This window comes from Allostigmatella hybrida, from assembly GCF_020103775.1.
Taxonomy (GTDB): domain Bacteria; phylum Myxococcota; class Myxococcia; order Myxococcales; family Myxococcaceae; genus Hyalangium; species Hyalangium aurantiaca.
This window is the reverse complement of record NZ_JAHXBH010000005.1, coordinates 57,672-114,316: the sequence shown is the minus strand read 5'-3', so window position 1 is coordinate 114,316 and position 56,645 is coordinate 57,672. Positions and strand designations below refer to the sequence as shown.

Here is a 56,645-nt window from a genome sequence, read left to right as displayed (position 1 = left end):
GTACCACCCTTTGGCGCGCCGCTTCCTCTCCGCTAATCGCTGAAGAATCTGAGGAAGAGGACCGTTGTGGCGAGGAGCATCAGTCCAAAGACCGAGAAGAAGATGCAAACCACCCAGGGCCCCACGCCCGCGAAGTACACCGTGTTCGTGCGGGGGTCCACGCGCAGCTCCACGGTCTCGCCCAGCCTGTCCGTCCCCCGGGGGCGGTCCGGCTCAACGGGCGAGTCGTGGGAGACGCCCTGCAGCGTGTAGCGCGCGCGGTACTGGTAACACGTGTAGGCATACTCCCGGTCGTTCGAGTCCGTGGACGTGCATTCCAGGGTGTCGTGGCCGCTGATGACACCCGGGACGCTCACGGAATGGATCGTGAAGTCGGCGGCCTTCACGCCGAACACAACGGCTCCCGCGAAGAAGGGGAGTGACAGCACTCCCGGGAGGAAAAGCGGTACCCGATGCATGTACAACCCTCGTGGAGTCTTCCCGTGGGAAGAGCCGGGGCCCGCACCTTAGCCCAGGCGCACCCGGAACCTTGGCGCGTAGGTGTCATGACCACCTGGGAGGGGGCATCGGGGCCGTGGGGATTCTGGAGTAGGCTCCGCCCCAACCCCTTCGCCCCGGGCCTCGCATGGTCGCTTCGCTCGTTCGTCCCGCCCTCTGGAAGGCCCTTCTGTCCGTGCCCCTGGTGCTGTGCGCGCTGCCCGCCCAGGCGCAGCCGCGCATCGGCGTGGGGTTGGACCTCTTCACCGAGAACTCGCACCTGACCGGGGAGCAGGCCATCAACCTCTCGCGGCGGGATGAGTCCTTCGACTACGGCAGCACCAGCATCCTGTCGGCCACGCTCTCCATGACCGTGCCCGCCCCCATCGCCCCGGAGCGGGTCCGCCTGGGCGGCGGGGTGCGGCTGTTCGGCAACTACGGCACCGAGAACGAGGGCAAGCTGTTTGGCCTGGGCCTGCTCAACCAGGCCTTCGTCAGCGGCGAGTATGGCCTGCCCGTGGCAAACCGGACGGAGGCCCTGGTGGGCCTGCGCGGCGGGCTGTCCCTGCTGCTGCCCGGACGCGAGTTCAGCGATGAGATCGACCGGCTCCAGGATGACGGCGTCAGCGTGTGGAGCGTGCCGCGCGTGGGCTGGCTGCTGGGCCTGTCGCTGGGCGCCCGGCGGCGCATGAGCGAGAAGATCTACCTGCGCGCGGACCTCGCTGGGCAGTTCGAGAAGCTCTACCTGTTCTCCACGAGCCAGAAAATCGATGGCATCCAGTTCGACAAGAACTGGGACACCTTTGGACTGCGCCTGGGCCTGACGCTCGGCGCCGAGTTCTCCCTCTGAGCCTGACCATGCCCTCTTCCTCGTTCAAGCTGGTTCTCACCGCCCTGGCCGTGGTGCTGGCCTCCTGCTCACGTGACAAGGGCTTCGATCCGGAACACCTCGCCGTGGGGCCCGGCGGGCTCGTGGGCAACGGGCCGCCCCTCAACGAGGGCGACTTCGCCGGCGGCAACGACGTGCTGCCCGCCGCGCGCGAGGCGCCGCTGCCGGACGACTCCCGCCCGCCAGACTGTGATGGGCAGTGCGTGGCGTATTGCAACGCCGCGAACCTGCACAACCCGGTCAACCGGGGGCTGTGCCGCAGCCTGTGGGGCGTGGGGCTCTCGCACCGGCCCATTCAGCACGCCGAGGCGTGCCGCCGGCTCTTCGTGGACATGACGGGGCGCCTGCCCACGGCCGAGGAGGCCGAGGCCACCTGCACCGGCAACTGGGACGCCACGGTGAAGGAGCTGATGAACAGCAGCGAGTTCATCTTCGTCAACCAGCGCCGCGCCGCCGACCGGTTCCTCTACAGCAACGAGGTGGTGAACCTTCAGGCCATCTACGACATGGACCGGCTGGTGGAGAAGCTCTACCGGGGCAAGGTGCCGTATGACCAGTTCGCCGCCGTGGTGAGCGCCCACCCGGTGCTCACCCGCCGCCATGCGGCCCCCGGGGACAAGGTGGAGGCGCTCTTCCGCCTGTTCCTGGGCCGTCCCCCCTTCGAGCACGAGAAGGCGGACATGTCCCGGCTCTACTGGCTGTGGCACTCGGGCTATTACGACCACCCGCAGTTGGGCTCGCGCCTGCCCGACGCCTTCATCCGCTTCCGCTGCCTGACGAAGGAGGGCGCGGTGGACCCCGTGAAGAAGGGCGAGTGCACCAGCGTGCTCTGGGGCTACCACGAGCTGGTGCTCACCCCGGACCTGCGCGCCTCCCAGGACCGGCAGATCAACGAGCTGACGGTGTGGAACGGCTTGCTCTCCCCGGAGGAGTGGGGCCAGCTCCAGATGCCCGGCCGCGTGCTGTCCCAGGAGGTGGCCTTCTGGGAGCGCGCCGTGGACGACGTGCTGGAGCTGTACCTGGGCTACGACGTGTCCTCGCAGGTGCCGGAGGTCCGCTCCGAGCTGGTGCGCTGGCTGCTGGACCACCAGGGCGACCTGCGCTCCGTGCACCACGCGGTGCTCACCTCCGCCGCCTACCTCCAGTCCCACGAGGGCGAGACACCCACCGCCTACCGCTGGACGTATGGGCCGCTGAAGCAGCTGGAGGCCGAGGTGTGGATCGACTCGATGGCGCGCAACACCGGCTACACCACCTCGACGTGTGACCACCGGCTCAGCCAGCCGGAGAACCTGCTGCGCGCCGGCAGCCTCTCCACGTACCGGGTGCTGGAGAACTCGCGCTGGAGCCTCGATGCGCAGGGCAAGGTGGACACCCGCTACGCGAACCTGGCCCGCACCCTGGGCGGCTGCCCCGAGAACATCGTGGGCGGACGCTTCAAGGTGGTGAGCATCCTCACCACGGGCACGCAGTTGTCGTTCGTGAACGAGCTGTGCAACCCCACGCTGGAGCCGTCTCAGACGGCCGCCCCCATCGAGCGCCTGCTGCCCGAAGGGGTGGAGGGCGCGCGCGCGCTGACGCCGGAGCTGGCCCGGGACGTGGCGGCCCACCAGTACCGCACGCTGCTGGGCCGTGCCCCCAGTGCCGAGGAGCTGGCCGAGGCCCAGGAGGCCGGAGGCCAGTGCCTGCTCACCCGCTGCTCGGCCGAGGCGTTCGCCCGGCCGCTGTGCTTCGCGATGCTCTCCAGCGCCGAGCGCCTCTTCTACTGAGTTCACGGGAAAGCCTGTCCATGTCCGACGACACGAAGAAGCCCCTCACGTTCGGCCGCCGCGGGTTGCTCCAGGGACTGGGCGCCGGTGCCACCGCGCTGGCCCTGCCCACCCTGTGGCTGCCCCGCTCCGCCTATGCGCAGACGTCCGGGCGCAACAGCGTGCAGCACCTCATCTACATCCGCCTGTCAGGCGGCTTCCGCTTCACCACCGCCTTCAACGCGGACAGCGCCGAGGAGTTCAACCCCTTTGGCCGCTCCAGCCAGCGCGCCCCCGGCACCGAGTGGGGCGTGGGCAAGCTGCTGGAGCGCGCCTCCTGGCTGGAGGAGGAGGAGGGCGCCGCCCGGGCCGACCTGGGCATGCAGCCGGTGAGCGCCTTCTCCAATGAGATCTGCGTGCTGCCGTGCGTGGACCACGAGCCCTTCTCCGCGCGCGCGGACGGCAACCACGGCACCGGCTTGGAGCGTTTCCTCACCGGCTTCGTGGGCGGCACCACCAGCTTCTTCACCTTCATCAACTACGGGCTGCGCGAGCGGGTGGCGCAGGAGACGGCCGCGGGCCGCACGGTGCTGCCCGCCTTCAGCCTCGGCGAGGCCGGCATGGCGCTGGGCGCGGGAGCCTACGCCGGGTACCGGCCGCCGGTGCTGGATGGCAGCGGCTTCGAGCGCTTCAGCTTCGACCCGGACTCCGGGGTGCCCGAGTGGGCCCGCACGCTGGCGGGGAAGATGGACAGCCGCATGCGCGACCGGCTCCACCTGCGGCTGCGCAACAACGTGGAGGTCTACCAGCAGAGCCGCGAGGCCACGCGCTCCTACGGCAAGATTTTCCGGGATCCGCTGCTGCGCATCGGGCCCTACTCGCAGGACACGGCCGACGGCATCAGCAACCAGGAGCTGATGACGATGCTCGGGGACACCCCCACGGGAAGGCAGGCGGCGCTCGCGCTGCGGCTGTTCCACTTCGGCTGCCCGGCCGTCTTCCTCAACCAGGGCTTCTACGACTTCCACTCTGACGAGGAGGAGGGGCTGTCGGGAGAAATCGAGCAAGCCAACCGGCTGCTCAGCGGCCTGCGCGCGGCACTCAAGCGCATGAAGGACCCCACGGGCCTGTCCTACTGGGACAAGACGCTCGTGGTGGTGGGCAGCGAGTTCGGCCGCACCACGGGCGGCAAGCGCTTCAACTCCGCCAAGGGCAGCGACCACAACAGCGACCTGGCCACGCGCTGGATGTCCATGCCGATGATGGGCGGGGTCATCTCCTCGGCGGGCAAGGGCGGGCGGCTGCTCGGCCAGACACGAGGCTCGGACCTCAAGGCCGAGGGCAAGGTGTATTCCTACCGCGCGGTGATGAAGACGATGCTGGATCTGCTGGGCGCGGACCACAGCGGCATCTTCCCCGCGGACAACCCCATCGAGGATCTCTTCACATGATGCGCGCTTCGCTCGCGGGTGTCCTGGCCCTGCTCGTGGCCGGGTGTGGCGGTTCCGGCCCCTACACGGGCCCTTCGGGAAACATCCCCTTCGAGCCCCAGCGGCCCACCCCGGGCACGCCCGTGGGCGTCGCGCCCTACACGGGCGAGGATCCGCTGGTGCTGGAGGCCCAGGCCCGGTTGAGCACGGGCGCGGACCTGCAGCGCAAGGTGGTGCTGCGCACCTGCGGCCCCACCAACGGCGTGTGCCACAACCAGAAGGAGTACCCGGATCTGCACACCGCCGGCACCTTCGCCGCCGCCATCAACGCCCCCTGCAACGTGCAGGCGGGCAGCTACGAGGGCGTGTACGACCGGTGCGAGCGGCTCGGGGACCGCTTCAAGTTCACCGAGCAGTCCTTCAAGGAGATCGAGATCGGCTGGTACGCCGTCATCCTCGGGGCGTACGAGGAGTACCCCGACCAGTTCACCCCGCCCGACGACGCGCCGGGCTTCCACATGCACCTGAGGGACCCGGTGCCGCTGGCGCAGGGCAAGGCGCACTGGGGCACGGGCACCTTCATCCGCAACTTCATCAACGCCCAGGGCAACGTGGAGGCCCTGTCCTTCGCCAGCTACAACACGCGCTGGTGGGTGCTGGGCGATGGGCGCCACCTCTTCGGCGAGGTGCGCGACTACCAGCGCGACGCGGTGGATGCGCTGCTCTCGGTGGGCATCCTCCAGGGGGACCAGAACCGCAACGGCGTCTTCGGCGCGCGCGAGGGCAAGTCCGTGCCGCTCCTCAACCCGGGCAAGCCCGAGGAGAGCTACCTGGTGGCCCGCATGCGCGGCCACATGCAGGGCGAGGCCATTCCCGGCTCCCGCATGCCGCTGGCCAACCAGCCGCCGTCCATCCCGGACATGCTGGCGCTCATGTGCTTCATCGAGGGGTTGGACCCCGCTGCCTCGCAGTGGAACCTCTCCTCCTCCATCGACTACGCGCGGTGCTCCTACTCCGCCAACCCGCAGGCGCTGAGCCTGGTGGGCACGGGGGTGACGTGGCGCCAGCGCGTGCAGCCCATCCTCCAGTCGAGCTGCGGCGGCTGCCATGGCGGCTCCAGCCCCCAGGGCGGGTTGGATCTGCTCTCGGCGGGCACGTGGGCGCGCCTGCGCCAGCCCTCCGCCCAGAACCCCAACCTCAAGCTCATCGACTCGGGCCGTCCGGAGACGAGCTACCTGTGGCTGAAGCTCTCGGGCGACGGCAGCATCCTGGGCGCCCGCATGCCGGTGGACCCGCTCAATGGCAACCGCACGTTGCCCCCGGAGCAGCTCGCCGACATCGAAGCGTGGATTCTCGCCGGAGGGTTGGAGGACGGGTGACCGGCGGCAGGGCTGGCCAATGCATACATGAAGTGAATTTAAATTTTACTGTTTCATAGGCAGTCTCCTGGGCCTCCCATCCAATGCATGGGTGGGAGATTCCCAAGGCAGAAACCCCTATGACGGTTGTCACCCCTCTCGACACCGCGCGTCCCGGACGCGTCAGACCCCGCAGGACGGTCTTCACTTCCCTCATCGCCTTGTGCGCAGCGCTGGGCGCTTGCGGCGTGGAGCCCTCCGAATCGCCCGTGGAGCGGCGGTCATCCGCGGAGCCGCAGGCCCTGTCCACGGCGCCCCAGGTGTCACCCGCGCTGCCCGTGCCCTCGGCGAGCCCGGGCCCGAACGCTTTGCAGCAGCAGTTCGTGGTGGCGGCGGGCAACGGCATCTCCCTGCTGGCCTGGTGGGAGGTCTACGACGACAGCCCCAGACTCTTCGGCCTCCGCGTGAGGGCCTCGGATGGCGTCGCGCTGGATGCCAGCCCCCTCCTCATCAACTCGGGGAACGTGGGCGTTCCGTTCGATCCCGCCGTGGCCTTCGACGGCACGAACTTCCTGGTGGTCTGGACGAATTACGGCGCCTACCCGCTCATCTATGGTGCCCGGGTGAGGGCCTCGGATGGCGTGGTGCTGGACCCCACGCCATTGCTCATCAGCCGTCCGCCCGTAGGGCCTCCGCCTTATTATTCTTCGTTCACGATCGCGGAGACTCCCGGGGTGGCGTTCGACGGGAATAACTACCTGGTGGTCTGGGCGGGCGTGTGGTTCGTGCCGCCGCAGGGCTACGCCTACGGCATCATGGGCACGCGCGTGAGCCCCTCGAACGGCTTGCCTCTGGAGGCCACCAGCTTCCCCATCGCCACGATGGGAAATGGCACGGGCCAGAGCGGTACCGAGGCGCGCGTGGCGTACGCGGACGGCAATTACCTGGTGACCTGGGAGCAGGGCGGCGACATCAAGGCCGCGCGCGTCGGGGCCGCCTCGGGGCAGGTGCTGGACACGGTGGCCCTGAGCCTGACGGCAGGGGCCGGCGCTGAGCGCAGCCCGGCCGTGGCCGCGCGGGAGGGGGAATTCCTGGCGGTCTGGACCGGCGCGGACAATGGCCTGTGGGGCCGGCGGGTGAGGGCCTCGGATGGCGCCAAGCTGGGCTCCGCGGACCTCTTCCTGGGCGAGGCCGTGGTGGCCCCCGCCGAGGTGACGTTCGACACGGAGAACTACTGGGTGGCCTGGCAGGGCACCCGGGGCGGGGCCCGCAGGGCCCTGGTCACGCGCGTGACGACGGCGGGCAACGGGGCGGCGGATGCGGAACTGGTGCTCGCCGAGGTGCCCTCCAGCAGCATCGTGGAGCGGGGCGCCATCGCCTCGGTGGGCCCGGGGCTCGTCCTGTCCGCGTATCTGGCGAATGATCCCGCAGGCGTGCTCCGGCCGTGGAGGCGGCTCGTGACCCATGCATGTGGCCCGGAGGAGCCGTCCATCGTGATCACGGGGGGCGCGGCGGTGACGCTGGAGTGCGGGCCGGGCGTGTACCAGGATTTGGGCGCGCAGGCGTTCGATGCGTGTGGCCGCAGCCTGCCGGTGCAGGGCTACAACACCGGCGCCGATTCCAGCGGACCGGGCCCCAACCTGCGCAACGAGGGCATCTACCAGGTCTCCTACACCGCGCGGGCCGCGAGCGGCGTCATGTCGAGCGCCGTCCGGACGGTGACGGTGGACGACCGGACGCCTCCCTCGCTCACGCTCAAGGGCGCCGCGCAGATGACCCACACGTGCGGCAGCCAGTGGGTGGATCCCGGCGTGGAGGCCCAGGACGCCTGCTACGGGAACCTCACCGCGCAGGTGTGGCGCTCGGGCACGGTGAACGGCTGGGCCGTGGGCACGTACACGGTGACGTACTCGCTGACGGACAGCGGCGGGAACAGCGCCGCGCCCCTCACGCGCACCGTGAACGTCGTCAACTGCCCCTGGTAGCCGCTGCGGCTCCGGCCGGGGCCTGCCCCCTTTCTCCTCCGTGAGAGGGGGGCAGGTCAGGCGCGTTCAGCCCGCGTCGCCGGGGGCCCCGGCGTCCGGGCTCCCGCCATCGGGAACGCCCGCGTCGGGGGCCCCGGCATCCGGCGTTCCGGAGTCCGGTGTCCCAGCGTCGTCCGGCGTCCCAGAGTCCGGTGTTCCCGCGTCCACGGGGGGCGGGGCCTCTTCTCCACAGGTTTTGTTGGCCTGGCAGATCAACCCGGGCTGGCAGTCCTCGTTGCGCATGCACCGGGTGTTCTCGCCACAGCTGGCGCCCGCGCCGCCGCTCATTCCCTCCACCCGCATGTGGTCCTCGTTGACGTAGGCGGCGATCTTCTGGTTGCCGAAGGAGCCGATCAGGTCGTGCGTGAGGGTCACGACGTTGCTGGCCTGCGAGGCCGTGATGTCGAGCGAGACCGTGGCGTTGTTGAAGGCGTCCCGGATCTTCTGGGCGACGGTGGTGGTGTTGTCCGAGACGCTGAGCTGGATGCGGACATTGGAGTCGTACCAATCCCCATCGCGGTCGAACTCGAAGGTCACCGCGGGATGAATGCCGTCGCTGATGATGAAGCCATTGCGGTCCCGGATGTTGCCGGCGTTTCGAACGGTGAGGCGTCCCGTGGCCTTGGCGAACTGGATCTGCATGCACGCGGCGCTGCACGTCCCGCAGGAGTCGTTGTTGCCGTCATCGCACTTCTCCGCGCCGTTGATGACGCCATCGCCGCAGTAGGCGCCCTCCAGGGACAGGGCCTTCTGGCAGTCCGCCCGGCAGGTGGTGCAGGTGGGCGTGCCATAGGGGCAAGCGTTCTCGGTCTCCTGGTTGCCGTCGTCGCACACTTCCTCGGGGATGTTCTTGGTGCCATCGCCGCAGTAGGCGCCCACGAGCTGCCTGAGTTCCATGCAGTCCGCCCGGCAGCCCTGGCAGGTCTGCTGCCCGTAGTTGCACGTGGTCTCGGTGATGGTGTTGCCGTCGTCGCAGACTTCCCTGCGGGGCTCGGCCTGGTCCAGGAAGGTGTCGCCGCAGCGGTTGAGCTTGCACGTGGGCAGGCAGTTGCCCGTGGCGCTGTTGTTCACGCCGTCATCGCACTCCTCGTTGGCGGCCGGGTTCGTGAAGCCGTCGCCACAAGAGGGGGCCGTACAGTCGCCATCGCAGGTGGCAGAGTTGCCCCGGGTGTCACACGCCTCGTTGGCCTGGCTGTTGAGAAAGCCATCGCCACAGACCGCTGGGGAGCAGTCGGAGTCACAGGTGGCGGAGTTGCCCCGGGTGTCGCACTGCTCGTTGGCCTGGGGGTTGACGAAGCCGTCGCCGCAGTAGGCGTTCGTGCAGTCCGCGTCACAGCCCAGGGTGTTGCCCTGGGTGTCACACTGCTCGTTGGCCTGGTTGTTGACGAAGCCGTCGCCACAGGAGGAGGGGGTGCAGTCGTCATCGCAGGTGGCGGAGTTGCCCGCCGTGTCGCACTGCTCGCCCCGGGTGGTGTTCGTGTCGCCATCGCCGCAGAAGGCAATCGTGCAGTTGCGGTCGCAGGTGAAGGTCTCGCCTCCGCCCCGGTTGTCGCACTGCTCGCCCGCGCTGGTGTTCACGATGCCGTCACCGCAGGAGGCCAGGGTGCAGTTGCTGTTGCAGGTCTCCGACTCGCCCTGGGTGTCACAGGCCTCTATGCGCGGCTCCTGGGCGTCCACGAAGCCATCCCCGCACCGGGCCAGCACGCACTGGAGGCTCACCTCCACGCAGTTGTCCTCGTTGCTGCGGTTGCCGTCGTCGCACTCCTCGTCGGAGTCCCGGGTGCCGTTGCCGCAGCCCTCGCCCGAGCGGCAGTCCGCGCTGCAGCCATCGCCGTCCAGGGTGTTCCCGTCGTCACACACCTCGCCCAGGAGGGTATCGGTGACGCGGTTGCCACAGCGCTCGTTGGAGCGGCAGTTGGCGCTGCAGCCATCCTTGTCCTCGAGGTTCTTGTCGTCGCACACCTCGCCCACGGTGGTGTCGGTGACGCCGTTGCCGCACAGCTCGCTCGACTTGCAGTCGGCGCTGCAGCCGTCCAGGTCCGCGGTGTTCCCGTCGTCGCACACCTCGCCAATGCTCAGGTCGATGGTGCGGTTGCCGCAGGACTCGTCCGACGTGCAGTCCCGGCTGCAGCCGTCCCCGTCCAGGATGTTGCCGTCGTCACAGATTTCATCGGACTGGACGATGCCGTCGCCGCACGGCGTCTTGATGCAGACGGCCTGGTTGGCGGCGCATGCCTGGCCCTCGGGGCACACGAGGCCCGAGGGGCAGAGGACGCTCGCGGGCTCGAAGCAGGAGACGAGCGGAAGGGCCAGGAGCATCCACAGCGGGAGGCGCAGGCGGGAGGAAAGGGTGTCTCGGTGCATCGAAGACCTCAGAAGCGGAAGGTTGCCTGGATGCCGCGCTCACGGCCGCCGAGGAGGGGCGCGAGGTTCACGGCCTGCGTTTCGCTCTCCACCGCGCCGGGGTTGATGCGGTAGGGCTGCGGCCGGTTGATGTAGGCGAGCACCGCGCCGGTAATCACCGCCGCCCCGCCCAGCGCATAGGTGCCGAGCGCGGCCCGCTGGAAGTTGTCGCCCCGGATGCGCAGGTCGGTGACGCCCTGCGGGGGCACGCAGCCGCCACAGGCGGAGACCTGGGTGTCGAAGTCGCGGTAGCTGTCCCGCGACTGCATGTGGAGCGCCCCGCCGCCGAGCGCCACGGCCACTCCGGCGCCCATCAGGGCCCAGGGCTTCCACGCGGACCAGTGCCGGCGGTACCGCGTCAGCTCCTCGGCGGTGTACAGCTTGAGCGCCAGGGGCGTTGTCTCCCCGGGCAGCAGGGTGCGGCTCATGTCGGTGGTGGGGTGGCCCTCCAGGGAGACCCGCAGGGTGTGCGGGCCCGGGCGGACGAGCCCCTCGTAGCGGCCCGGCGCCACGAACAGCACCCGGCCGTCCATCGTCACGGTGGCGCCCGGCGAGTCACAGGTGAGGATGACCCGGGAGAGCTGCTTCTCCACGAGCGTCTTGTAGGCGCGCGCGTTCTCGAACTTCTCGGCATCCAGCGGGGCCGCGCCGTAGCGCATCGCCGCCTCCAGGTGCTCGTGGACCTCGATGGGCTGGTCGAGGTTCAGCAGCGCCAGGGCCATGTTGTAGTGGATGGCCGGGTGGTCCCAGAGCGCGAGCGCCTGGCGGTACTTCTCCGCGGCCTGCACGAAGATGGATTCCTTCAGCAGGGCGTTGCCCGCGCGGAACAGCTCCAGGGCCGTCTTCTGTTTGTCCGGAGAGACGCCCTGCGCCCAGGGGCGCTCGGCGCCCCCCTGTGCGAACACGGGCGCTGCCCAGCACAGCAGCCACACCAGGGCCAGGGCCGTCGAAGGCCTGCGCTTCAGCATCCTCGGATTCTCCTCACTTCAAGTCGTCGATGATGGGGCTGCCCAGCTGCGACTGGAGGCGCTGGACACGGTCTTGCTCGCGGCGCAGCAGGGCCTGGAGCTCTCTCGCGGCCCGGAGGGCATCCTGCTGGGCCTCCCGCGCCGTGACGGCGTTCTGCTCGGCGTTCTTCTTGGCCGTGCGGGCGCGCCACTGGGCCATCTTCGCCCGGCGCAGCGCCTCCTCCAGCTCCTGGTTCTTGCTCTGCAGCTCGTTGTTGGCGAAGGCCACCTGGGCGTTGGCGGCCTCGGCCTGCTGCTGGGCCTTCTGGCGCTCCAGCTCCTTGGCCTGCACCTCGGCGAGGCGCTGCTTGGCCTCCGCCTCCGCCCCGCGCGCGAGGTTCTCGGACTCGCGTGCCACGGCCTCGGCGCGCTGGGCGGCCACCGCCTGGCGCTCCGCCTCGTGCTGCGCGTTGCGGATGACCACCAGGGCCACCCCAGAGGCGGCCACCAGCAGGCCCAGGAACACCGTGGTGCCCACCACCAGCGCGCGCTTGCGCCGCGTGGCGCGGGCCTCCTGGGCGAAGACGGCCTTGAGGAAGTCCTGCTGCACCTGGGGCAGCTCGCCGCGGTAGCGCCGCTGGAACCGGTGCGCCTCCTCCACGGCCTCGCCCCGCCAGAGCAGGTCGCCGTCGAGCCCCTTGGCGTGCCACTGCCGGGCCGCGTTGCGCAGCTGCTCCAGGAAGGCCGAGTCCTCCTGGCCCTCGTCCAGCCAGCGGCGCAGCGTGGGCCAGCTGTGCAGGAGCGACTCGTGCACGATTTCCACCGTCGCGCCCGACTGGCCGCTCCCGGTCTGCACCACCAGGAGGCGCGCCTGGACGAGGTGGTCAATGAGGATCTGGATCTCCGAGGCATCCCGCGACAGCTCGCGCAGCTCCTCCATGGAGACGATGGCCCGGGTGCGCTCGGGGGTGACGAGGCGCAGGAGCACCGCGCGAGCCAGCGCGCGCGCCTGGGAGGGCAGCTCGGCGAGCACGTGGTCGGCGTGGCTGGCGAGCGCCCCCGCGATGCCGCCCATGGCCTGGTAGCGCTCTTCGGTGAGGAGCCTTCGCGCCGTGTCCCGCTCCTCCCAGAGCTTCGTGGCGGCGAACTGCAGGAGGGGCAGCGCGCCCTGGGTGGCCTCCAGGTGCTGGAGCATGTTCTCCACCATGGCGGGCGTCTCGAAGCGGAACCCCGCCATCTCTGCGGGCTGCACGAGCGCGTCGCGCAGCCCCTCCCGGCTGGGCGCGGTGAGGAAGAACAGGCCCTGGTTCAGCTCGGCCATGAAGCGCTCGTCCTCCGGCACCCGGTCCAGGAAGTCCGAGCGGATGGAGAGCACCACGCGGATGGGCGAGGTGGCGTCGTCCGCGATGCCCGACAGGCAGGCGGTGAAGGCCCGGCGCTCGCGCGCGTCGGGCACCAGCGTGTAGAGCTCCTCGAACTGGTCCAGGAACAGGAGCACCTTGCGGCGCTCCCGCCGGGCGCGGCTGCGCAGCACGGAGCCCACGTAGCCGGGCTCCGCGTACAGCCGCTCGACGAGCTGGGTCTGCGCCTGGATGTCCTCCTCGATGGTCGTGGAGGAGCCCACCAGCGGCGCCACGATGCTGGCGAGCGCCGCCAGCGGGTGGCGGCCCGGGCGGATGACGAGCGCCTCCCACGCCTCGCCGGAGCGCTTGAGCAGCGGCACGAGGCCCGCGCGCACGAAGGAGGACTTGCCCGCGCCCGAGGGGCCCACGACGGCCATCAGCGGCTGGTCGTGGATGCGGTGCACCAGGGCGGCGATCTCCCGGGAGCGGCCGAAGAAGCGGTCCGCGTCGGCCTCCTGGAAGGAGGACAAGCCCGCGTAGGGGCTCTCGTCCACGCGCAGCTCGCGCGCGTAGCGGCCCGGCAGGAACGGCTCCAGGGCGCGTAGCAGGGCCGGCGCATCCGCGAAGCGCTGCTCCTTGGGCTTGAGCAGACACCGGTCCACCACCTCGGCCAGCTCGGGGCTGATGTCCGGGGCCACGTCCCGGAGGCGCGGCATGGGCTCGTTGTAGTCCGCGGTGACGACGAGCTGCGGGCCGCGCAGCGGATCCAACGGGTGCTTTCCGGCCAGCATCCGGAACAGCATGATGCCCGTGGCCCAGATGTCCGTCCGGTGGTCCACCCGGGCGCCGCCGCGCCACTGCTCCGGCGACATGTAAGGCATGGTGCCCATGATGGCGCCCCGGCGCGTCAGGTCCGAAATCTCTTCGTCCAGGTTCACGCTGGAGGGCGGGGGCGGCTCGGCGGCGAGCGCGGGCGCCACCTCGGGCTCGGGCGGGTGCTCGGGGTCCTGGAGCACCTTGGCGATGCCGAAGTCGAGCACCTTGATGGCGCCCGACTCGGTGACGATGATGTTGTCGGGCTTGAGGTCGCGGTGGACGATGCCGTGCTCGTGCGCGACGGCCAGGGCCTTGACGACGGGCACCACCAGCTCCACCGCGCGCGCCGGGGGCAGGCGCTGGCCGGCAATCACCTTGTTGAGCGGCTGGCCCTGGATGAACTCCAGCACCATGAAGGGGCTGCCGCGGAACTCGCCCACCTCGTAGATGATGACGATGTTCTCGTGGCTGCAGCGCGCGGTGGCCCGGGCCTCCAGGATGAAGCGCTTGGTGATTTCCGGGTTGGTGGAGTGCAGGAACTTGATGGCGACGCGGCGGCCCAGCCGCGTGTCCCGCGCGAGGAACACCGTGCCCATGCCGCCGCTGCCCAGCTGGCGGATGAGCTCGTATTGATGGATGCGCGTGCCAGGGGCGGGCACGTGGCTGGCGCCCTCGGGGCGCTCCTCGCCGGTGTGGCCGGAAGGGAGGCTGTCTCCCGTGGGGGGACGGGAGGGTTCCGCCCCGAGCCGCTGCGAGGGATGGGAGGTGTCGGGAGGGAAGAGGGCCTCCAGCTCCGCGGCCTGGGTGCGCTCGTCGGCCTCGGCGTCCCCGGGGAAGGCGGCAGCGCCACGTTGGGAGTTGGGTGCACTCTTATTCATAGATTTCGAAGCGTTCCTGGCGGTTCCCCCGGCCCGCATTGTGTGGCGGGCCCGGGGAACTCCACAAGTTCATGGTCTTGCGGCGGAAGCGGTTGGCCGCAAGCCCAGGCTTCGAGGTGTCTCAGGGGCTCTCGAAGACGAGCAAGCGATTGTTGCCGTAATCCGAGACAAACAGGTAAGGCGTGGCGAGGTAGAGCCCCACGGGCTGGTAGAGGCTCCGGGCGCTGGGCGCCGTCCCATTGGGCGGATCGAAGCGCGCGTTGGAGGTGAAGTCGGGCTGGCCCAGCACGGTGTCCGCGGGGGCACCCGGCGCCGCCGGGAACTGGTTCCAGAGCAGCACGCGGTTGTTCTGGTATTCGGCGACGAAGATCTGCTGGCCGGTGGAGGTGACGCTGTAGGGCGCACTCAGCCGGTTCGCCGCGAGGCCCGCGGTGCGCGAGGTGAAGTTGGCCTGGCCGAGGACGCCCTGCGCGGGCTGTCCGGAGGTGGTGGGAAACTCATTCCAGACCAGCACCCGGTTGTTGCCGGTATCGGCCACCAGCAGCCGGGTGCCGTCCGTCCAGACGCCCGCGGGGGCGGAGAGCGTCGAGGCCGTGGCGGTGAGGTCCCTCACGCCATCGCCATCGGCATCATTGGCGGCGCAGGTGGTGAGGGAGCTCTGGCCGAGCACCAGGTCCGCGGGGGTGCCCGGCGTGCTGGGGAGGCTGTTCCAGACGAGGACGCGGTTGTTGCCGCTGTCCGCCACGAGCAGCTTGCCGTGGCCCATGAAGACATCCTCCGGCAGGCCGAGCGAGCGGGCGTCACATTGGAACCCGGCGGTGTCGAAGTCCGGCTGTCCGACGACGAGGTCCGGAGGGGCGGCCGAGCTCGCGGGGAGGGTGTTCCAGACGAGGACGCGGTTGTTGCCCTTGTCCACCACGGCGAGGCGGGTGCCATCGGAGGCGCTGCCCTCGGGACTGGAGAGCCCCGTGCGCCCGCCGCCCTCCGCGGTGCTCGTGAAGTTGGGCTGTCCCAGCACGAAGTTCGCCGCCGCCCCGTTCTGGGTGGGCAGGCCGCTGAAGCCGAGGACGCGGTTCGAGTCCAGCTCCGGGATGTAGAGCGTGTCCCCCGCGAACACGGGGCTTCCCCACGGGCCATTCAGGGTCTGGGCCCCGGCGGTGCCCCCCTGGTCCGGGCTGTTGTGGGTGAAGTCACTCTGGCCGAGGACGCGGCTGGCGTTCTGGAAGGGGGTGAAGGCAAACCATGGCGCGCAGACGGCGCGCACGGTGTCCACGGTGCCCGCCACGGTGCCGCTCGCGTTCGTGAGCGTGCAGCGGTGGCCCTGGGGCTGGGCGGCGATGTCCACCGCATAGGTGCTGCCCCGCGCCTGCCGTGTGGGGAAGGAGAAGGGGCCGTTGGTGGTGAGGGACAGGCTCTCCGTGCCGTTCAGCCGGAGCTGGAGCGTTCCCGTGAGCCCCTCCACCGTGCCTCCGACGGCGTAAGTCCTCGCCGCGCAGCTCACCTGCACGGAGGTGATGTTCGCGCCGCTCACCTGGCCGGTGCCGTTCTGGACGGTACACTCCTGCTCCTCGGGCGAGGCCGTCACGCTGACCTCGTAGCGGCTCTTGTCCGGGAGAGGCTCCGCGAAGGTGAAGGGCCCGTTCCCGCTCCGGGAGAGGGTTTGCTCCCCGTTGAGCTGCAGGGTGAGGCTCCCCTCGAGTCCGGCAAGGGTTCCGCCCACCGTGTAGGAGGACTCAGGCGCGGGAGGCTTGTCATCGCCCCCGCAGGCCAGGGCCAGGGTTCCCACCGCCAGCCCTACCGGGCCAAGACTCTTGATGCGCGTTCGCATGCGAATGTTCCCCTTGAGGATGTGAAAGCCGCCGCGGGCCTACTCTGCCAGGGCGAACTCGATGCGGCCGAGCCCTTCGTCGGTAGAGACCACCTGGGCCACCAGGGGCATGCCGATGGTGAAGGTTCTCTGGGGGCCCACGAGCGACGTCTCCCGCGCGTCGGGCCGGAACGGGCCGTCGCCCAGCGCGTCCACGGGCACCAGCCCCTCCACGAGCATGCCATCGAGCTGGATGAGCAGGCCAAAGGGCTTCACCCGGGTGATGCGCGCCGGGTAGCGCTGGCCCACGTGGCTGGCCATGAGCCGCGCCTCGAGCACCCGGTGCCGGTCCTGCTCGGCGCGGGAGGCGGCCTTCGCCCGGGCATTGAGCCGCACGGCGAGCTGCTCCACGGCCGGGTCCTGGTGCAGGAAGCCGCGGTGCCCGTGCAGGTACTGCTTCAGGGTCCGGTGGACGGCCAGGTCCGCGTACCGGCGGATGGGCGAGGTGAAGTGCAGGTAGCGCCGCGCCGCCAGCCCGAAGTGCCCCGAGGGCACCACCGTGTAGCGTGCGGAGCCCAGGGAGCGCCGCAGCACCGAGCGCAGCGCGGGCTCCGCTGCGCCCCCGGAGATTTGCCGGTCGAACGCGCCCAGCGCCAGCGGGGTGAGCCTGCCGCCGAACCCCGCCGCGAAGCCCGAGTGGTGCGCGAAGGCCGCCAGGTCCGCCACCCGTTGCCGGTCCGGCTCGTCCTGCACGCGGAACACGGCGGGCAGGCCCCGGTCTTCCATCCAGGTGGCGATGGCCTCGTTGGCGGCCACCATGAAGCGCTCAATCAACTGGTGCGCCGTGGTGGGCGGCGTGTTCTCGATGCCGGACACCTGGCCCGTGTCCGCGTCGAAGGTGAAGCGGGCCTCCTCGCGCGCCATCTCCATGCCGCCCCGGCCCGCCCGGGCCACCGCCAGCCGGGCCGAGGCCGCGCGGAACCAGGGCATCGCCTCGCGCACCGGCTCCATGGCGGCCGACACGAGCCCCTTGTCCAGGTAGGCCGCCACCTCGTCGTAGTTCAGCCGGGCCCAGGAGCGGATGAGGCTCTCGGACACGTCCGCCGCGGTGACGCGCCCCTCGGCGTCGATGCGAAGCTCCACCGTGAGGCAGCGCCGGTCCTCCCCGGGCACCAGGCTCAGCCAGTGCGCCGACAGCTCCTCGGGCAGCATGGGCAGCACGAGGCCCGCCAGGTACACGCTCGTGCCGCGCTCGCGCGCCGCCCGGTCCAGCGCCGAGCCCTCGGTGACGAACTCCGCCACGTCCGCGATGGAGACGAGCAGGCGCAGCGCCCCGTCCTCGCCCGCGGGCAGCACGGTGATGGCATCGTCGATGTCCCGCGTGGAGGGCGCATCCACCGTGACGGTGGGCAGCGCGCGCAAGTCCCGCCGGGCCCCCAGGGCATGCGGCACGGTGCGCACCGCGCGGGCCTCCTCCACCACCTCGGGCGGGAAGTCCCGGCGCAGGTCATGCCGGGCGATGATGCGCGCCACCGAGCGGTCCACCCCCGGCTCCAGCCGGTGCAGCAGCACGGTCTTGCCCTCCCCGATGCGCGCCACCACCGCATCCCCGGCCTGGACCGCCGTCCCAGCCGCCTCCAGGGGCCAGTCGGAGCTGGCCACCTCCCGGTCGATGCGCAGGAAGAGGGCGCCCTTGCGCAGCACCACCTCGCCGTAGACCTGCTCGCGCGGGCGCTGCTGGAGCGCCAGCCCGCTCGCCGTCCACCGGCCGTCCTGCCCTTGGCTCACCGTGGCCGAGACGATGTCATCGGCGAGGAAGGTGGCCAGCTCGGGCGGGGGGATGAACGCGGAGAGCACTTCTCCGGACGGAGGCGGCTGCACGACGAGGAAGCCGAAGCCACGGGGGTGAACGTCGATGCGGCCGGTGACGGGACGGGAGCGGGAAGGAGAGTCCATGGGTGTGATTCCTGCGGAGGATGCTACTCGCTCCGTGAAACCCGGCTGCCTCCTTCCTCCGGGTCCGATGCGCTTTCAGGAGGGCCCGCGCCCGGCGGTCTCCCCGTTCTCCAGGAGGGCGGGGGAGCTTGAACATTCAGAGGGTTGGACGCGCATGGCCTGGCAGGCCCCCGGGAGGGCAGGCGGGGATGGCTTCATTGCTGTTCAAAATTGGAATGCGATTTGCGGTGCCTCCGTTGGGCGCGCCGCAATGAAGAAATCCCCCCTTCTTTCGACCCTGTTGCTCTCGGTATGGCTTACCTCGGCATGTGAGGAGTCCATTCCCCCTCCGCCTTCCGCCGAAGCCCCCGCCCCGGAAGTGCCCACGGCCGCTCCGGCGCTCACCGCCTCCAACTGCACCGTGCTCACCACCGCTCAAGCGAGCGCCAGTGGTGACGATGGCGCGGGCAGCGTGGCCGCCAACAGCCAGGATGATGATCTCGCCACGCGCTGGAGTGGCCCCGGCAAGGGCGCCTGGCTCACGATGGACCTGGGCGGCTCCCAGGCCCTCACGGGCGTGGCGGTGACGTGGCACCAGGGCACCACGCGCCAGAACCACTTCACGCTCTCCACGTCTGACGATGGCGTCAGCTTCACCCAGGCCTACGCGGGCACCAGCGCGTTGACGTCCGCCGTGCAGACGTATGCCTTTGGCGCGCAGCGTTCCGGGCGCTACGTGCGCATCACCGTCAATGGCAACACCGTCAACGATTGGGCCTCCATCACCGAGGCCCGCGCGTGCGGCGTGCAGCCCGTGTCCTCGGTGGACTCGGGGCCCGCGCTGCCACGCTTGCCCTACCTGCAGAGCGTGGGCCCCACGAGCGCGCTGGTGGCCTTCCGCTCCGGCGTCTCGTGCACGCCCTACGTGCGCTTCGGCCTGGGCTCGGACCTGTCCCGCACGGCCACGGCCACCGCGGCCGGCTGGCGCCACGCGGTGAAGCTGGAGAACCTCAGCCCCGGCCAGACGTACAGCTACGTCGTCGAGGCGTGTGGCTCGACGACGGGCGTGCGGCAGTTTCGCACCGCCTCCGGCGCGGGCACCTCGCGCGTGCACTTCACCACCATGGGTGACTTCGGCACGGGCGGCAGCTTGCAGGCCAAGGTGCTGGAGCGGATGGCCCAGGGCAGCAACGCAGGCGAGCTCATCCTGGCGCTGGGCGACAACGCCTACTCCTCGGGCACCGAGCAGGAGTTCCAGGACCGGATGTTCAAGCCCATGGCGGCCCTGCTGCGCCGGGTGCCCCTGTTCGCCACCCCGGGCAACCATGAGTACGTGACGGACCAGGGGCAGCCCTACCTGGACAACCTCTACATGCCCGCCAACAACCCCGCGGGCTCCGAGCGCTACTACTCGTTCGACTGGGGCCCCGTGCACTTCGTCTCGCTGGACTCCAACTGTGCCATCGGCCTGGCCTCGTCCGACCGGTGCACCCTGGCCGCCCAGAAGAACTGGGTGAAGCTGGACCTGGCCGCCACGAGCCGCCCCTGGAAGGTGGTCTTCTTCCACCACCCGCCTTGGTCCAGCGGCGAGCATGGCTCCCAGCTCGCCATGCGGCGCGAGTTCGCCCCCATTTTCGAGCAGTACGGCGTGGACCTCGTCCTCACCGGGCACGACCACAACTACGAGCGCTCCAAGGCGATGAAGGGCGACGCGGTGGCGGCCTCGGGCGTGAAGGGCGTCCCCTACGTGGTGGTGGGCAGCGGCGGGGCCACCCTGCGCACCTTCCCGGGCTCGCAGCCCTCCTGGACGGCCTACCGCAACAACACCGACGCGGGCTACCTGAGCGTCGTGGTGGAGGGCGGCACGCTGAGCGCCCAGTTCATCAACCCCACAGGCACCGTGCGCGACAGCTTCTCGCTGACGAAGACGGTGCCGGCCACCTCCGCGTTCCTGGTGTCCCCGGCCTCCTCCGTGGAGACGCCGCCGGGGCCGGTGGATGATCCGAACCACCCGCCCGCCTCGCTGCGCTTCCCGCAGGAGCTGCCGCCCGCGGACCGCCCGGAGGACGTGGCGGACCTGATGGAGTAGGGCGCCGGGCTTAGCGGCGCGGCTCCTGGCCGCGCCGCACCTGGACGAGCTCCGCCACGATGGACACGGCGATCTCCTCCGGCGTCAGCGCGTGGATGGGCAGCCCCATGGGCGAGCGGATGCGGTCCAGGGACTCCGGGGCCGCGCCCGCCGCCTGCAGCCGCATCCGGAAGCGCTCCGCCTTGCGCCGGCTGCCGATGACGCCCAGGTACGCCGCGGGCTTGGAGAGCAGCGCCTCCACCACGGCCTGATCCAGCGGGTGGTCGTGCGTGGTGACACAGAAGTAGTCGCGCGCGCTCCCTTCCAGCGCACGCGCGTGGTCCGCCGGGTCCTCCCGCAGCACCTCGCACCCCGGGAAGCGCTCCGCGGTGGCCCACTCGGCCCGGAGGTCCACCACCCGCACGCGGAAGCCCACGTTCCGCGCCAGCGCCGCGAGCGCCTGGGCCACGTGGCCCGCGCCGAACACGGTGAGCTGGGGCGGCGCCCCGTGCTTCTCCAGGAACACCGTCATCCGGCCCCCGCAGCACATGCCCAGCTCGTGGGTGAGGTGCGTCTCGAGCAGGCGCGTCTGGCGGGGGGCCGCCAGCAGCTCCCGCGCCGCCTCGAGGATTTGCAGCTCGATGGCGCCGCCGCCCACCGTGCCGCGCAGCGAGCCATCCGCCAGCACCACCATCTTCGAGCCCGGCTTCTGGGGCGTGCTGCCCGCGCTCTCGATGACGGTGGCGAGGACGAAGGGCTCGCCCCGGGCCACCAGGGCGGCCATTTCCGCGTAGAGGTCCATGGGCGGGGCGCGGGCGCTTGCGGGCGCGGCCTACCCGAAGAACACCTGGGCGACCTTGAAGAACTCCTCGGGCACCCGCTTGAGCTCCTTGGTGGCCAGCGCCAGGTCCACGCTGACGATGTCATTGCCCCGCAGGGCCGCCATCTGCCCGAACTCGCCGCGGGCCACCATGTCGCACGCGTGCACGCCGAAGCGCGTGGCGAGCACCCGGTCGTGCGCGGTGGGCACGCCGCCGCGCTGGATGTGGCCCAGCACCGACACGCGCGTCTCGAAGCCCGTGCGCTGCTCGATTTGCTGCGCCACGATGCTGCCCACGCCGCCCAGCCGCGGCCGGCCCGCCTCGTCCAGCGCGCCCGAGGTGATGAGGTGCTCGTCCTGGTCCGGGGAGGCCTTCACCAGGGTGCCTTCGGCCACCACCACGATGGAGAACGTGCGGCCCGACGCGTTGCGCCGCTGGATGTGCTCGGCCACCTTCTTCAGGTCCGCGGGAATCTCGGGCACCAGGATGACGTCCGCCCCGCCGGCGATGCCCGCGTAGGTGGCAATCCACCCCACATGGCGGCCCATCACCTCGCAGACGATGACGCGCTTGTGGGACTCGGCGGTGGAGTGCAGCCGGTCGATGGCGTCGGTGGCGATGGTCACCGCGGTGTCGAAGCCGAAGGTGAAGTCCGTGCCGTTCAAGTCGTTGTCGATGGTCTTCGGCACGCCGACGATGCGCAGCCCCTCCTGGGACATGCGCGTGGCGGCCGACAGCGTCCCCTCACCGCCAATGGCGATGACGGCGTGGATGCCATTGCGTTCCACCGCGCGCTTCACCTTCTCCAGGCCGTTCTCGACCTTGAAGGGGTTGACGCGCGAGGTGCCCAGGATGGTGCCGCCCCGGTGGAGGATGCCGGAGGTGGTCTCCCGGGTGAGGCGGAAGTGGTTGTCCTCCAGGAGGCCCTTCCATCCGTCCCTCAAGCCCATCATTTCGAAGCCGTGCTCGGTGGCACGGCGGACAACGGCGCGGATGACCGCGTTGAGGCCGGGGCAGTCACCCCCGCCCGTCAGAACGGCAACTTTCATAAGATGCGCGTTCTAGCGCGAGCGGCCGGCTTCGTCTCATGCAAAGAGGGCGGGCAGGCGCGAGTTCCAGGGAAAGGCGGCTTCCAGCTGGGAGGCCAGCCGGAAAAGGGTGGCCTCGTCCCCAAACCGGCCCACGAACTGCACCCCCACGGGCAGGTGGCCGGCCGTCCAGTGCAGGGGCACGGACATGGCCGGATGACCGGTGAGGTTGGCCAGGGGGGTGAACGGGGTGAAGGCCGCGGCACGCAGCAGGCCCGTCAGGGGCTCCTCCGGGGGGGAATCGAAGGTACCCAGGGGGGGAGGGGGCTCGGCGGTGGTGGGCAGCAGCCAGGCGTCCACGTCCGAGAACTTCGCGGCGAAGGCCCGGGCAAAGCCCTGAAGCGCGAGGTGGGCCAGCAGGTACTGGGACACGGACTGCTGGCGCCCCATCTCATAGAGGGCCCAGGTGAGCGGCTCGAAGAACTCTGGCGCCGGCTTCTGACCGGTCAGAAGTGACGGCCCGTCGATGGCGAGCACTACGCCGGTGCTCCACAGGGCGATGAAGTGCTGCGCCAGCAGCTCCTCGCCCGGCACCTCCAGGCTGCCCTCCACCATGGTGTGCCCCAGCTCCGTGAGCCGCCGCACCGTCTGGTCCACCGCCGCCTGGCACTCCGGGTCGATGGGGACGCCCGTGTGGGAGCGGGTGGTATAGGCAATGCGCAGCGTGCCAGGGGGCGCGCCGACCTCCTGGGTATAGGGGCGGGCCTTGGGCGGGGCCGCGTAGGGGGCGCCCACATCGGCGCCATCGGTGGCATCCAGCAGGGCGGCACTGTCGCGCACGGAGCGGGTGAGGGCATGCTCGGTCACCAGGCCGTGCATGACGTCGCCCACGTCCGGCCCCATGGGCATCCGCCCCCGGGAGGGCTTGAGCCCGAACAGGCCGCAGCACGCGGCGGGAATCCGCAGCGAGCCGGCCCCGTCGCCGCCATGGGCGAAGGGCACCATGCCGCTGGCCACCGCTGCTGCGGCGCCGCCGCTGGAGCCCCCGGTGGTGTGGTCCGGGTTCCACGGGTTGCGGGTGGGGCCGAAGAGGCGCGGCTCGGTGGTGCAGAGGATGCCGAACTCGGGGAGGTTCGTCTTGCCGAGGATGACGAGGCCCGCGCGCTTGTAGCGGGCGACGAGCTCGCTGTCGTGCGGGGGGACGAAGCCCGCCAGGTAGCGCGAGCCCGAGGTGAGGGGCATGCCCGCGAGCGAGGCGAGCAGGTCCTTGAGGAGAAAGGGCACGCCCCGGAAAGGGCCCTCGGGCAGCGGCCCCCGGGCCTCCTCGCGGGCCTGCTCGAAGCGCGGGGCGATGACGGCGTTGAGGCGGGGGTTGAGCCGCTCGATGCGGGCGATGGCCGCGTCCACGAGCTCCCGCGGGTGGACGTCCTTGCGGCGGACGAGGTCCGCTTGCGCGGTGGCATCGAGGGAGGCGAAGGCGTCCATGCGAAGGACCATACCGGAAGAGTCCTTTTCTGGGATTTCTTCTCGCGGTAAGTGACAAGCCCCCTCTCTTGGCCTGGCTGGGCCAAACATGGCGCTCCGTGAAAGTCCGCGTCTTCTCTTCCGAGCAGGAAGCCACCGCCGCGTGCGCGGCTCACATCGCCACCGAGGTCCGCGCCAAGCCGGAGCTGGTCCTGGGGCTTCCCTCGGGGCGCTCCCCGCTCAACGTCTACCGCGAGCTGGTGGCGCTGCACGCCCGGGGGGCCTTGGACTTGTCCCAGGCCACGTCCTTCAACCTGGATGAGTTCCTGGGGCTGCCGCCGGACGACTCGAGCAGCTTCCGGGCCTACATGGAGCGCCACCTCTTCCAGCACGTGAACCTGCTGCCCGAGCGCATCCACTTCCTGGATGGGAGCGCCCCGGAGGCCGAGTCGGAGTGCGCGCGCTATGACTCGGCCGTGGTGAAGGCGGGGGGCTTGGACGTGGCGATGCTGGGCATTGGCCCCAACGGCCACATTGCCTTCAACGAGCCCGGGGATGCGCTGGTGGCCACGTGCCACCGGGCGCTCCTGTCTCGCGAGACGCGCCAGGGGCTGGCGGCGTTCTTCGGCAATGACGCCACGCGCGTGCCGCTGGCGGCGCTGACCATGGGCATGGCGGCCCTGATGCAGGCCCGGCAGGTGTTGCTGCTGGCGTTCGGGGCGAGCAAGGCGGCCGCGGTGACGGCCATGCTGCACGGCCCCATCAGCCCCCAGTGCCCGGCCTCCTTCCTCCAGCTCCACCGGGACGTGGTGCTGTGGCTGGACAGCGCCGCGGCCAGTGGCCTGGAGCAGCGCTGAACCCAAAAGCCCCTATTTAAGGATGCGGGGTGCCCCTGGGCGCAGGCGCGGTCCGGCGCGGGGGTGTGGGCCGGGCGGAGGCGGGCGGGGGCGGGGCGGGGCGCAGGCGCGCGTAGGCGCTGAGCACCTTCGCCACGTAGAACTCCGTCTCCCCGTTGCGCGGCACCCGGGTGCTCACGGAGCCCGGCCCCGCGTTGTAGGCGGCCACCGCCAGCCGCACGTCGCCGTAGCGCGCGAGCTGCCGCGCCAGGTACCGCGCGCTGCCGTCGATGGCGGCTGCGGGCTCGAAGGGGTCCTCCACCTTCAGCATCCGCGCGGTGCCGGGCATGAGCTGGCCGGGCCCCATGGCCCCGGCGGCGGAGATGCGGTGCACCTTCGCCTCGGACTCCACCTGCACCAGGGCCTGGAGCAGCCCGGGGGGCAGGCGGTGCCGGCGCTCGGCCTCGGCGACGAGGGGCTCCAGCGGCGGGTGTTCCTCCAGCAGGCACGCGGCGCGGTGCTGGGTGTAGGCGCCCAGCGCGTGCGCCTTCTCGGCCAGAAAGGAGAGCGACAGCAGGGGCACCTGGGTCTCCCCCAGGAAGGCAACGGCCCCGTTGAGCAGGACGAGGGGGAGGAGCGCACACAGGCTCCACCACGCCCACCCTGGCACCTGCACCCCGGCCTGGCTCCGCTTGCGCGCCACGGCCCTACCCTTAAAGGCGTCCGGGCTTCCCGTCCATCTTCCGGCGGGCCACCGGGGGCGGCAGCCGCAGCCCATCCAGCACCAGCGTGGTGAGCGCGTCGGGCAGCTCCAGCGGGTTGCCGATGGGCTCCTCGCTCAGCACCGCCAGGAGCAGCCGCTCCACGGCGCCCACCACCGCGAGCCCGCTGACGGCCGGGCGGATGGGCCGCAGCAGGCCGTGGGTGTGCGCCTTCTCGGTGATGCTCACCGCGTGCCGGGACACGAGCCGGGAGAGCTCCACGACTTTGATCCGGGCCCCCGCCGAGGGCCCCCGGCACTCCTGGAGGTAGAGCCGCACCACGCCCGGGTACTGGAGCAGCGCGCTGGCGATGACCGCGGCCATGGCCCGGTACGCCTCGAACATGGCCTCCACCTCGCGCGCCTCGGACAGCGCCCGGCCACAGGCCTCCAGCCCATCGAGCAGCTCGCGCCGCACCGGCTCCAGCAGCGCATCCACCAGCGCCGTCTTGTCCTCGAAGTAACGGTAGAAGGTGCCCTTCGCCACCTCCGAGGCCTGGGTGATGTCGTCGATGGTGACGGCGTCCAACCCGCGCTCCAGGAACAGGCGCAGGGCCGCCTCGCTCAGCACCTTCATGCGCTCGCGCCGGTTCTTCTCCCGGGGCCCGCCCTGGGGGCCCGGCCGGCGCGGCGGGGTGGGGGGAGCAGGCATGGCGGGTGGGGGAGGCGAGCGGGGCTTGGGACACATTGAGTTGCGATCTCGAAAAAAAGTGACCAAATAGTCATTATTCGCCGCGGCCGGGGAACAGTGGCCGGAGGCAGCACCGGAGACGCGCGATGATCGGTATTCCGCTGGGGCTTGCGTACTGCAATTTCGGGGAGTGGTTCCTCCACAAATACGTGCTGCACGGGCTGGGGAAGAACCCGAAGAGTTTCTGGCGCTTCCACTGGCACGAGCACCACCAGGCTTCCCGGCGCAACGAGATGGTGGACGACCAGTACACGAAGCCCCGGGGGCGCTGGGCCACCAACGCCAAGGAGCTGCTGGGGCTGGCGGCCATCGTGGTGGGGCACGTGCCGCTGTTCTCCCGGGCCCCCTTCTTCACCGCCACCGTGTGGTACTCGACGGTTCGCTACTACCTCGTGCACCGGCGGGCACACCTGGATCCGCAGTGGGCGCGGGTCCACCTGCCGTGGCACTACGACCACCACATGGGCAAGGACCAGAACGCGAACTGGTGTGTGACGCACCCGTTCTTCGACCTCATCCTGGGCACGCGCAAAGAGTTCGTGGGCACCCAAGCCCCGTGGTGCTCGCCCGAGGGGCAAGCAAGCGTGTCGCCCGAAGAGGAGGCGCGCGTCCCGGCAGAGGCCAGCCGGCGCAGTGCATAGCTTCCTGTCATGAGGAAGCTGGCGGAGAAGAACCCGGAGAAGCTGGTGGACCTGCTGCAGGAGCGGCTCACGTTCGAGCGCACGAGCGTGAAGCTCTATGACCGGGTCCTGGCCCTGATGGCCTCCTCGGGAGAGCCGCAGATCCACGGCATGCTGGACACGATGCGGGCCTACCGGGACGAGGAAGCCGAGCACCAGGCGTGGCTGGAGGAGCAGATCCGCGCCCTGGGCGGGGACGTGAACGGGGAGACGGAGCTGTCCCGGCTGGTGACGGAGGAGGCGCGGGGCATCGAGCAGGTCATCCTGAGCCAGGCGCCCCAATTGCCGCACCTGTTCCACGCGCTGATGGCCGCGGAGCTGGTGGACAACGCGGGGTGGGACTTGCTCATGTCGCTGGCGGAGGACGCCGACGACGACGAGGCGCTCGACACCTTCGGCATCCGCCTGGCCGAGGAGGAGGACCACCTGGAGTTCCTCCGGCAGACCATCACCCGCTACGCGGAGAGCCGGGTGCTCGGCGGCGCGCTGCAACTGCCCACCGAGCTGTGAGGCCGGGCGCGCTTCGTCAGAACACCCAGTCGAGGTAGTCCACCTTGACCTTCAGGCCCGCGCAGGCGCTGAAGTCCGCCTTCCACTCCTGGGCGGGCAGCGCGCCGCGCGCCTCGAACACCAGCTCCAGCTCCTTCTCGCGGATCTGATCCGCCAGGTCCACGGACTCGGTGCCGGTGGCGGTGATTTTCCGCGGGGCCGTCTGCGTGGAGGTGCGCCGGTACTCCAGCAGGGGCGTGAGGCCCGTCTGCCCTGGCTTGCGCAGCGACACCAGGGCGCGCTCGATGCCGCGCAGATCCGGACTGCCCTGGGTGGGCGTCAGCTCGAAGCTCTTGAGGCGCAGCGTGGCCTCGGTGTCCCCATCGGGCAGGGCATCGGCGATGTCCTCCAGGGGAAAGACGACGGTCTGCTGCACGCTCACGGTGGTGGGCAGCGCGGCGGGGAAGGTGAGGCCCCGCTCGACGGTGCACGTCTCCTCCGTCTCGGCCTCGAGGAAGAACAGGGGGCCACAGCCGGTGCCGAGCAGCGCCAGGCAAGCCATGGGGACGCGGAAGGGAAGGCGGCGCATGGTCGGCTCTCTCAGAAGAAGTAGAGGAGGAAGCCCAGCTTGACGGCGGGGCTGGTGAAGCGCAGGGACAGGGGCGTGGAGGTGAGCTCGGGGTCGTCCGTCACGTCCCGGAGCAGGCCCTCCGCGTTGTCCACCTGGAGGGTGCTGTAGCTCAGGCCCACGCGCAGGAAGGCGGCGAAGCGGTTGGGGCTGCCCACCTCCACGCCCACGCTCGCGCTCGCGTAGTCGTAGCCCACGTCCTCGATGGGCGCGTCCGTCTTCAGGGGATTGCTGCCCAGCCGGTCGACGAGCTTGTTGTACTTCGCGTCGAAGTAATGGCCCACATCCACGTTGAGAGACGGGGAGACGGTGGAGGCGAGCGGCACCCAGCTGGCCCCCGCGCGCAGCCCGATGCTCAGCGTGTTGGACGTTACCCCGCCATGCAGCCGCAGCCACCGCCATGGCCGCACCACGGCGGAGACGCCGACGCCATCGGGCACGCCGGCATCCAGGGACACCCCGAGCCGGGTAAAGCCGGGGGCCGGGGCGGGCTCGGCGCTCACGGTGGGGTCCGGGGGCGGCAGGGGCGCCAGCGCCAGCGCCGGCCAGGCCAGGCCCAGCACCAGCGCGCAGGCCAGGCCCGGGCGGGAGGGGACGGAAGGACGTCGGGGCATCGGGCGGCTCGTTCCGCGAAGGGGGGAGGGGTTCATCATTCGTGGGCGCTCGCGGAAAGAGAAGGGGCGCAGGTCCACTTTCGTCGCCGGGATGACGCGCGGCGGGCCCTCAGGGCAAGTGTTCCCGGCTGGGATTGATTGCAAGGTTGCTTGCCGTGTTTCACGTCTTCCTGGCGTTGCCGAATGTTGGGGGCCAGGGGACGGGGGGCGCCGGTCATCGTCCAGGGGTGAGCAATGACGGAAGCCAAGGTCCTGAAAGGCATGGAGGAAGGCCCTCGAATGGGAGCGCTGCAGGTCCCATTCCGGGCGTACAGCTTCAAGTTGCTCATGGGGGGCGCCGTCCAGGGGCACTTCACCCAGTGCACGGGCCTGCGCTCGCGGGTGGACGTCATCCCCCTGCGGGAAGAGGGCCGCACCGGGGGGCGCAAGCCCTCGCTGCCGCTGGGCATGGGCTCCGTGTCGCTGAGCTACGGGCTGTGCACCGCGGCGGAGCTGTGGGACTGGTTCCTCGCCTCGATGGAGGGGCACTCGCGCAGCAAGAATGTCTCCATCCAGATGCTGGGCGTGGACGGCATCACCGAGGTGTTCCGGTACGAACTGCTGGGCTGTGGGCTGCGGGACTGGGAATGCGCGGCGGCCGATGCGCGGCGCCAGCAAGCGGCCCTCTCGCGGCTCGTCCTGTCCTTCGAGGCCCTCCGCCGTGGATGAGTTGCTCAAGGGCCGCTCGCGAAGCGGGTGGATGCGCTCCATGGCGCTGCGGATGAAGGCCTGGGCGGACTCCGTGCTGGAGGAGGCCGAGCTGCCCGTGCGGGAGCTGTCCGCGGCCACACCGCTGCGGGGGCCCCGGGGGACGCCGCGCGAGGGGCCGGCGCACTGGCTCCAGGATGTCCAGATGATGCAGGCGGGCGCCGCGCCGCCCTGGGGAATGCGGACGCCGGCCGGGCGGGGGCTCCCGGCCCGGAGCTTCCCGGCCACGGACAGGGCGTTGCCCCTGCACGCCGTGATTCCCCTGCGCCGCCCGCGGCCGCGCGCCGCCGCCCCCTTGCCGTTCGTGGAGGCCCCGGCGCCGCCCCCGGTGGAGCCCCCGGCGCCGGCGGGCGAGAGGCTCCTCTATCCCTGGCCCGAGCCGTCCGAGGCGGCCGAGCCCGAGCCGAGGGACACGGTGGCGCTGCTGCACCAGTGGGCACGCCTGCGGTGGCTGGAGCTGGAGCCGTGGGGCGAGTGAGCCCCCGGCGTGGAATCCCAACCCGAGGAGAGCCTGTCCGATGTCACTTCCGTCCCCGCAGTTGGACGACCGTACCTTCCGCCAGCTTCTGGACGAGGCGCACGTGCGCATGGCCGGGAGGTGCCCGGAGTGGGGCGCGCTGAGCCCGCAGGAGCCGGAGAAGGTGCTGCTGGAGGCCTTCGCCCACCTGACGGAGATGATGCTGCACCGGCTCAACCGCCTGCCGGACAAGGCCTACGTGGAGTTTCTGCGGCTGCTGGGGGTGCGGCTCCAGCCTCCCTCGGCCGCCTCGGTGTCGCTGCGCTTCAGCCTGGAGGCACCGGCCGGGCACCCGGTGGACATTCCCCGGGGGACGCGCGTGGCCACGGTGCGCGCGGAAGGGGGCCCCGAGCCGGTGGTCTTCTCCACCGCCGAGGCGGTGCGCATCCTCCCGGGGGCCTCCGAGGTGCGGGTGCTGGCCTACCACTGTGAGCACGTGGAGGCGGACCTGGTGGGGTACGGCACCGGCCAGCCCGGGCTCACCGTGCGGCTGGGGCGGCCGCCGGTGGTGGCCCCCACCGGGGACGGGCTGGACGTGGTGGTGGGCGTGGAGGCGGAGCCCGGGGAGCTGGATGCCCGCGCACCCGCGCGCCGGCACGAGGGCCGGCTGTACCGCGTGTGGTGGGAGGTGGAGGACTTCGCGTACCTGGCGCCCAACGAGCCCGCGTACCGGGTGGACCGGGCCACGGGCACCCTCTCCTTTGCCCCTGCGGCGCGAATCCTGGGGGACGAGGGGGCGCTGGGGGAGGCCCGGGCCCTGGCGGCCGTGCCCCCCGCGGGCCGCGCCATCCGGGTGTGGTACCGGCGCGGCGGGGGGACGCTGGGCAACGTCACCGCGCACAGCTTGGAGGTGCTCGAGGAGCCCCTGCCCGGGGTGAAGGTGACGAACCCCCGTCCGGCCATGGGGGGCCGGGCCGCGGAGACGCTGGAGAACGCGCTGGTGCGGGGCCCGATGGAGCGGCACTCGCTGCGGCGGGCCATCACCGCTGGGGACTTCGAGCTGCTGGCGCTGCGCGCCTCGGGTGCGGTGGCGCGCGCCAAGGCCTTCACCCTGGCGCAGAGCTGGGTGCATGCGGCCCCCGGGACGGTGCAGGTGCTGCTGGTGCCGCACCTGCCCCCGGAGCTGCAGGGCTGCCATGGCGAGGGGGTGACGGCGGGGCGGCTGCGCCGGCACCAGGCGGAGGAGGTGCGGGCCCAGGTGCAGCGGGAGCTGGAGGCGCGCCGGCCGCTGGGCACGGAGGTGCAGGTGTCCTGGGCGCGCTACAAGACCGTGAGCGTGATGGCGCGCGTGGTGGCGCAGCCCACGCAGGACGCGGAGGCCCTGAAGCTGCGCCTGCTGGAGCGGCTCTACCGGACGCTCTCGCCGCTCTCCTCCACGGTGCACCCGGGTGGGTGGGGCTTCGGCCAGCCGCTGCGCACCGCGCAGGTGCGGGACGTGTTCCTGTCCGAGCCCGGCGTCCGAAGCGTGGAGCGCGTGCGGGTGCGGGTGGACGAGGTGCCGCGCGAGGTGCGCGCGCTGGCGGCGGACGCCTCGCAGCCCCACACCTTTTATGCGGGGGCGGACGAGCTGCTCTTCCGCACGGGGAACGCGGGGGAGGGGTGGGAGGCCGTGGGGCGCTTCTCCGGGGAGCAGGTGGATGGGGTGGAGGCGCACCCCTCGCACGCGGGGTGGGTGGCGGTGGTGTCCCGGCCGCGGGGCGGCATGCCCTCGCACTCGCGCGTGTCCCTCTCGCGTGACTGCTGCGAGACGTGGGAGCCAGGCACCGCCACGCTGGAGGGGGTGAAGGACCTGGCGTGGACGGTGCGCGAGGGCACGCCCGTGCTGCTGCTCGCCACGGTGACGGGGCTGTTCGAGTGGGTGATGCGGCCCGGGGCCCTGCCCCGGCCGGTGCTCGTGGACCCGTCGCACCCGAGGCTGGGCTTCTGCGCGGTGGCGGCCACCCCGGATGCGAACGGTGGCACGTGCGTGGCGGTGGCGGCGATGGACCGGGCAGGCGTGCTCCTGTCGGACCGGGAAGGGCGCCCGGGCACCTTCTGGCACCTGGGGCTGCGGGGGCAGGACGTGCGCGTGCTGGAGGTGCAGCGCGAGGGCGCCCGCGCCTTCCTCTGGGCGGGGCTGGGGGCGGACCCGGAGGAGGGGAGGGGCCAGGGGTGCATGAGCTGGGAGCTGTCAGGGGGCGAGCCCCCGCCGGGCGGCTGGCGAGGCTTCGGCCAGGGCTGGGAGGGCGGCACCTGCCTGTCGCTCGCCTTCGCGGGGGCCACGGTCTACGCCGGCACGCAGGAGGCGGGGGTGCTGTCGCTGGCGGGGGGCACGGCCGAGGCGGTCTGGCGGCGGCTGGAGGCGGGCGTCTTCCCCCCCGTGCAGGCCCTGGCGCTTCAGAAGGGCGGCCTGCCCCTGCTGTCCGGAGGGCCCCAGGGGGTGTCCCGCCGCACGGCGGAGGGCGGGAGCGATACACCGTGCTCGCAGCGGGAGTTCTCGGAGGAGGTGACGGTGCCACCCACCTGGCTGCTGTGCTCCGGCTTCCACGAGGTGGACGTGGGAGGGGAAGATGAGGAGTGCTGAGCTGGTGCGGCTGCTGCCCGGGGTGTTCCAGGCCCCCCCCCCGCTCGGCGGCCGGCTGAGGGCGCTGCTGGACGCGATGGAGGGATTCCACGCGCCGGACGAGGCGGTGCTCTCGGAGCTGGACGCGCTGTTTGATCCGCGCCGGACGCCGGAGGGCTTCGTGCCCGTGCTCGCGCGGTGGATGGACCTGGACCTGCCGGTGACGACGGGGCTGGGGCGGCTGCGGGAGCTGGTGGCCGCCGGGGCGGAGCTGTCCCAGTGGCGGGGCACGGCGCGGGGGCTCTTGCTCTTCCTGTCCACGGCCACGGGGCGCCGGGACTTCGAGCTGGACGAGCGCGTGCCGGGGCCGGACGGCACGCCCCGGCCCTTCCACATCTGCGTGCGCGCCCCCACGGAGCTGCGGCCCCACCGCGCGCTGCTGGAGGACATCATCGGCCGGGAAAAGCCCGCCGCCGTCACCTATGAGCTGCACTTCCAGGAGCCGGGGGACCCAGGGCCGGCCTCCCGGTAGTCAACGGGAGTACCGGCCGGCCGGGGCTGCCCCTTGTCAGCGTGAGGCGCCTGCAATACGCCAGGGAGCATGTCCACCGCCGCGCTCCCCGACGCCTTCCTCCGCGCCCTCTCCGACGGCTTCCCCGCAGACTTTCTCACCCGTGAGCCGGGAGAGCTGGCGGAGTACGGCCGGGACTGGACGAAGGTGCACACGCCGGCGCCTGCGGCGGTGGCCTTCCCGCGCACCACGGACGAGGTGTCCCGGCTCATGGCCCTGTGCCACGAGCACCGGGTGGCGGTGGTGCCCTCGGGAGGGCGCACGGGGCTGGCGGCGGGCGCGGTGGCGGCCCGGGGCGAGCTGGTGCTCTCGCTCCAGCGCATGAACCACATGGGCCCGGTGGACGTGCTGGGCGGCACGGTGCGGGTGCAGGCCGGGGCGGTGACGGAGGCCGTCCACCAGCACTGCGCGCCGTACGGGTTGACGTGGCCGGTGGACTTCGCCTCCAAGGGCTCCAGCCACGTGGGCGGCAACATCGCCACCAACGCCGGCGGGGTGAAGGTCATCCGCTATGGGCTGACGCGCCAGTGGGTGCTGGGGCTCCAGGTGGTGACGGCGCGCGGGGAGGTGCTGGAGCTCAACGGCGCGCTGGAGAAGAACAATACGGGCATGGACCTGCGCCAGCTCTTCATCGGCAGCGAGGGCACGCTCGGGGTGATTACCGAGGCCACGCTCAAGCTGACGCGGCTGCCGGGCAAGCAGGAGGTGTTCCTCTTCGCGGTGCCGGACGTGGCGGCGGTGCTGAAGCTGTTCAGGGACGCGCGCCAGGCACCCCTGTCAATCTCCGCCTACGAGTTCTTCACGGACAAGTGCCTGGCGCGGGTGCAGCGCCACCGCAAGCTGCGCTCGCCCTTCGATGCGCCCAGCGGCTGCTACGTGCTGCTGGAGGCGGAGGCCCCGGACGCGGCGGCGGTGGAGGGGTGGCTGGGCTCGCTCTTCGAGCGGGGGCTGGTGACGGACGGCACCCAGGCGCAGGGCGTCTCTCAGGCGACGGAGCTGTGGGCGCTGCGCGAGAGCATCAGCGAGAGCCTGTCGGCCACGGGCATGCCGCACAAGAATGACATCGCCCTGCCCATCGCCGCGCTGGAGGCGTTCTGCGGGGAGCTGGATGCGTTCTTCGTGGCGCGCTACCCGGACTGGGAGATCTGCCTCTTCGGACACATCGGCGACGGCAACCTGCACGTCAACGTGATGAAGCCCGACGGCATGGACAAGGCCGAGTTCCTGGCCCACACGAAGCCCGCGGACCACGACATCTTCGCGCTGGTGCGCAAGCACGGCGGCAGCATCTCGGCCGAGCACGGCATCGGCCTGCTGAAGAAGGACTATCTCTCGTACACGCGCACCCCGGCGGAGCTGGAGTTGCTGCGGGCCATCAAGCGGACGATGGACCCGGAGAACCTGCTCAACCCCGGCAAGATTCTGGACCCCTGAGGAGAAGACCATGGCCCCCCCTGAGCACATTCCCTGGTGGAAGGACGCGGTCGTCTACCAGATCTACCCCCGCAGCTTTCAGGACAGCAACGGGGACGGCATCGGCGACCTGCGCGGCATCCTCCAGCGGCTGGACTACCTCAAGCGCCTGGGCGTGGATGTTCTCTGGCTGTCGCCCATCTACGCCTCGCCCAACGACGACAACGGCTACGACATCTCCGACTACCGCGCCATCATGCCCGAGTTCGGCACCATGGCCGACTTCGAGGAGCTGCTCCGGGAGGCGCACGCGCGGGGGCTGAAGATCATGCTCGACCTGGTGGTGAACCACACGAGCGACGAGCACCCCTGGTTCATCGAGTCCCGGTCGAGCCCCACCTCCAGCAAGCGCGACTACTACATCTGGAAGAAGGGGAAGGACGGCCAGCCGCCCACGCGGTGGGAGTCGTTCTTCAGCGGCTCGGTGTGGGAGAAGGACGCGCGGAGCGGCGAGTACTACCTGCACCTCTTCAGCCGCAAGCAGCCGGACCTGAACTGGGAGAACCCCCAGGTGCGGCGCGAGGTGTACAGCATGATGCGCTTCTGGCTCGACAAGGGCGTGGACGGCTGGCGCATGGACACCATCAACATGCTGAGCAAGCCGCCGGACTACCCGGAAGGCCGGCCCATCCGGGGCTCGTTGCTCACCGAGGGGCAGCCGTACTTCCTGAACGGCCCGCGCATCCACGAGTACCTCCAGGAGATGCACCGAGAGGTGCTCGCGCACTACGACGTGATGACGGTGGGCGAGACGCCGGGGGTGACGCCGGCGGAGGGCGCGCTGTACTGCGGCGCGGAGCGGGGCGAGCTGAACATGGTGTTCCACTTCGAGCACGTGTTCGTCGGCGACGAGACGGCCGAGCGCGGCAAGTGGAGCAACCCGCCGCTGTCGCTGCCGGCCATGAAGCGCGTGCTGGCGCGCTGGCAGACGGAACTGCACGGCAAGGGGTGGAACAGCCTGTACTGGGACAACCACGACCAGCCGCGCGCGGTGTCGCGCTTTGGCGATGACCGGGAGTACCGGGTGGAGAGCGCGAAGATGCTCTGCACGGTGCTGCTGTTCATGCAGGGAACGCCCTACATCTACCAGGGGCAGGAACTGGGCATGACGAACGTGTCCTTCGAGAGCATCGATCACTACAAGGACATCGAGACCCTCAACGCCTACAAGGTGCTGCGCGACGAGCACGGCTGGGACACGGCGCGCATCCTGGCGGGCGTGTACGGCCGGGGGCGTGACAACGCCCGGACGCCCATGCACTGGTCCGGGGAGAAGAACGCGGGGTTCACGGACGGCACGCCGTGGATTGCCCTGAACCCGAACTACCCGGACATCAACGCCACGGTGGCCGAGGCGGATCCGGGCTCGGTCTGGCACCACTACCGGGACACCATCGCGCTGCGCAAAGCCCTGCCGGTGGTGCGGGACGGCACCTTCACGCTGCTGGAGGCCGAGCACCCCACGCTCTTCAGCTACCTCCGGGACGACGGGAACACGCGGCTGCTCGTGGTGGGCCACTTCAGCCGCCAGCCCGGGACGTACGCGCTTCCCCAAGAGTTCGTGGGGGGCGAGGTGCTCAGCAACAACTACGCGTCGCTGGAGGGCACGGAGGAACTGCGATTGAAGCCCTACCAGGCGGTGGTCATCCGCGCCCGCTCCTAGAGCGGCCAGGCGGCCCGGGAGCGCAAAACGGGCCGTCAATTGATTGGTACTAAGGGCAGCTAATAACCAATAGATTGATTACGCTCAGAGCGTAAACTAATAGATTGCCTTTTGGGAAGCCTAAGAGACAATCTATTGTCTCATGCCTCGACAGAACCTAACGCGGGATACCACCCCGCTTGCCGTGACTCGAGCCATCACCTGCCTGGGGCAGAACATCGCGCGTGCCCGGATCCGGCGAGGGCTCCGCCAGGCGGACCTCGCGACAAAAACGGGGTTGGCACTCGGCACCCTCAGGCGAATCGAAGAGGGAAGCCCCACCACCGCCCTGAGTGCGTATTTCACCGTCCTGTGGGCGCTGGGGCTCGAACGTGAGTTCGATAATCTGGCCTCGCCAGATCGGGATGAGGAAGGAAAGACGCTGGAACGGGCCCGCCAGCCCGAGCGGGTCGTCCTCAAGTCGAAGGCGGAACTCGATGCCGACTTCTGACGAGTCCAGCTGTTACGTGTACATCCAGCTCCCCGCTTCGCTCGAAGTCGTGACCTGTGGGCGCTATGTGCAGCAAGACGGCGTCGGTCAGTTCGTCTACGCGAAGAGCTACCTGGCCAACCCCCGTGCGGTCGAGCTGGAGCGGTTCGAACTCCCGCTCCGCGAGGGCACGTTCAGGACGGCCCGGCTCGGAGGCATTTTTGGCGCGCTGCGAGACGCTTCGCCCGATGCCTGGGGACGCAGGGTCATCGAGCGCAACCTGGGACGTGGGAGCTTGACCGAGACCGGGTACCTCTTGCACTCGCCCGAGGATCGGGCCGGCGCCTTGTCCTTCGGCACGAACCGCACACCCCCCGCAGCCGTGCATCAGTTCAACAAGGTGCTCCAGCTTCACCTCTTGCTCGAGGAGGCCAGCCGGTGTGAGCGGGATCAACCCCCGTCGCCTCAGATTGGCGACCTGGTGCATCCGGGCAGTTCCATGGGAGGCGCTCGTCCCAAGAATGTCGTCGAAGACGATGACGGTTTGTGGATCGCCAAGTTTCCATCGCGCAGTGACCGGTGGAACAACGCCGCTGTCGAGTACGGCATGCTGCGGCTCGCCCAGGAATGCGGCGTTCGCGCCGCGTCCGGGAAGATCATCCGGGTGGCGGAGCAAGATGTGCTTCTCGTTCGCCGGTTCGACCGGCAACGGGTCGAGCAAGGCTATCTGCGCCACCGGATGGTCAGCGCACTGACGGTCCTTCGTGCCGACGAGAGCCCTCACGACCGCGCGAACTGGTCGTACATCCTGTTGGCGGACGAGTTGAAGCGATGGGTCGATAAGCCGGATGAAGACCTGCGGGAGCTGTTCTCCCGGATGGTCTTCAACGCGCTCATCTCGAATGTCGACGACCATCCCAGGAACCATGCGCTCATCGCGCCGGGTTCCCAGTGGAGCCTGTCGCCCGCCTATGACTTGACGCCCGCGCCTCAGTTCAGCACCGAGCGCGATCTCGCGATGGAGGTGGGGAGCGTGGCCCACCGCCGGGCCAATCGTCAGAACCTCCTGAGCGAGTGTGCCCGCTTCCGCCTGTCGAGGGAGGCGGCCACGCACGTCATCGACAGGATGAAGGCGCTCGTCTCAAACCGCTGGCGTGACGTCGTCAAGAGCTGTGGCGGCACGGAGGCGGACTTAAAAGCCATTGAGCGGGCTTTCGACTACGAAGGATTCGAGTACGGCTTGGAGCCGCTGGGCTGAGCCTGTCATTCTCGCCCGTTGACGGTGTCGGTGACGCGCAGGTGGCGGGGTTGGGCCTGCACCCGCTCGAACCACGAGCGGATGGCGGGGTAACGGCTCAAGTCGAAGCGGCCCTCCTCCGCCATGTGCGTGTACGCATAGAGCGCGATGTCGGCGAGGCTGTAGTGCTCGCCCGCGAAGAAGGGCCGCTTGCGCAGCTCGCCTTCCATGACGTCGAGCGCGGCGTAGCCCTTCTGGATGCGCTCCTCCAACTCCTTCTCCTTGCCGGGAGGGATACCGAAGAAGGCGATCCACGCCCGAGCCACCGCGATGTAGGGCTCGTGGCTGTACTGCTCGAAGAACATCCACTGGAGCATTCGCGCCCGCTCCAGCCGGTCCGTGGGAATGAACGGCGTGCCCTCGGCGAAGTACCAGAGGATGGCGTTGGACTCGGCAAGGAAGACGCCGGGCTCCAGCTCCACGGTGGGGGTCCTGGCAATGGGGTTCATCGCCTTGAACTCCGGCGTGCGCGTCTCTCCCGCGGCGAGGTCCACCTCCCGCGTCTCGAAGGGAATCGAGAGCTGATGCAGCAGCAGGCGGACCTTGTAGCAATTTCCGGAAGGATGGAACTGATGGAGTTTAATCATGGGCGGGCAGTCTATCGCTCACCCATCCGAGATGCCCCTTTGCTACGTTCCGGGGGCAGGAGGCTCTGGAAAGAGCCCACGGGGGGCCACACTCTTGGCCCCGCATCACCGAGGCTTGTTTATGTTCGTTCGCAGCTTATCGGATGTGGAGAAGACCCAGTTCTTTGTCGAGTGGGGATCCGGGACGAGCCACCGGTTGCTCACCGAGAAAGACGGGATGGGATTCACCGTCTGCCATACGGTCGTCCGCGCGGGCACCGAGTCCCTGCTGCATTACCGCAACCATCTCGAAGCGTGTTACTGCATCGCGGGAGAGGGCGAAGTCGAGGACATGGACGGCAACGTCTATCCCATCCGCCCAGGCGATATCTATGTCCTGGATCAGAACGACCGCCACTACCTGCGGGGCGGCAAGGACACGGATCTGATCCTGGTCAGCATCTTCAACCCGCCGCTCAAGGGCATCGAGCGGCATGACCTGACGAAGCAGACCGGCTCCGGTTACTGAGGCCCGCCCGCCGGGCCGTGGACCATGGAGGGGCTCCTCTTCCTTCGCGACAATGCCCGCTGGGTGGCCGGCGGCTTCCTGCTGTTCTTCGTCTCGTCCTTCGGGCAGACCTTCTTCATCGCGCTCTCGGGGGGGGACATCCGCCGGGAGTACGCGCTCACGCAGGGCGAGTTCAGCACGCTCTACATGGCGGCCACGCTGGTGAGCGCGCTCACGCTGTCGCGGGTGGGCCATGCCACCGACCGGTACAGCGCGCGGAACGTGGTGCTGTTCACCGTGCCCATGATGGCGCTGGCGGCCGTGTCCATGTCCCTGTCGCGGCACGTGGTGCTCCTGTTCGCCACCCTCTTCCTGCTGCGCCTGTCCGGCCAGGGGCTGATGAGCCTGGCGTTCACCGCCCTGGGACGGTGGTTCTCGGCGCGCCGGGGACGCGCCATCTCCCTCTCGACGCTGGGCTTCAACACGGGCGAAGCGTTGCTCCCGCTGGGCTTCGTGGCGCTGGCGGGCACTGCCGGGTGGCGCGGGGCTTGGCAGCTCGCCGCCGGCCTCCTCGTCCTGCTGGCCCTGCCGGGGGTCGCCATGCTGGTCGCGGTCGAACGCACGCCCCACGTGGCCGAGGCGGGCGCCGCGGGAGCCACTTCCTCCGCCGCGCCCCAGGGCTGGACACGGCAGGAGGTGCTGCGAGATCCGCGCTTCTACTCCATCCTGCTGGCCATGGTGCCGCCTGCCTTCATCGGCAACACCCTCTTCTTTCATCAGGTGTATCTGGCGGATCTGCGCGGCTGGCCACCTGGGACGTTTGCTTCGGCGTTCACGCTCTACGCCTCGATGACCATCGTCTTCACGCTGGTGTCCGGGCAACTGGCCGACCGCTTCTCGGCCGTGGCGCTCTTGCCTTTCTATTTGCTGCCTTTGGGGCTGGGCTTGCTGCTGCTGGGGAGCCTGGAGGCGGCCTGGAGCGCGTTCGCGTTCATGGCCCTCTACGGCATCTCCAATGGATTCTCGTTGACCCTCTTCGGAACGCTCTGGCCCGAAATCTATGGGGTGAAACACCTGGGCGCGATCCGGGCGATGATCGTCTCGGTGCTGATTGTCGCCTCGGCCGCGGGCCCGGGGCTCACGGGGCTCTTGATTGATCGCGGTGTGAGCTACCCCCTTCAAATCCAGGTGATGGGCGTCTACTGCGTGGGGATCTCCCTCGTGGTGAGGGCGGACGCGCGGCGTGTAAAGGCCCAGAGCCCGGGGGGCCCGGCGCAGGACGAGCGAGGACCATGACACTCTTTCACCACCTCTTCGAACGCAACGTCCAACGGTTCCCGGACAAGAAGGCCATCGTGGTCGGCGCGCGGTCCGCCACGTATGGGCAGTTGGACCGCATGGCCTGCCGGGCCGCCCAGGCGCTGGTTCAGCGCGGCCTGGTCCGGGGCGAGCGCGTCGCCCTGTACGCCGATGCCTCGATCGAGGCGTTGGCCGCCGTGCTCGGCATCTTCAAGGCCGGTTGCGTCCTGGTCACGGTTCATCACTCCTTCAGCCCGCGCAAGTTGCTCTTTCAGCTCAAGGACTCTGGTGCCAGCGGGCTCATCACGGGGCTCTCCGGAGACATGGCGCCCCTCCTCCAGGAGGCGCCGCTGAAGGCCGTGCTTCACGTGGACGCAGGAGGGGCCGCTGCTGCCGGGGCGGAGGAGGAAACAGGGACGTTCGAGGCGGAGGCGGACGATGACGATGCCCGGCTCGGGGCCATCTTCTACACCTCGGGCTCCAGCGCGAACCCCAAGGGGGTGCTGGTCAGCCACAAGAACATGCTCGCGGCGTTTCACTCCGTGACGGGCTATCTGGAGAACACGCCCCACGACACCATCCTGAGCTACTCGACGCTGGCCTCGGACTACGGCTTCTACAACATCCTGATGCCGCTGCTCTTCGGGGGCACGGCGGTGGTGGAGAAGGAAATCCCCGGGCGGGGAGAACAGATGTTGGAGGTGATTCGCCGGGAGGAAGTGACGGGCATGCAGGTCTTCCCACCGGCGGTGTTCCGCCTGTGTCAGGCCGAGACGCTCGAGCCCTGGAGCATCGGCCCCCTGCGCTACCTCTCCAGCAGCGGGCAACCCCTGCCACTCCAGCACATCCGCCGGCTGAGGAGCGCGTTCCCACAGCTTCAGATCTTCTCCAACTACGGACTGACGGAGTGCAAGCGTGTGGCCTACCTGCCTCCCTCGGAGATCGACCAGCGGCCCGGCTCCGTGGGCAAGGCGATTCCGGGCGTCCGGACCTATCTGGTCGATGACGACGGCCAGACGCTCATGGAGCGAGGCCGGACCGGACAGCTCGCCGTCGCTGGAGACCTGGTGATGCTGCGGTACTGGAACCGGCCGGAGCAGACGTCCCAGGTGCTCAAGGACCATCTCTTCGGAGAGGAGCGGGTGCTCTTCACCGGCGATCTGTTCCGGACCGATGCGGACGGATATCTCTATTACGTGTGCCGGAAGGATGACGTGTTCTCCCGGGGAGGGTTCAAGGTCAACCCCCGGGAAATCGAGACCGTGCTCATGACACACGAGGCCGTCGCGGAGGCGGTGGTGGTGCCCGTGGCGGATGAGGCCGTGGGCCATGTCCCCAGGGCGCACGTCGTGCTCCGCGCGGGCGCCACGCTCAGCGACGAGGCGCTGATTCAACATTGCGCCGCCTCCCTGGATTGGCACATGGTGCCCACGCGTGTGGTTTTCACCGATGCGCTCCCCAGAACCTTGACGGGAAAGACTTCCAAGAGGTTTGAGATGAACAACGATGACTCGGCAGAGAGCCCGAAGCCCGCGGACGTCCAGGAGTACCTCTCCCAGTCCGCGATGATCCGGATGGCAGGCCATTTCCATGCATTGGCGACGGGACAGACACAGGTCCCCCGGCAACCCGTCGTGACGCGGTTCCGCGGGAGCATCCCGGACCCCCGCGTGCTGGCCTACCATGACCTGCTCGTGGGGAAGACAGGGCCTCTGTTCTCTCACTTCCTCGCGAGCGTGCCCTGCATTCTGGAGGAGATGTCGCGCGTGGGCGCCGCCCTGACGCGCTTCTCGGAGGAGCGCGCCCAGGGAAGCGATCGAACCTTCTCCTTCTATGAGGCGGATGCGTTCGACGGCTCGAATGGGCGCACGCTCGCGGTCTTCTCCGGTGGGCGGATCCGCACGCTCACGAGCTCTCCCAACAAGGCCAACCAGGAGCCCTTCAACCAATACGCGGACCACCGGCTCTCCCAGTTCATCGGCAAGTCGTGCCTGGAGGTGGACGCGAGCGTCCTCGCCAGCCAGCCGGAGTTCCGCGCGTTCGCCCAAGGCGTCGACTATCTCTATGAGACCGCTGCGTTCCAGTTCTACGGCACGGACCGGGACCGCCAGATTGGCCATGTCGCGAAGCTGCTCAAGCCCGATGGCCTGGCCTTCTTCTTGGAGAAGCTCAACCATCCGGACGCCGGGGAATACGAGCGCCGCGAGCAGGCCAAGGACGAGCGGCACAAGAGCTTCTATTTCACGCCCGAGGAGATCGCCTGGAAGAAGCAGCAGATGCTGGCGCAGATGGAGAACGGGCAGGTGGACTACGAGACGCTGGTGGCCTCGCTCGGAAGACACTTCCAGCACGTGTACCTGCTGTGGAACAGCACGAACTTCTATGAGTTCGTCGCGTCGAACGACCGGGACGCCATCGAACGGTTCGTCGCCTTGATCGGCCCGCCGGTCATCCCCGACGAGTTCTGTTTCGACAAGCCGGCCATGCGCAAGGTCTCGGGCGCCCGCGGGTGAAGGGAGACGCCACCATGTCAGCGCAGGGCGCCCCGGTGGGGGCCGGGCATGAGGAGGTGTGCGCTCGCGCCGAGGCGCTGAGCGAAAGGTGGCGGGCCCGTGCCGGTGAGACGGAGCGGGCGCGCAGCCTTCTCCGGGAGACCCTCGTGGAGCTCTTCGACGCCGGCCTCCTGCAGATCCTCGTGCCGAGGCATTACGGTGGGCTGGGGCTTGGCTGGCCCACGATGGTGGCCGCCTCCCGCATCGCCGCGCGGGCCTGTGCCTCCACGGCCTGGGTGATGAGCGTCGTGGGGGGGCATGCGGGCATCGCGTGCCGGTTCTCGCGGGCCTGCCAGGAGCGCCTGTTCGCCGAGGGCCCGCGGCAGCTCTTCTCCACCGCGTCGGTGACGGCGACGGGAACCCTCCGGAAGGAGGAGGGCGGTTTCCGCGTCAACGGGACCTGGCGTTTCAGCTCGGGGATTGATCACGCCACCTGGCTCATCGTCACCGGGCGGTGTGAGAACCACCCGGCGCCGCCGGAGCCCAACCTCTTCCTGCTGGCCGTGCGGCCCTCCCAGGTCCGGATCGAAGACACGTGGCATGTCACCGGCATGCGGGGAACGGGCTCGAAGGACGTCGTGTTCGACCACCTGTTCGTCCCGGACGGTTGGGGGGTGGCCTTGCCGGAGTGCTTCGGCGCGAGGCCCGAGGGGGCCGAGGTCCATCCGGGCTCCTACCTCTTCGAGGTGCCCTTCATCCCCTATGCGACCAGCTCGATCATCGGGCCCATCCTGGGCTGCGCGGAGGGGGCCTACCAGGAATACGTGACGGCCTTGCGGCAGCGGAGCGGCGCGGGGGCCAGCGTCCCCCCAGGCACGGTGCAGGAGCGGCTCGCGGAGAGCGCGGCCGAGCTCACGTGCGCGCGGCTCCTCTACGATTCGCTGCTCCACACCTTGCACGGAGCAGGGGAGGCCCGGCGGGGGCTGTCCCCGGGGGAGTGGCTCACGTTCAAGCGCGATCGCGCTTACCTGGCGCGGCTGTGCGTCAACGCGGTCCAGCGTCTGGTGCTGCACTTGGGCGCGTCATCGGGGTTCGAGAGCAACCCCCTCCAGCGGCACTGGCGGGATCTCCAGAGCATGACGTCTCACATCGACGTCAACTGGGATCAGGCCATGCTCTCGTACGCCAGCCATGAGCTGGGCCTTTCCCGGTGAGTGGCAGACGCCACATTCTGCAAGTGCGGCATCGGGTGCCCCAGCGGCTACGTCGCGTCAGGCTACTCGACCACCATCAGCTGCAATACCTCTTCCGGCCAGTCCGGTCAGAACCAGACCTACTGCGTGAAGCTGTAGGCCTCGGACCGCCATCCGCGCTCGTTCCAGCCGGTCCGAGGGGATGAGCGGCGTGCCCTCGGCGAAGTACCAGAGGATGGCGTTGGACTCGGCGAGGAAGACGCCGGGCTCCAACGCCACGGTGGGGGTCCTGGCAATGGGACTCATCGCCTTGAACTCCGGCGTGCCACCATTTTCGTCACCAGTGGCCGGTTCCAGTAGGGGATGGGCGTGGCTTCACGATTCTTCTCGCTTTGCGACGCAGTGGATATCCCGCACCGTTGGCGCTTGGATGATCCTGTCGATAGCCAAAATCGCCAGCTGGACGATTGGTCCTTCAAGAGTGGGATTCCAGTGAGCATCAAGGGGCCCTTGAGAATTCCGATCGAGCAAGCAGGACGGCCCTTGGATTTCTCCGAGACAAACCTGGGGATCCCTGTTGTTGACGTCCGCGTGGCATCAATCTTTCAGGAACTAGCACTCCATGATGTGCAACTCATTCCCTCGCAGATTGAAGGCTATCCTGATCAGTACCTCGTTCTTGTGGCCACACGGCTCATCCCATGTATCGATGAGAGAGTCTCACAGATAAGGCTGTGGACTCATGAAGACGGTGTGCCTCACAAGCTCGGGCAGTACAAATCTGTGCGCAACATGCGAATCGATCCTGTCAGAGCGGGTGACGCCAAGGTGTTTCGCCCAGCTGGCTGGGAGGGAGTTCTTGTTGTCTCGGTAGAGATCAAGAATGCTTTAGAACAAAGAGAATTCACAGGTCTAAGCTTCGAGGAGGTTTAAAGGAGGTTGCTCCTCGCGGCTATCTTGAACGAGAGGGTGGCCGGGAAAAGCTAAGGTTTGTTTGAAGTGCTGGGTCTCGGAGGCGCCGCGACCGGGTAGTAACAAGCGCCTTTCCAGTCGTAATAGTGCTCGCCGCAGGGGGGGGAGGCCTGGGTGACTTCGAGCCAGCAACCCCCTTGGATGTTGAGCTGGAAGCGAGGGCACGGCGGACGGCGTTGGCCCGGCAAGGGCGCTTTGGGCATCTCAAGAGCCAGTCCATTCGGCTCGGGTTCTTGAGCCCCGCTGGACACCGAAACATCTTCCACGGATGCGTCGGCCACGCCAGCGGTCCCACCATCTTCCCTACCGGAGAGGGGGGCCACCATGAGTGCCGCCAAGTTCAAGTGCCCCAAGATCAGGATGATGAGCCAGGCTGCCAAGGGCATCATCACCATGGGCCCAAGGCATCCTCCACGAGGCTCAGAGCCGGGGGGCTTCCTGACTTGCGAGGACATGCGCGAACCGCTCGGACGCAGCGGCTTATCGGCTTCTGGCCCAGTGGCCGCCGCAGCTGCCTCCATGGCTGCGGCCAACTCACCAGCGTTGCCTCGGTCCTGGGGGTTCTCGGAAAGCATGCGGAGGATGAGCGATTCCAACGAGGGCGCCAGCGGCTTGAGCTGGCCTGGAGGCTTCATCACCTCCAGGGTGTCCCGCGCATCATCGCCCACCAGCGATGGGTCCGTCGCCGGGGGCGGATAAATTCCCGTGCACAAGCGGTAGGCCGTCACCCCCAGCGCGTACACGTCATCCGCGGGCGTGGCGCGGTAATGGGAGTGGGCCTCGCGGCGGTGCTCCCACTGGAAGCGCAAGGCGTCGGGGCTGCGGTAGGGCTTTGTGCCGGGGGCTAGCAGCCCTTCGGTGAGGGGCGGAGCCCCTGTCCAAGTGCCGCATCCGAAGTCCATGAGGAAGGCCTTCCCCTCGGGACTCACCAGGATGTTGTCGCCCTTCACGTCCCGGTGGAGCCCCTGGCGGGCATGGGTGGCCTCCAGCGCTCGTGCCACCTGTGCCAGCAGCCGCAGGACTTGGCGCGACGTGAACGGCTGTTCCTCCGCCCAGTCATACAGCCGGAGGCCCTCCACCCACTGCATCACCACATAGGGATGCGTGTCACCGTGGGGGCTCGCCTTCCAAGTGCCCCGTCCCAGCAGGCGCGGGACGCTGGGGTGCCGGATCCGGGTGAGCAGCTCCGCCTCTCGCTCGAACCGCAGGTCATTCGGGTATCGCGCCAGCTTGAGGGCCACGAGCTGAGGAAGGATCCGCCGCGTCCGGCGCACCCGGTAGACCGCGCCATAGGTGCCGTACCCCGCGCGGCCTTCCACCTGCCAGGGGCCCAGCCGGGTCCCGTCCGGGAGCGCCTCGGGGGACAGCGTATCCAGGGGAACCTCCAGGAAGGCAATCAGCGGGCCTTCCCACATCCTACCCATGGGGTCACGCCGCGTCAGCCCCTCTCTTCAGGTGGGACTCCAGGAATGCCTCCTGTGAGAGGCTCCGGAACTTCCGGGAGCTTACCGGGAGGCGGCAGCGGCCCGTTGTGGACGTTTCGTGACCGGCTTCTCAACTTGGGTGGAATAGACGGGGAGCCGGTAGCGCGGGCGCATGCCGCTCCCGTCGAAGGAGACCTCCAGGTCCCAGAAGCAGCGGTCGTCGCCGTGCCACACCGTGGCGCTCTTCACCCGCGCCTTGGGCAGTTCCAGCAGGAGGCCGAGGTCCCTGCGCTCGCGCAGGGCTTTCGCGTCCACCTGCTGCGAGTGCTCATATTCCAGGGTGCGGTGAACCTTGATCTTCGATTTGCCCCCGGTCCGGACCGTCTCTCGCCGCTCCCGGGTGCGCGTCAGCCGGACCGTCACCGTGTCCACGGGGGGCAGCCCCGGCCGTGACACCACGTGCACCTGACACGGGGTGCCGAGCGCCAGCGGAATCGAGTCCAGGCGCAGGCTCGGCTGGCCCGGACGCAGCTCCCGGCGCATCTGCTTCAACAGGGAAGGCTCATGGCGCACCCACTGGTGGCCCGCCAAGGCGAGCAGACCCAGCAGGGCGAGCAGCATGAAGGCGAGGCCCAGGATCCGGTACAGGGACTCCAGGACGGCGGTGGTCACGAGCACGAGGAAGAGGACGGCGAGGAGCGGGCCCACATAATCTCCCCAGCTCACCCGGGGGCGCAGCAGCAGCTTCCAGGAGGTCTCCCAGCGCCACGGTTCCTCCGGATGCTGTTGAAAGAGACGCTGCCGCTGTCTCCAGTGCCAGATATCGGCGAGGGCCGCCAAGAGCAGCAGCCCGTCCGCAAGCAGGACTACCCGTGCCTCCTGGGCGGTCCAGTTGAACCAGTGGACGCCCGTGAAGAGGACCGCAGTGCCGAGCAGGATCGGCATGTAATGGGGAAAGGGCCGGGGGCGGGAGCGTCCGGAGGAAGCCTTCATGGACCCGGAACTCTAGCTCAAGGGGCCCTGTGTGCCTCTGGACGCTCGGGGACCGGGGCGGACCCGCGCCCCGTGGCGCATGCCTATCATGGCCCTTTTCCGGATCGAGGACGGGACCATGCGCAGCCAACGTGAGGCAAGGAGCTGGAGGTGGGGACTCGCCGTGGTGGCGGCGCTGGCCGTGGGCTGTGGGGACGAGAAACAAGAGGAGCCCATCGACACGGCGCCCAGCACCTGGGGCTGGACGGCGGTGCCTGAGTCCACCTGTGACGAGGGAACCCCCACCGGGCTGGGCAGCAACCTCTCCGCGGACAGCAAGAACCTGGTCATCTACTTCAGCGGGGGCGGCGCGTGCTGGGATGCCACCACGTGCCTGGAGACGAACAGCTCCCTGCATGGGCCCTTCACCGAGTTTGTCTTCAACATCGTGAAGGGGGCCTCCTTCAAGGGCTCCATCCTGGACCGGACGCTTGCCCGCAACCCGTACCAGGACTGGAACCTGTTCTTCATTCCGTACTGCACGGGAGACCTGCACATCGGGGACGCGGACCAGGTGTACACGTCAGGCGCCGTGACGAGGACGATTCGCCACCGGGGCCTGGCGAACACGAAAGCATTCCTCGCGCGCATCGCCGCCACGGTGCCCGAGCCCGAGCAGGTGCTGGTGACGGGCTCAAGCGCGGGAGGCTTCGGCGCGGCGCTCAACTACACGCTCATCCGCCAGGCCTTCCCCCGCGCCAAGGTCTTCCTGGTGGATGACGCCGGTCCGCTGCTCAAGAACGACGCCCTGTCCCCGGCGCTCCGGTCCGCTTGGGCCCAAGCCTGGAAGTCCGATGCGGCGCTCGAAGCCATCGACCCCGCGGTGAAGGAGGACTTCTCGGCGCTCTACCCGGTGCTCGCGCGCAAGTACCCCGAGGACCGCATGGCGCTCCTGTCCTCGCTGCGGGACGAGACCATCCGCGGCTACTTCCAGCTGACGCCGGAAGTCTTCGAGACCGCGCTGAGGGACCTCGCCACCACGGTGATTGCCCCGTTGCCGCGCACCCGCACCTTCCTCACCCCGGGGGAGGGCCACACCCTGTTGACCCAGCCCGCGGCGCAGCGCTCCCAGGAGGTGGGCCTGCTGGACTGGCTCCAGCAGATGCACACCGCGAGCGATGCGGAGTGGAAGTCCGTGCAGCCCTGAGCGGCGCCGGAGAGGATGGCGTCCGAGGAGACTGACCCATGAAGACGTGGCCCGACACACGCATCCAGGAACTCTTCGGCATCCCGCTGCCCATCCTCCAGGCGCCCATGGCGGGCGTGGTGACGCCACAGATGGTGGTGGCCGTCAGTGAGGCCGGGGGCCTGGGCGCGCTGCCGTGCGCCATGCTGAGCCTGGCCGAGGCCCGCGAGGCGCTGGACGTCATCCGCCAGGGTACCTCCCGGCCCATCAACCTCAACTTCTTCTGCCACGCCCCGCCGCCCGCGGATGCCGTGCGCGCACTGGCCTGGCGGGCGCGGCTGGCGCCTTATTACGTCGAGCAGGGCCTGGACCCCGAGGCCCCCGTGCCCGCGTCCAACCGCAGGCCGTTCGACAGCGACTTCTGCGGGCTCGTCGAGGCGTACCGGCCCCAGGTGGTCAGCTTCCACTTCGGGCTTCCGGAGCAGGCGCTGCTCGGCCGGGTGAAGGCGGCGGGCGCCAAGGTCATCGCCTCGGCGACCACGGTGGCCGAGGCCCGGTGGCTGGAGGCGCGCGGGTGTGACGCGATCATCGCCATGGGGTGGGAGGCGGGAGGCCATCGCGGCAGCTTCCTCACGGACGACATGGCCACCCAGGTGGGGACCTTCGCCCTGGTGCCCCAGGTGGTGGATGCGGTGAAGGTCCCGGTCATCGCCGCCGGCGGCGTCGCGGATGCCCGCGGCATCGTCGCGGCGTTCGCGCTCGGCGCCGCCGCGGTGCAGATCGGCACCGCCTACCTCTTCTGCCCTGAGGCCAAGGTGGCCCCCGCCCACCGCCAGGCGTTGAAGACGGCGCCGGACGATGGCACCGCCGTCACCAACGTCTTCACGGGCCGGCCCGCGCGCGGCATCGTCAACCGGCTGATGCGCGAGCTGGGCCCGCTGTCTCCCCACGCCCCGGGCTTTCCGCTCGCGGGCGGGCCGCTCACCCCGCTGCGCAACCAGACCGAGCCCCAGGGCTCATCCGACTTCATGCCCCTGTGGTCGGGGCAGGCGGCGCGGCTGGCGCGGGAGCTGCCCGCGGGGGAGCTGACGCGGGTGCTCGCCGAGGAGGCCCTGGCGAAGCTGTCCCGGGGCTGAAGCCCAGGGGGCTCAGGACACGATGCGCGTCTTGATGTCCGAGGTGAGGCCGGCGATGGCGTCGCAGACCGGGGCGGACACGTCCTGGTCCAGGTCCATCACCAGGTAGCCGATGTTGGCGTCCGTGCTCAGCACCTGCGCGTGGATGTTGGCGTTCAGGTCCGAGACGATGCGGTTGATGTCGCGCAGCACGCCAGGGATGTTGCGGTGCACGTTGAGGATGCGGTGCGTGCCGGGGATGAGGGGCGCCTCCACCTGCGGGAAGTTCACCGCGCCGGTGGTGGCCCCGGAGCGCACGAACTTGATGAGGGAGGTGGCCACCTCGCGGCCGATGGACTCCTGGGCCTCCTCCGTGGAGCCGCCGATGTGCGGGGTGAGCACCACGTTGGGCAGGTTCTGCAGCTCGGTGAGGAAGCCGTCGCTGTTGGTCTCCGGCTCCTCGGGGTACACGTCCACCGCGGCGCCGCCCAGGTGCTTGGAGCGCAGCGCCTGCGCCAGCGCGCCGATGTCCACCACCGTGCCCCGGCTCGCGTTGATGAGGCAGGCGCCCTTCTTCATCTGCGCGAACTCCGCGGTGCCCATCATCATGTGGGTGGAGTGCGTGGCGGGCACGTGCAGGGTGACGAAGTCCGACTCGGCGAGCAGCTCCCCGAGCGAGGCCGCGGCGCGCGAGTTGCCCAGCGGCAGCTTCGTCATGGTGTCGTAATAGATGACGCGCATGCCCAGCGACTCGGCCAGCACGCCGAGCTGCGAGCCGATGTGGCCGTAGCCGATGATGCCCAGCGTCTTGCCGCGCACCTCGTGGCTGCCGGTGGCCACCTTGCGCCACTGCCCGGTGTGCACCTCACGGCTGCGGTCGAAGAGCTGGCGGGTGAGGACGATGATCTCCGCGATGACCATCTCCGCCACGCTGCGCGTGTTGCTGAACGGGGCGTTGAAGCACGGAATGCCGTGCCGGTTGCTGGCCGGCAGGTCGATCTGGTTGGTGCCGATGCAGAAGGCCCCGATGGCCAGCAGGCCCCCAGCGTGGGCGAGCGCCTCCTCGGGCACGGTCGTCTTGCTGCGGATGCCCAGCAGGTGGACGCCCCGCAGCCGCTCGGCCAGCTCCTGGGGCTTGAGCGCGCCGGCCAGGCGCTCCACCACGAACCCCTCGGCCGCCAGCAGCTTCTCGGCCGAAGCGTGGATGTTCTCCAGCAGCAGGACCTGGATGGGCTCCTGGAGGCTGATGGGCGCGGAGGGGTTAGGGAAGCGGGCAGTGCTCATGGACCTCCGCTTTAGACGCCGGCCCCCGGGCTTTCAAGCTTCGCCTGAGTCCTCTTGCGGCAGCCGTGTAGGCAGGCAGAAGGTGAAGGCGCTGCCCTGGCCGGGCGCACTCTCCACCCAGATGCGTCCGCCGTGGGCCTGGATGATGCCCCGGGCGATGTAGAGCCCCAAGCCGCTGCCCTGGCGGGCGGTCTTCTCGGCCTGCCAGTGCCGCTCGAAGAGGTGCGGCTGGGCCTCCCGGGGGATGCCGGGGCCGGTGTCCCGCACCGTGACGAGGACGGTGTCCTCCTGGGTCCGGGTCTCAAGGGTGAGCGTGCCTCCCTCGGGGGTGAACTTCACCGCGTTGCCCAGGAGGTTGGCCAGCACCTGCTGGATGCGGTCCCGGTCGCACGGCACGGTGAGCCCCGTGGCGAGCCGCTTCTCCAGCCGGAGCGACTTGCGCAGGGCCTGGGACTCGATGAGGGCGAGCGCCTCCTCCACGAGGGCATCCACCGGCTCCGGGTGGCGCTCGATGGTGAGCGCCTGGCCCCCATCGAGCCGGGCCGCGTCCAGCAGTTGGTGGATGAGGGTGAGCATCTGCGCCACGGCCCGGTCGATGGCCCCCACCTGCCGGTCCAGCCGCTTCAGCTCCGGGTGCTGGGCCATCCGGGAGGTCATCATCGTGGTGCTCAAACGGATGGTGGACAGGGGGTTCTTGAGATCGTGCGAGACGATGGCCAGCACCTCCTCGCGCCCGGCCGCGGCCTGCTGGGCCGCCTCGTAGAGGCGCTCGTTGTCCGAGGCCAGGAGCCGCTGCCGCTCGGCATCCGCCCGGGCCTGCTGCTCGGCGCGGACCTGCTCCTCGTGGAGGCGGTTGAGGGTCAGGGCGTTGCGCCAGATGATGGCGGCGAGCGCCACCACCATCGTCACGATGAACAGGGGCGGGGCCAGGCGGAGGTGGATGCGCCCGGCCTGGGCCGCCCACCAGAACAGGGCGCCGCTCACCAGCGGAAGCAGCAGGGCGGGCACCATCCGGCGTGCCATCACGCCCCCCGCCGCCGGTGAGGTGAGGAGGCTCACGGGGGCCCGGTGCGGTTGAAGCGCCAGGGCCCCCAGGCCCAGCAGGAGCAGGGACCCCAGGGTATGCGGGGCCATGCCCAGCGGGCCCTGGGTGCCGTAGAGGCGCGGCTCCTGAAAGACGTAGCCCGTCAGGGCGATGAGACACGGAATGAAGGCGCCCAGCGCGAAGCCGGGGGCCCAGGCATTGGCGCGGCCCTGAGCGTTCGCGCACAGCAGCCCGCTGCCAATCAGCAGGAGGGTGACGGCGCTCTGCGGGGACGTCTGAAGGCTCCAGAGCCCCGCGTCCGGCCAGGGTACCAGCCGGGTATGGCTGGCCAGCTCCACGGCGTTCACCCCCAGGAGCAGGACGGTGGCCCACCGGCGGGGCGTGCGCCCGCCAGGAGCCAGCCGGAAACTCCCCAGGATTCCCGCGGCCAGGAGGAGGCTGGAGGCGGTCGCGGGGACCATCGCGGGCAGGCTTGGGAACAGGCGGTTGAGCCCGTTCCCGCCCACGAGCCATCCCAGAAGCACGGTGCCACCCAAGAGGAAGACCAGGGCCGCGCTCAGGCCCGGCAGGACTCGGCTCTTGGGGTGGATGGCTTCGGGTGCTTCCTCGCGCACTGCTCCCCCCTCCTGTGGGGAAACATGAAACTAGGTGTGTTTTCCGCCAGCGGCTGCCCGGCGGCGAACAAGGCCGGGCGAAGTGTCCAGGAGTCGCCGCTTGCCGGCCAGAGGTGCAGGGGCGCTTACTGGAGGGTCCAGGCCACGGTGCCACCGCACGAGGTGCTGTTGTAGCAGCCCGCGCGGATCTGCAGCGTGCCGGCCGTGGGCGCGGTGTAGCTCAGGTTCGAGCCCTTGCCGCCGCAGGCATCGTCGCTGGCGGCCACCTCCGTGCCGCCCACACCGGCGAGGCGCACGTAGGTGTCGCCGTTGGCCGCGCTGCCCGCCAGCCCGCAGGTGCCCAGGGTGATTTTCTGGCCCGCGCGGACCGTCACGTTCTGGTTCACCGTGTTCTGCCGGGCGCTCTGGGTGTTGCTGGCGTTGAAGCCATAGGTGCCGCCCTCGGACGGCCCGCCGGCCAGCTGCCACACCACGGTGCCCGAGCAGCTGCCGCTGGAGTAGCAGCCCGCGCGGATCTCATGGTTGCCGCTGGTGAGCACGGTGTAGGTGAAGCTGGAGGAGGCGCCGCCGCAGGCATCGTCATTGGCGGCCACCAGGGCCCCGCCCGGCGAGAGCATGCGCAGGTAGGTGTCCCCGTCGGCCGTGGCCCCCGTCAGGCCACAGGTGCCCACGGTGAGCGTCTGCCCCGCGGTGAGGGCCAGCACCTTGTTGGTGGTGTTCTGCTGGGCGCCGTTGGTGTTGCTGGCGCTGAAGCTGAAGCTGTTGGCCGGGGGCGGGGGTGGGGGCTGCGGCGGGCTGCCGCACAGCCTCAGGCTGCCCGCGCCGGCGCACAGCGCATCGAGCGCGGGGCCCACGTAGGTGATGTCCTCGCCCCGGCAGCCGGTCAGCGCGCACACGTTCACGGCCTTGCAGGAGCCGTTGGAGACGTAGTCCGTCTCGCCCCGCACCAGGATGCCCGCCACGCTGTAGCCGCTCATCTCGTACACGCCCGAGCCCGAGTTGCCGCCGAAGGTGTCCGTGGTGGCGACGAAGTAGTCCCGCGTCCCCGCCCGTGCGTCGCGCACCGTGCCGCCCGAGTCGATCTTGAACGGAATCCCACTGCCCGAGCCGATGACCGTCACCGGCTGGCCCACGGCGAGCGCCTGGCGGGCCGTGCGCACCGGCGCGGGCATGAAGCGGGGCGTGGCTGGGCGGTCCAGCCGGAGGATGGCGAAGTCCAGGTTCACGCCATTGGCCGTGGACTGCTGGCGCGTGACGATGGACTGGCAGCTGAAGATGTCCTCGGAGGTCACCCGCTCCAGCGCGGTGCCGCTGGTCCGGTAGAACTTGAAGACGAGGCGCGTGCTGGCGCAGGCCGCGGCGCTGGTGACGCAGTGGCCCGCGGTGAGCACGAGATCATCATCGATGAGCGTGCCCGAGCAGAAGGCGGCCGCCGGATCCTCCAGGAACCGCTCGGTGGGGCACAGGTTGTAGGTGGCGCGCAGCGACTTGGCGGTGAAGGCGACGTTGCCGGGGGTGCTGGTGTCGAGATCCTCCGGGTGCATCAGGGCCACGGTGGCCTGCTGGGCCCGCGCGCGCAGGGTGGCGTCCGGGTGCGCGTAGACGTCCATCCGGTCATCGGTGCCGTAGACGACGGGGGCCTGCGCCGTTCCCAGGGCAGGGCCCTCCAGCGGCTCCTCACCACAGCCCGGCGCCAGGACGGTCCACAGGAGGACACCCAGCACCTGCGTGCGCCCGGAGGCGCGGAGCCATTGCTTCTTCATGGGGGGATATCTCCAGCAACGAGGGATGACCTGCCCGGTGACGGGCGGGGACTTCACCATGCATAAAGTCCCTTTTCTTGTCTCCCCATCCCCCGCCAGACGTCTCGAAGTTCCCGGATGAGACGCCAGGAACCGGACGGAGGGGTTACTCGTCGTCTGGATTCTTTAGCCAGGCCAACGCTTCATCGCGCGACTCGAAGGTGCGCGCCGGAATGTTGAGCATGGCCTGCTTCGTCATCCTCCAGGCCTGGAGGCCCGAGGCCGCGGTGGACACGATGCGCGCCGAGCGCTTCATGCCCTTGAGCTGGGCGAACGCGTTGAGCTTCGCCATCACCGCCACCATCGCGGCGGACATGACCCGGAGCTGGGATTGATCCACCAGCGCGCTCCACTCGCCGAGCCCCTCGATGATCTCCCGCACGCGCGACAGGTACTCGTCCACGTCCTGCTGGGTGGGTTGGGGCGGGTAGATGACTTCGAGGATGCGCTCGGGCTGGTGGACGTGAATCTGGAAGGGCATGCGGTGACGGCTCCGGGGCACGGTGGGGACGGGTGGCCGTGTTGGCGGCGCATCCTAGCCCTGCTCTGGCGGGCAATTCACTCTCTGGCCCGAAAATGTCAGACCCGGCCGGTACGGGGGGATTTCATGCGAGCGAAGCTGTCCGTCCTGGTGCTGGGCCTCCTGCTGGGACGCGCGCCACCGGAGGCGGGTGTGCCGGAGGCCGGCCGGGAGCACCGCGGCGCGGGGGCGCCTTCCCCTGCCCTGCCCCAGCCCGAGGTGCCCCGGGCCCTCAAGCACCCCTGCCAGGTGATCACCTTCATCCAGGTGCCGTGCGACACCGGCACTGCCACCTGTGAGTACACGTACTGGGAGTGCCCCCCGGCGGTCAACCTGCTGAGGGCGTGAGCCGCCCGGTAATTTCGGCAGCCCCGATCTGGAAAATCCTTCTCCCCGCCGGGGGAGGGTGCGCCGCAACCCCATGAGATGTCTGGACCGGGCGTGTGGCACGCCAGACGCAATACCTCCTCCCAGGCCGATGAGGCCGTGAGCAGGAGGACAGCGTGGGAAGGATGAGGCTGGGAGAGTGGCTGGTTCACCACGGGGCGTTGACGCCCGGGCAGGTGGAGACCGCGCTCGCCTATCAAGCCCGCTGGAAGTGCAAGTTCGGCCAGGCGGTCCTGGAGCTGAACATGATGCCGCGCGAGCCGTTTCTGCGCTTGCTGGCCGGCCACCTGAAGGTGGCGTTCATCCGTCCGGAGCAGATCGACAAGGTGCCCGCGGCCACCGTGCGCAAGCTGCGGGCCGACGTGCTCGCCCGGCTGCGGGTGGTGCCCCTGCGCTTCGAGCAGGTGGGGGCCCGGGGCTCGGTGTATCTGGCGACGCACCAGCCCGAGAACCTTCAGCTGCTTGACGAAGCGTCCTTCGTCACCGGCCTCACCGTCGTGCCCGTGCTGGCGATGGCCGAGGACATCGAGCGGACCTTGCGGCGCCACGGCGTTCTCGGGGGACGCCACCTGGAGCCCATCGAACTGCCTCCCGAGGAGGAGTGCCGCCCCTCCCTGTCCCCCGGACGCTGACCCGCGCCGGTACTCGCCTGGTCTGCCTGCGGTGGGACGGGCCACCGGGGACCTGACTGTCAAGGCGGTGGGGCAGCACGGGAGGCCAGGGAAGCATCCGCCCCGGCTGTGACGTTCCGCTTGCTGCTTGACCCTCTGCCCTCGACGACCATGCCCTATCTGCCCATTCGCGGTGCTCAGCTCTACTACGAGGACTCGGGAGGACCCGGCGAGCCCATCGTCTTCAGCCACGGGTTGCTCTGGGACTCGAAGCTCTATGCCCAGCAGATTGCTTCCCTGAAGGACCGCTACCGCTGCATTGCCTATGACCACCGGGGCCAGGGGCGCAGCCTGGCGCCGCCCGGCAAGGGCATCGAGCTGAGGACGGTCTACGAGGACGCGGTGGCGCTCATCCAGGCGCTGGGCGTGGGGCCGTGCCACTTCGTGGGGCTGTCCATGGGGGGCTTCGTGGGGCTGCGCGTCGCCGCGCGCCACCCGGAGCTGCTGCGCTCGCTCATCCTGATGGACACGTCCGCGGATGCCGAGACGCTCTGGAACCTGTCGCGCTACTGGCTGCTGACGGCGGCCACGCACTGGATGGGGCTGCGGCCCGTGGTGGACCGCATCATGTCCATCTACTTCGGACAGGACTTCCTGAAGGACCCGGCCCGGGCCGCCGAGCGCGAGGCGCTGCGCCGTCAGCTGGCGAGCAACCCCCGGGACGTGTGGCGGGCGATGCAGGGGGTGATTACCCGGCGCGCCGTCACCAGCGAGCTGGAGCGCATCCGCACCCCCACGCTCATCCTCGTGGGGGAGGACGACGTGGTGACGACGCCCGAGCGCGCCGAGTCGCTGCACGCCCGCATCGCCGGCTCGCGGCTCGTGCGGCTGCCCCACGTGGGCCACATGTCGAACCTGGAACAGCCGGAGCAGGTGAACCAGGTGCTCCACCGTTTCCTGGCGGACATTTCCGCGAAGGCGCGCGCCACGGTGCGGCCTCCCCGGAAAGGCCCCCTGGTGGAAGCATGGCAGCCGTGAAGATGCAACCGGTGCGAGTCCACCGGTTGCCCAGGGAGCGCGCACTCTCCTGCCGCCTTTCTTGCGGAATGCCTACACCTGGGTCCTGGGGTTGTGCCTGTTGATGCATGACCCCTCCCTTCTTTTCGTGAAGACGTCCGATGCCGTCCGCGCGGTGGAGCGCAACACCTTGATCGCGCCCCCCTACGACGGACACCCGCTGGC

Annotated in this window: 48 protein-coding genes (1 of these 48 only partly in view); 28 read left to right on the top strand and 20 right to left on the bottom strand. The window is 69.8% G+C overall.

Annotated elements, in window-relative coordinates; all coding sequences use genetic code 11:
* Nucleotides 1-32 precede the first annotated feature (32 nt).
* Nucleotides 33-356, bottom strand: a complete 324-nt coding sequence (locus KY661_RS11305; RefSeq protein ID WP_225410217.1) for a hypothetical protein — start codon at nt 354-356, stop codon at nt 33-35.
* A 269-nt stretch (nt 357-625) separates the two neighbouring features.
* On the opposite strand from KY661_RS11305, the gene KY661_RS11300 reads away from it, so the two are divergent.
* The 5 genes from KY661_RS11300 (at nt 626) to KY661_RS11280 (ending at nt 7,887) form a co-directional block, all read left to right on the top strand.
* The gene (locus KY661_RS11300) at nt 626-1,327 is read left to right on the top strand and encodes a hypothetical protein (RefSeq protein WP_225410216.1); all 702 of its coding nucleotides are present in this window, start codon (nt 626-628) and stop codon (nt 1,325-1,327) included.
* A gap of 8 nt (nt 1,328-1,335) precedes the next feature.
* On the top strand, nt 1,336-3,135 hold the full coding sequence (locus KY661_RS11295) for a hypothetical protein (RefSeq protein ID WP_225410215.1): 1,800 nt from the start codon (nt 1,336-1,338) through the stop codon (nt 3,133-3,135).
* 20 nt (nt 3,136-3,155) lie between these two features.
* Nucleotides 3,156-4,565 carry a DUF1501 domain-containing protein gene (locus tag KY661_RS11290; RefSeq protein ID WP_225410214.1) on the top strand — a complete coding sequence of 470 codons (1,410 nt, stop codon included), beginning with the start codon at nt 3,156-3,158 and terminating at the stop codon, nt 4,563-4,565.
* On the top strand, nt 4,562-5,923 hold the full coding sequence (locus KY661_RS11285; protein ID WP_225410213.1) for a c-type cytochrome domain-containing protein: 1,362 nt from the start codon (nt 4,562-4,564) through the stop codon (nt 5,921-5,923). Before KY661_RS11290 ends, KY661_RS11285 begins: the two co-directional genes overlap by 4 nt.
* A 248-nt stretch (nt 5,924-6,171) precedes the next feature.
* On the top strand, nt 6,172-7,887 hold the full coding sequence (locus KY661_RS11280) for an immunoglobulin-like domain-containing protein (RefSeq protein ID WP_225410212.1): 1,716 nt from the start codon (nt 6,172-6,174) through the stop codon (nt 7,885-7,887).
* 66 nt (nt 7,888-7,953) lie between these two features.
* On the opposite strand, the gene KY661_RS11275 is transcribed toward KY661_RS11280, so the two are convergent.
* The 5 genes from KY661_RS11275 to KY661_RS11255 all read right to left on the bottom strand — a co-directional run bounded on the left by KY661_RS11275 (nt 7,954) and on the right by KY661_RS11255 (nt 18,076).
* Nucleotides 7,954-10,290 (bottom strand): DUF4215 domain-containing protein, encoded by a 2,337-nt coding sequence (locus KY661_RS11275; protein ID WP_263436914.1) that lies wholly within the window; start codon nt 10,288-10,290, stop codon nt 7,954-7,956.
* A gap of 8 nt (nt 10,291-10,298) precedes the next feature.
* Nucleotides 10,299-11,297, bottom strand: coding sequence for a PEGA domain-containing protein (locus KY661_RS11270; RefSeq protein ID WP_225410211.1), 999 nt, complete (start codon nt 11,295-11,297; stop codon nt 10,299-10,301).
* 13 nt (nt 11,298-11,310) lie between these two features.
* Nucleotides 11,311-14,313 (bottom strand): serine/threonine-protein kinase, encoded by a 3,003-nt coding sequence (locus tag KY661_RS11265; RefSeq protein ID WP_225410210.1) that lies wholly within the window; start codon nt 14,311-14,313, stop codon nt 11,311-11,313.
* Nucleotides 14,314-14,434: 121 nt separating this feature from the next.
* Entirely contained in the window at nt 14,435-16,141 is a 1,707-nt protein-coding gene (locus KY661_RS11260) for an NHL repeat-containing protein (RefSeq protein ID WP_225410209.1), read from the bottom strand.
* 39 nt (nt 16,142-16,180) lie between these two features.
* Entirely contained in the window at nt 16,181-18,076 is a 1,896-nt protein-coding gene (locus tag KY661_RS11255) for a ribonuclease R family protein (RefSeq protein ID WP_225410208.1), read from the bottom strand.
* A 250-nt stretch (nt 18,077-18,326) separates the two neighbouring features.
* On the opposite strand from KY661_RS11255, the gene KY661_RS11250 reads away from it, so the two are divergent.
* Nucleotides 18,327-20,144, top strand: coding sequence for a metallophosphoesterase (locus KY661_RS11250; protein ID WP_225410207.1), 1,818 nt, complete (start codon nt 18,327-18,329; stop codon nt 20,142-20,144).
* Nucleotides 20,145-20,154: 10 nt separating this feature from the next.
* On the opposite strand, the gene xdhC is transcribed toward KY661_RS11250, so the two are convergent.
* Genes xdhC through KY661_RS11235 form a run of 3 tightly spaced genes read right to left on the bottom strand, consistent with a single transcriptional unit; the run spans nt 20,155 to nt 23,469 of the window.
* Nucleotides 20,155-20,925: a xanthine dehydrogenase accessory protein XdhC gene (gene xdhC / locus KY661_RS11245; RefSeq protein WP_225410206.1), complete on the bottom strand. Its 771-nt coding sequence runs from the start codon at nt 20,923-20,925 to the stop codon at nt 20,155-20,157.
* 30 nt (nt 20,926-20,955) lie between these two features.
* Nucleotides 20,956-21,993: a 6-phosphofructokinase gene (locus KY661_RS11240; RefSeq protein WP_075009565.1), complete on the bottom strand. Its 1,038-nt coding sequence runs from the start codon at nt 21,991-21,993 to the stop codon at nt 20,956-20,958.
* Nucleotides 21,994-22,029: 36 nt separating this feature from the next.
* Nucleotides 22,030-23,469, bottom strand: a complete 1,440-nt coding sequence (locus KY661_RS11235) for an amidase (protein WP_450097571.1) — start codon at nt 23,467-23,469, stop codon at nt 22,030-22,032.
* Between the two features lie 86 nt (nt 23,470-23,555).
* Here KY661_RS11235 and nagB point away from each other — a divergent pair, with 86 nt between their 5' ends.
* Nucleotides 23,556-24,293: a glucosamine-6-phosphate deaminase gene (gene nagB, locus KY661_RS11230; RefSeq protein ID WP_225410205.1), complete on the top strand. Its 738-nt coding sequence runs from the start codon at nt 23,556-23,558 to the stop codon at nt 24,291-24,293.
* Between the two features lie 16 nt (nt 24,294-24,309).
* Here nagB and KY661_RS11225 read toward each other — a convergent pair whose 3' ends face one another.
* Nucleotides 24,310-24,975, bottom strand: coding sequence for a lytic transglycosylase domain-containing protein (locus KY661_RS11225; RefSeq protein WP_225410204.1), 666 nt, complete (start codon nt 24,973-24,975; stop codon nt 24,310-24,312).
* Between the two features lie 10 nt (nt 24,976-24,985).
* Nucleotides 24,986-25,684: a TetR/AcrR family transcriptional regulator gene (locus KY661_RS11220; RefSeq protein ID WP_225410203.1), complete on the bottom strand. Its 699-nt coding sequence runs from the start codon at nt 25,682-25,684 to the stop codon at nt 24,986-24,988.
* 125 nt (nt 25,685-25,809) lie between these two features.
* Here KY661_RS11220 and KY661_RS11215 point away from each other — a divergent pair, with 125 nt between their 5' ends.
* Both KY661_RS11215 and KY661_RS11210 read left to right on the top strand, forming a co-directional pair.
* Entirely contained in the window at nt 25,810-26,364 is a 555-nt protein-coding gene (locus KY661_RS11215; protein ID WP_225410202.1) for a sterol desaturase family protein, read from the top strand.
* Between the two features lie 9 nt (nt 26,365-26,373).
* Complete coding sequence (locus KY661_RS11210; RefSeq protein WP_225410201.1) at nt 26,374-26,913, top strand: ferritin-like domain-containing protein; 540 nt, start codon at nt 26,374-26,376, stop codon at nt 26,911-26,913.
* A gap of 16 nt (nt 26,914-26,929) precedes the next feature.
* On the opposite strand, the gene KY661_RS11205 is transcribed toward KY661_RS11210, so the two are convergent.
* Both KY661_RS11205 and KY661_RS11200 read right to left on the bottom strand, forming a co-directional pair.
* A complete protein-coding gene (locus KY661_RS11205) occupies nt 26,930-27,481 on the bottom strand; it encodes a hypothetical protein (protein ID WP_225410200.1) in 552 nt (183 codons plus the stop codon).
* An 11-nt stretch (nt 27,482-27,492) separates the two neighbouring features.
* A complete protein-coding gene (locus tag KY661_RS11200) occupies nt 27,493-28,134 on the bottom strand; it encodes an autotransporter outer membrane beta-barrel domain-containing protein (RefSeq protein ID WP_225410199.1) in 642 nt (213 codons plus the stop codon).
* Between the two features lie 279 nt (nt 28,135-28,413).
* On the opposite strand from KY661_RS11200, the gene KY661_RS11195 reads away from it, so the two are divergent.
* From KY661_RS11195 to KY661_RS11160, 8 genes are all read left to right on the top strand, one after another.
* Complete coding sequence (locus tag KY661_RS11195; protein ID WP_225410198.1) at nt 28,414-28,842, top strand: phage tail protein; 429 nt, start codon at nt 28,414-28,416, stop codon at nt 28,840-28,842.
* Complete coding sequence (locus tag KY661_RS11190) at nt 28,835-29,359, top strand: hypothetical protein (RefSeq protein ID WP_225410197.1); 525 nt, start codon at nt 28,835-28,837, stop codon at nt 29,357-29,359. Before KY661_RS11195 ends, KY661_RS11190 begins: the two co-directional genes overlap by 8 nt.
* Before the next feature lie 40 nt (nt 29,360-29,399).
* Complete coding sequence (locus KY661_RS11185; RefSeq protein ID WP_225410196.1) at nt 29,400-31,961, top strand: putative baseplate assembly protein; 2,562 nt, start codon at nt 29,400-29,402, stop codon at nt 31,959-31,961.
* Nucleotides 31,948-32,472 (top strand): phage tail protein, encoded by a 525-nt coding sequence (locus tag KY661_RS11180; RefSeq protein WP_225410195.1) that lies wholly within the window; start codon nt 31,948-31,950, stop codon nt 32,470-32,472. The genes KY661_RS11185 and KY661_RS11180 overlap by 14 nt, the downstream gene beginning before the upstream one ends.
* A 69-nt stretch (nt 32,473-32,541) precedes the next feature.
* Nucleotides 32,542-33,945, top strand: coding sequence for an FAD-binding oxidoreductase (locus KY661_RS11175; protein ID WP_225410194.1), 1,404 nt, complete (start codon nt 32,542-32,544; stop codon nt 33,943-33,945).
* A gap of 10 nt (nt 33,946-33,955) precedes the next feature.
* Nucleotides 33,956-35,647 carry a glycoside hydrolase family 13 protein gene (locus tag KY661_RS11170; RefSeq protein WP_225410193.1) on the top strand — a complete coding sequence of 564 codons (1,692 nt, stop codon included), beginning with the start codon at nt 33,956-33,958 and terminating at the stop codon, nt 35,645-35,647.
* A gap of 184 nt (nt 35,648-35,831) precedes the next feature.
* Nucleotides 35,832-36,137, top strand: coding sequence for a helix-turn-helix domain-containing protein (locus tag KY661_RS11165; protein ID WP_225410192.1), 306 nt, complete (start codon nt 35,832-35,834; stop codon nt 36,135-36,137).
* 16 nt (nt 36,138-36,153) lie between these two features.
* Complete coding sequence (locus KY661_RS11160; protein WP_225410191.1) at nt 36,154-37,374, top strand: type II toxin-antitoxin system HipA family toxin; 1,221 nt, start codon at nt 36,154-36,156, stop codon at nt 37,372-37,374.
* A 5-nt stretch (nt 37,375-37,379) separates the two neighbouring features.
* Here KY661_RS11160 and KY661_RS11155 read toward each other — a convergent pair whose 3' ends face one another.
* The gene (locus KY661_RS11155) at nt 37,380-38,000 is read right to left on the bottom strand and encodes a glutathione S-transferase family protein (protein ID WP_225410190.1); all 621 of its coding nucleotides are present in this window, start codon (nt 37,998-38,000) and stop codon (nt 37,380-37,382) included.
* Between the two features lie 121 nt (nt 38,001-38,121).
* Between KY661_RS11155 and KY661_RS11150 the strand changes: the two genes are divergently transcribed.
* The 5 genes from KY661_RS11150 (at nt 38,122) to KY661_RS11130 (ending at nt 44,404) form a co-directional block, all read left to right on the top strand.
* A complete protein-coding gene (locus KY661_RS11150; RefSeq protein WP_225410189.1) occupies nt 38,122-38,508 on the top strand; it encodes an ectoine synthase in 387 nt (128 codons plus the stop codon).
* A gap of 24 nt (nt 38,509-38,532) precedes the next feature.
* On the top strand, nt 38,533-39,783 hold the full coding sequence (locus KY661_RS11145; protein ID WP_225410188.1) for an MFS transporter: 1,251 nt from the start codon (nt 38,533-38,535) through the stop codon (nt 39,781-39,783).
* The gene (locus KY661_RS11140) at nt 39,780-42,299 is read left to right on the top strand and encodes a class I adenylate-forming enzyme family protein (RefSeq protein WP_225410187.1); all 2,520 of its coding nucleotides are present in this window, start codon (nt 39,780-39,782) and stop codon (nt 42,297-42,299) included. Before KY661_RS11145 ends, KY661_RS11140 begins: the two co-directional genes overlap by 4 nt.
* A gap of 14 nt (nt 42,300-42,313) precedes the next feature.
* On the top strand, nt 42,314-43,492 hold the full coding sequence (locus tag KY661_RS11135; protein WP_225410186.1) for an acyl-CoA dehydrogenase family protein: 1,179 nt from the start codon (nt 42,314-42,316) through the stop codon (nt 43,490-43,492).
* 348 nt (nt 43,493-43,840) lie between these two features.
* Nucleotides 43,841-44,404 carry an imm11 family protein gene (locus KY661_RS11130; RefSeq protein ID WP_225410185.1) on the top strand — a complete coding sequence of 188 codons (564 nt, stop codon included), beginning with the start codon at nt 43,841-43,843 and terminating at the stop codon, nt 44,402-44,404.
* Between the two features lie 50 nt (nt 44,405-44,454).
* Here KY661_RS11130 and KY661_RS11125 read toward each other — a convergent pair whose 3' ends face one another.
* Both KY661_RS11125 and KY661_RS11120 read right to left on the bottom strand, forming a co-directional pair.
* A complete protein-coding gene (locus KY661_RS11125; protein WP_225410435.1) occupies nt 44,455-45,819 on the bottom strand; it encodes a serine/threonine-protein kinase in 1,365 nt (454 codons plus the stop codon).
* Nucleotides 45,820-45,948: 129 nt separating this feature from the next.
* Entirely contained in the window at nt 45,949-46,860 is a 912-nt protein-coding gene (locus tag KY661_RS11120) for a hypothetical protein (RefSeq protein ID WP_225410184.1), read from the bottom strand.
* Nucleotides 46,861-46,978: 118 nt separating this feature from the next.
* Between KY661_RS11120 and KY661_RS11115 the strand changes: the two genes are divergently transcribed.
* Both KY661_RS11115 and KY661_RS11110 read left to right on the top strand, forming a co-directional pair.
* Nucleotides 46,979-48,046, top strand: a complete 1,068-nt coding sequence (locus KY661_RS11115) for a pectinacetylesterase family protein (RefSeq protein WP_225410183.1) — start codon at nt 46,979-46,981, stop codon at nt 48,044-48,046.
* A gap of 38 nt (nt 48,047-48,084) precedes the next feature.
* Nucleotides 48,085-49,161, top strand: coding sequence for an NAD(P)H-dependent flavin oxidoreductase (locus tag KY661_RS11110; protein ID WP_225410182.1), 1,077 nt, complete (start codon nt 48,085-48,087; stop codon nt 49,159-49,161).
* Nucleotides 49,162-49,173: 12 nt separating this feature from the next.
* Here the strand turns inward: KY661_RS11110 and serA are convergent, their stop codons facing one another.
* The 4 genes from serA to KY661_RS11090 form a co-directional block, all read right to left on the bottom strand.
* Nucleotides 49,174-50,424: a phosphoglycerate dehydrogenase gene (serA, locus tag KY661_RS11105; RefSeq protein WP_225410181.1), complete on the bottom strand. Its 1,251-nt coding sequence runs from the start codon at nt 50,422-50,424 to the stop codon at nt 49,174-49,176.
* A 33-nt stretch (nt 50,425-50,457) separates the two neighbouring features.
* Entirely contained in the window at nt 50,458-52,083 is a 1,626-nt protein-coding gene (locus KY661_RS37545; RefSeq protein ID WP_225410180.1) for an ATP-binding protein, read from the bottom strand.
* A 125-nt stretch (nt 52,084-52,208) separates the two neighbouring features.
* On the bottom strand, nt 52,209-53,846 hold the full coding sequence (locus KY661_RS11095; protein WP_225410179.1) for a trypsin-like serine peptidase: 1,638 nt from the start codon (nt 53,844-53,846) through the stop codon (nt 52,209-52,211).
* Between the two features lie 145 nt (nt 53,847-53,991).
* Entirely contained in the window at nt 53,992-54,366 is a 375-nt protein-coding gene (locus tag KY661_RS11090; protein WP_075009541.1) for a SpoIIAA family protein, read from the bottom strand.
* Nucleotides 54,367-54,492: 126 nt separating this feature from the next.
* On the opposite strand from KY661_RS11090, the gene KY661_RS11085 reads away from it, so the two are divergent.
* The 4 genes from KY661_RS11085 to KY661_RS11070 form a co-directional block, all read left to right on the top strand.
* Nucleotides 54,493-54,753 (top strand): hypothetical protein, encoded by a 261-nt coding sequence (locus tag KY661_RS11085; RefSeq protein ID WP_225410178.1) that lies wholly within the window; start codon nt 54,493-54,495, stop codon nt 54,751-54,753.
* 164 nt (nt 54,754-54,917) lie between these two features.
* The gene (locus tag KY661_RS11080; RefSeq protein ID WP_225410177.1) at nt 54,918-55,424 is read left to right on the top strand and encodes a GspE/PulE/PilB domain-containing protein; all 507 of its coding nucleotides are present in this window, start codon (nt 54,918-54,920) and stop codon (nt 55,422-55,424) included.
* Between the two features lie 150 nt (nt 55,425-55,574).
* Nucleotides 55,575-56,441: an alpha/beta fold hydrolase gene (locus tag KY661_RS11075; protein WP_225410434.1), complete on the top strand. Its 867-nt coding sequence runs from the start codon at nt 55,575-55,577 to the stop codon at nt 56,439-56,441.
* Between the two features lie 127 nt (nt 56,442-56,568).
* Nucleotides 56,569-56,645, top strand: the 5' portion of a protein-coding gene (locus KY661_RS11070) for a class I SAM-dependent methyltransferase (RefSeq protein WP_225410176.1). Its footprint extends 922 nt past the window's final position; 77 of the gene's 999 nt are visible here — the first part of the coding sequence; it begins with the start codon at nt 56,569-56,571; its stop codon lies beyond the right edge, outside the window.

Excerpts from the sequence above, each read along its gene's own strand:
- KY661_RS11120 (WP_225410184.1), bottom strand. The coding sequence starts at position 46,860 with ATGAAGGCTTCCTCCGGACGCTCCCGCCCCCGGCCCTTTCCCCATTAC.
- KY661_RS11180 (WP_225410195.1), top strand. The coding sequence starts at position 31,948 with ATGAGGAGTGCTGAGCTGGTGCGGCTGCTGCCCGGGGTGTTCCAGGCC.
- KY661_RS11170 (WP_225410193.1), top strand. The coding sequence starts at position 33,956 with ATGGCCCCCCCTGAGCACATTCCCTGGTGGAAGGACGCGGTCGTCTAC.
- KY661_RS11090 (WP_075009541.1), bottom strand. The coding sequence starts at position 54,366 with ATGCCCTTCCAGATTCACGTCCACCAGCCCGAGCGCATCCTCGAAGTC.
- KY661_RS11210 (WP_225410201.1), top strand. The coding sequence starts at position 26,374 with ATGAGGAAGCTGGCGGAGAAGAACCCGGAGAAGCTGGTGGACCTGCTG.
- KY661_RS11195 (WP_225410198.1), top strand. The coding sequence starts at position 28,414 with ATGGGAGCGCTGCAGGTCCCATTCCGGGCGTACAGCTTCAAGTTGCTC.
- KY661_RS11220 (WP_225410203.1), bottom strand. The coding sequence starts at position 25,684 with ATGCCTGCTCCCCCCACCCCGCCGCGCCGGCCGGGCCCCCAGGGCGGG.
- KY661_RS11175 (WP_225410194.1), top strand. The coding sequence starts at position 32,542 with ATGTCCACCGCCGCGCTCCCCGACGCCTTCCTCCGCGCCCTCTCCGAC.
- KY661_RS11095 (WP_225410179.1), bottom strand. The coding sequence starts at position 53,846 with ATGAAGAAGCAATGGCTCCGCGCCTCCGGGCGCACGCAGGTGCTGGGT.
- KY661_RS11260 (WP_225410209.1), bottom strand. The coding sequence starts at position 16,141 with ATGCGAACGCGCATCAAGAGTCTTGGCCCGGTAGGGCTGGCGGTGGGA.
- KY661_RS11080 (WP_225410177.1), top strand. The coding sequence starts at position 54,918 with ATGAGGCTGGGAGAGTGGCTGGTTCACCACGGGGCGTTGACGCCCGGG.
- KY661_RS11275 (WP_263436914.1), bottom strand. The coding sequence starts at position 10,290 with ATGCACCGAGACACCCTTTCCTCCCGCCTGCGCCTCCCGCTGTGGATG.
- xdhC (WP_225410206.1), bottom strand. The coding sequence starts at position 20,925 with ATGGACCTCTACGCGGAAATGGCCGCCCTGGTGGCCCGGGGCGAGCCC.
- KY661_RS11285 (WP_225410213.1), top strand. The coding sequence starts at position 4,562 with ATGATGCGCGCTTCGCTCGCGGGTGTCCTGGCCCTGCTCGTGGCCGGG.
- KY661_RS11140 (WP_225410187.1), top strand. The coding sequence starts at position 39,780 with ATGACACTCTTTCACCACCTCTTCGAACGCAACGTCCAACGGTTCCCG.
- KY661_RS11270 (WP_225410211.1), bottom strand. The coding sequence starts at position 11,297 with ATGCTGAAGCGCAGGCCTTCGACGGCCCTGGCCCTGGTGTGGCTGCTG.
- KY661_RS11110 (WP_225410182.1), top strand. The coding sequence starts at position 48,085 with ATGAAGACGTGGCCCGACACACGCATCCAGGAACTCTTCGGCATCCCG.
- KY661_RS11235 (WP_450097571.1), bottom strand. The coding sequence starts at position 23,469 with ATGGTCCTTCGCATGGACGCCTTCGCCTCCCTCGATGCCACCGCGCAA.
- KY661_RS11075 (WP_225410434.1), top strand. The coding sequence starts at position 55,575 with ATGCCCTATCTGCCCATTCGCGGTGCTCAGCTCTACTACGAGGACTCG.
- KY661_RS11215 (WP_225410202.1), top strand. The coding sequence starts at position 25,810 with ATGATCGGTATTCCGCTGGGGCTTGCGTACTGCAATTTCGGGGAGTGG.
- KY661_RS11255 (WP_225410208.1), bottom strand. The coding sequence starts at position 18,076 with ATGGACTCTCCTTCCCGCTCCCGTCCCGTCACCGGCCGCATCGACGTT.
- KY661_RS11185 (WP_225410196.1), top strand. The coding sequence starts at position 29,400 with ATGTCACTTCCGTCCCCGCAGTTGGACGACCGTACCTTCCGCCAGCTT.
- serA (WP_225410181.1), bottom strand. The coding sequence starts at position 50,424 with ATGAGCACTGCCCGCTTCCCTAACCCCTCCGCGCCCATCAGCCTCCAG.
- KY661_RS11290 (WP_225410214.1), top strand. The coding sequence starts at position 3,156 with ATGTCCGACGACACGAAGAAGCCCCTCACGTTCGGCCGCCGCGGGTTG.
- KY661_RS11085 (WP_225410178.1), top strand. The coding sequence starts at position 54,493 with ATGCGAGCGAAGCTGTCCGTCCTGGTGCTGGGCCTCCTGCTGGGACGC.
- KY661_RS11265 (WP_225410210.1), bottom strand. The coding sequence starts at position 14,313 with ATGAATAAGAGTGCACCCAACTCCCAACGTGGCGCTGCCGCCTTCCCC.
- KY661_RS11135 (WP_225410186.1), top strand. The coding sequence starts at position 42,314 with ATGTCAGCGCAGGGCGCCCCGGTGGGGGCCGGGCATGAGGAGGTGTGC.
- KY661_RS11150 (WP_225410189.1), top strand. The coding sequence starts at position 38,122 with ATGTTCGTTCGCAGCTTATCGGATGTGGAGAAGACCCAGTTCTTTGTC.
- KY661_RS11250 (WP_225410207.1), top strand. The coding sequence starts at position 18,327 with ATGAAGAAATCCCCCCTTCTTTCGACCCTGTTGCTCTCGGTATGGCTT.
- KY661_RS11155 (WP_225410190.1), bottom strand. The coding sequence starts at position 38,000 with ATGATTAAACTCCATCAGTTCCATCCTTCCGGAAATTGCTACAAGGTC.
- KY661_RS11300 (WP_225410216.1), top strand. The coding sequence starts at position 626 with ATGGTCGCTTCGCTCGTTCGTCCCGCCCTCTGGAAGGCCCTTCTGTCC.
- KY661_RS11200 (WP_225410199.1), bottom strand. The coding sequence starts at position 28,134 with ATGCCCCGACGTCCTTCCGTCCCCTCCCGCCCGGGCCTGGCCTGCGCG.
- KY661_RS11295 (WP_225410215.1), top strand. The coding sequence starts at position 1,336 with ATGCCCTCTTCCTCGTTCAAGCTGGTTCTCACCGCCCTGGCCGTGGTG.
- KY661_RS11205 (WP_225410200.1), bottom strand. The coding sequence starts at position 27,481 with ATGCGCCGCCTTCCCTTCCGCGTCCCCATGGCTTGCCTGGCGCTGCTC.
- KY661_RS11145 (WP_225410188.1), top strand. The coding sequence starts at position 38,533 with ATGGAGGGGCTCCTCTTCCTTCGCGACAATGCCCGCTGGGTGGCCGGC.
- KY661_RS11240 (WP_075009565.1), bottom strand. The coding sequence starts at position 21,993 with ATGAAAGTTGCCGTTCTGACGGGCGGGGGTGACTGCCCCGGCCTCAAC.
- KY661_RS11115 (WP_225410183.1), top strand. The coding sequence starts at position 46,979 with ATGCGCAGCCAACGTGAGGCAAGGAGCTGGAGGTGGGGACTCGCCGTG.